Annotated in this window: 47 protein-coding genes (2 of these 47 running past the window's edge); 20 read left to right on the plus strand and 27 right to left on the minus strand. The window is 69.0% G+C overall.

The genetic code is table 11. The annotated features are described in order from the left end of the window. From plsY to P7L68_RS09160, 6 genes are all read right to left on the minus strand, one after another. Positions 1-246: the 5' portion of a glycerol-3-phosphate 1-O-acyltransferase PlsY gene (gene plsY, locus P7L68_RS09135; protein WP_372004349.1), read on the minus strand. The gene continues 390 nt to the left of window position 1, outside the view; 246 of the gene's 636 nt are visible here — the first part of the coding sequence; its start codon is at positions 244-246; the stop codon falls past the left edge of the window. A gap of 39 nt (positions 247-285) precedes the next feature. Beyond that, a complete protein-coding gene (locus P7L68_RS09140; protein ID WP_372004351.1) occupies positions 286-1,629 on the minus strand; it encodes a dihydroorotase in 1,344 nt (447 codons plus the stop codon). Positions 1,630-1,735: 106 nt separating this feature from the next. Next, entirely contained in the window at positions 1,736-2,671 is a 936-nt protein-coding gene (locus tag P7L68_RS09145; RefSeq protein WP_014746061.1) for an aspartate carbamoyltransferase catalytic subunit, read from the minus strand. A 161-nt stretch (positions 2,672-2,832) separates the two neighbouring features. Further along, on the minus strand, positions 2,833-3,630 hold the full coding sequence (locus tag P7L68_RS09150) for an ABC transporter permease (RefSeq protein ID WP_372004352.1): 798 nt from the start codon (positions 3,628-3,630) through the stop codon (positions 2,833-2,835). Then, positions 3,630-4,631 carry an ABC transporter ATP-binding protein gene (locus tag P7L68_RS09155; protein WP_372004354.1) on the minus strand — a complete coding sequence of 334 codons (1,002 nt, stop codon included), beginning with the start codon at positions 4,629-4,631 and terminating at the stop codon, positions 3,630-3,632. Before P7L68_RS09155 ends, P7L68_RS09150 begins: the two co-directional genes overlap by 1 nt. A gap of 70 nt (positions 4,632-4,701) precedes the next feature. Next, positions 4,702-5,628, minus strand: a complete 927-nt coding sequence (locus P7L68_RS09160) for an AEC family transporter (protein ID WP_372004356.1) — start codon at positions 5,626-5,628, stop codon at positions 4,702-4,704. 253 nt (positions 5,629-5,881) lie between these two features. On the opposite strand from P7L68_RS09160, the gene P7L68_RS09165 reads away from it, so the two are divergent. Further along, on the plus strand, positions 5,882-7,231 hold the full coding sequence (locus tag P7L68_RS09165; RefSeq protein ID WP_372004358.1) for an alanine/glycine:cation symporter family protein: 1,350 nt from the start codon (positions 5,882-5,884) through the stop codon (positions 7,229-7,231). Here the strand turns inward: P7L68_RS09165 and glmU are convergent, their stop codons facing one another. Further along, a complete protein-coding gene (gene glmU, locus P7L68_RS09170) occupies positions 7,232-8,596 on the minus strand; it encodes a bifunctional UDP-N-acetylglucosamine diphosphorylase/glucosamine-1-phosphate N-acetyltransferase GlmU (protein WP_372004360.1) in 1,365 nt (454 codons plus the stop codon). A 195-nt stretch (positions 8,597-8,791) separates the two neighbouring features. Here glmU and P7L68_RS09175 point away from each other — a divergent pair, with 195 nt between their 5' ends. Then, the gene (locus tag P7L68_RS09175) at positions 8,792-9,949 is read left to right on the plus strand and encodes a glycosyltransferase family 4 protein (RefSeq protein WP_372004362.1); all 1,158 of its coding nucleotides are present in this window, start codon (positions 8,792-8,794) and stop codon (positions 9,947-9,949) included. Positions 9,950-9,952: 3 nt separating this feature from the next. Here the strand turns inward: P7L68_RS09175 and P7L68_RS09180 are convergent, their stop codons facing one another. Then, entirely contained in the window at positions 9,953-10,801 is an 849-nt protein-coding gene (locus P7L68_RS09180; RefSeq protein WP_372004364.1) for an oxidoreductase, read from the minus strand. A 114-nt stretch (positions 10,802-10,915) separates the two neighbouring features. On the opposite strand from P7L68_RS09180, the gene P7L68_RS09185 reads away from it, so the two are divergent. Beyond that, complete coding sequence (locus P7L68_RS09185; RefSeq protein WP_372004366.1) at positions 10,916-11,512, plus strand: TetR/AcrR family transcriptional regulator; 597 nt, start codon at positions 10,916-10,918, stop codon at positions 11,510-11,512. A 43-nt stretch (positions 11,513-11,555) separates the two neighbouring features. On the opposite strand, the gene P7L68_RS09190 is transcribed toward P7L68_RS09185, so the two are convergent. The 3 genes from P7L68_RS09190 to P7L68_RS09200 are packed head-to-tail and all read right to left on the minus strand — an operon-like array spanning position 11,556 to position 14,780. Next, positions 11,556-12,983 (minus strand): gamma-aminobutyraldehyde dehydrogenase, encoded by a 1,428-nt coding sequence (locus P7L68_RS09190; protein ID WP_372006803.1) that lies wholly within the window; start codon positions 12,981-12,983, stop codon positions 11,556-11,558. Between the two features lie 29 nt (positions 12,984-13,012). Continuing rightward, the gene (locus P7L68_RS09195; protein ID WP_372004368.1) at positions 13,013-13,825 is read right to left on the minus strand and encodes an ABC transporter permease; all 813 of its coding nucleotides are present in this window, start codon (positions 13,823-13,825) and stop codon (positions 13,013-13,015) included. Next, on the minus strand, positions 13,815-14,780 hold the full coding sequence (locus P7L68_RS09200) for an ABC transporter permease (protein WP_372004370.1): 966 nt from the start codon (positions 14,778-14,780) through the stop codon (positions 13,815-13,817). The genes P7L68_RS09195 and P7L68_RS09200 overlap by 11 nt, the downstream gene beginning before the upstream one ends. 182 nt (positions 14,781-14,962) lie before the next feature. On the opposite strand from P7L68_RS09200, the gene P7L68_RS09205 reads away from it, so the two are divergent. After that, entirely contained in the window at positions 14,963-16,195 is a 1,233-nt protein-coding gene (locus tag P7L68_RS09205) for an IS110 family transposase (RefSeq protein ID WP_372000016.1), read from the plus strand. 29 nt (positions 16,196-16,224) lie between these two features. Here P7L68_RS09205 and P7L68_RS09210 read toward each other — a convergent pair whose 3' ends face one another. From P7L68_RS09210 to P7L68_RS09225, 4 genes are all read right to left on the minus strand, one after another. Then, positions 16,225-17,295 (minus strand): ABC transporter ATP-binding protein, encoded by a 1,071-nt coding sequence (locus P7L68_RS09210; protein WP_372006804.1) that lies wholly within the window; start codon positions 17,293-17,295, stop codon positions 16,225-16,227. A gap of 98 nt (positions 17,296-17,393) precedes the next feature. Next, positions 17,394-18,491, minus strand: a complete 1,098-nt coding sequence (locus P7L68_RS09215) for an ABC transporter substrate-binding protein (RefSeq protein ID WP_372006805.1) — start codon at positions 18,489-18,491, stop codon at positions 17,394-17,396. A gap of 260 nt (positions 18,492-18,751) precedes the next feature. After that, complete coding sequence (locus tag P7L68_RS09220; protein ID WP_372004372.1) at positions 18,752-19,897, minus strand: CaiB/BaiF CoA transferase family protein; 1,146 nt, start codon at positions 19,895-19,897, stop codon at positions 18,752-18,754. Positions 19,898-19,910: 13 nt separating this feature from the next. Beyond that, positions 19,911-20,735 (minus strand): enoyl-CoA hydratase-related protein, encoded by an 825-nt coding sequence (locus P7L68_RS09225; protein WP_372004374.1) that lies wholly within the window; start codon positions 20,733-20,735, stop codon positions 19,911-19,913. A gap of 343 nt (positions 20,736-21,078) precedes the next feature. On the opposite strand from P7L68_RS09225, the gene P7L68_RS09230 reads away from it, so the two are divergent. The 5 genes from P7L68_RS09230 (at position 21,079) to P7L68_RS09250 (ending at position 25,674) form a co-directional block, all read left to right on the plus strand. Further along, complete coding sequence (locus P7L68_RS09230) at positions 21,079-21,861, plus strand: enoyl-CoA hydratase/isomerase family protein (protein ID WP_372004377.1); 783 nt, start codon at positions 21,079-21,081, stop codon at positions 21,859-21,861. A gap of 98 nt (positions 21,862-21,959) precedes the next feature. Next, entirely contained in the window at positions 21,960-23,006 is a 1,047-nt protein-coding gene (gene dctP, locus P7L68_RS09235; RefSeq protein WP_372004380.1) for a TRAP transporter substrate-binding protein DctP, read from the plus strand. A 14-nt stretch (positions 23,007-23,020) separates the two neighbouring features. After that, complete coding sequence (locus tag P7L68_RS09240) at positions 23,021-23,554, plus strand: TRAP transporter small permease (protein ID WP_372004382.1); 534 nt, start codon at positions 23,021-23,023, stop codon at positions 23,552-23,554. A gap of 42 nt (positions 23,555-23,596) precedes the next feature. Beyond that, on the plus strand, positions 23,597-24,892 hold the full coding sequence (locus P7L68_RS09245; protein WP_372004384.1) for a TRAP transporter large permease: 1,296 nt from the start codon (positions 23,597-23,599) through the stop codon (positions 24,890-24,892). Between the two features lie 35 nt (positions 24,893-24,927). Further along, positions 24,928-25,674: an IclR family transcriptional regulator gene (locus tag P7L68_RS09250; protein WP_372004386.1), complete on the plus strand. Its 747-nt coding sequence runs from the start codon at positions 24,928-24,930 to the stop codon at positions 25,672-25,674. 23 nt (positions 25,675-25,697) lie between these two features. On the opposite strand, the gene P7L68_RS09255 is transcribed toward P7L68_RS09250, so the two are convergent. Then, positions 25,698-26,603, minus strand: coding sequence for a LysR substrate-binding domain-containing protein (locus P7L68_RS09255; protein ID WP_372004389.1), 906 nt, complete (start codon positions 26,601-26,603; stop codon positions 25,698-25,700). A gap of 221 nt (positions 26,604-26,824) precedes the next feature. Here P7L68_RS09255 and P7L68_RS09260 point away from each other — a divergent pair, with 221 nt between their 5' ends. From P7L68_RS09260 to P7L68_RS09280, 5 genes are all read left to right on the plus strand, one after another. Beyond that, complete coding sequence (locus P7L68_RS09260; protein ID WP_372004390.1) at positions 26,825-32,464, plus strand: DUF3320 domain-containing protein; 5,640 nt, start codon at positions 26,825-26,827, stop codon at positions 32,462-32,464. A 280-nt stretch (positions 32,465-32,744) separates the two neighbouring features. Next, complete coding sequence (locus P7L68_RS09265) at positions 32,745-33,665, plus strand: hypothetical protein (RefSeq protein WP_372004393.1); 921 nt, start codon at positions 32,745-32,747, stop codon at positions 33,663-33,665. A 207-nt stretch (positions 33,666-33,872) separates the two neighbouring features. After that, entirely contained in the window at positions 33,873-35,099 is a 1,227-nt protein-coding gene (locus P7L68_RS09270; RefSeq protein ID WP_372004395.1) for an O-antigen ligase family protein, read from the plus strand. Positions 35,100-35,215: 116 nt separating this feature from the next. Then, positions 35,216-35,956: a hypothetical protein gene (locus P7L68_RS09275; RefSeq protein WP_372004397.1), complete on the plus strand. Its 741-nt coding sequence runs from the start codon at positions 35,216-35,218 to the stop codon at positions 35,954-35,956. 145 nt (positions 35,957-36,101) lie between these two features. After that, positions 36,102-37,562, plus strand: a complete 1,461-nt coding sequence (locus tag P7L68_RS09280) for a sigma-54-dependent transcriptional regulator (RefSeq protein WP_372004399.1) — start codon at positions 36,102-36,104, stop codon at positions 37,560-37,562. Between the two features lie 12 nt (positions 37,563-37,574). Here the strand turns inward: P7L68_RS09280 and P7L68_RS09285 are convergent, their stop codons facing one another. From P7L68_RS09285 to metC, 3 genes are all read right to left on the minus strand, one after another. Further along, entirely contained in the window at positions 37,575-39,314 is a 1,740-nt protein-coding gene (locus P7L68_RS09285; protein WP_372004401.1) for a hypothetical protein, read from the minus strand. Positions 39,315-39,425: 111 nt separating this feature from the next. Then, positions 39,426-40,700: a sorbosone dehydrogenase family protein gene (locus P7L68_RS09290; protein WP_372004404.1), complete on the minus strand. Its 1,275-nt coding sequence runs from the start codon at positions 40,698-40,700 to the stop codon at positions 39,426-39,428. 62 nt (positions 40,701-40,762) lie between these two features. Then, entirely contained in the window at positions 40,763-41,995 is a 1,233-nt protein-coding gene (metC, locus tag P7L68_RS09295) for a cystathionine beta-lyase (RefSeq protein ID WP_372004407.1), read from the minus strand. Between the two features lie 352 nt (positions 41,996-42,347). On the opposite strand from metC, the gene P7L68_RS09300 reads away from it, so the two are divergent. The 5 genes from P7L68_RS09300 to P7L68_RS09320 all read left to right on the plus strand — a co-directional run bounded on the left by P7L68_RS09300 (position 42,348) and on the right by P7L68_RS09320 (position 47,772). Then, positions 42,348-43,379, plus strand: coding sequence for an amino acid ABC transporter substrate-binding protein (locus P7L68_RS09300; RefSeq protein ID WP_372004411.1), 1,032 nt, complete (start codon positions 42,348-42,350; stop codon positions 43,377-43,379). Between the two features lie 159 nt (positions 43,380-43,538). Next, entirely contained in the window at positions 43,539-44,744 is a 1,206-nt protein-coding gene (locus P7L68_RS09305; RefSeq protein WP_372004414.1) for an amino acid ABC transporter permease, read from the plus strand. A gap of 4 nt (positions 44,745-44,748) precedes the next feature. Beyond that, a complete protein-coding gene (locus P7L68_RS09310) occupies positions 44,749-45,852 on the plus strand; it encodes an amino acid ABC transporter permease (RefSeq protein ID WP_372004417.1) in 1,104 nt (367 codons plus the stop codon). 49 nt (positions 45,853-45,901) lie between these two features. Beyond that, positions 45,902-46,681: an amino acid ABC transporter ATP-binding protein gene (locus tag P7L68_RS09315; protein ID WP_372006806.1), complete on the plus strand. Its 780-nt coding sequence runs from the start codon at positions 45,902-45,904 to the stop codon at positions 46,679-46,681. A 125-nt stretch (positions 46,682-46,806) separates the two neighbouring features. Beyond that, positions 46,807-47,772: an alpha/beta fold hydrolase gene (locus tag P7L68_RS09320; RefSeq protein WP_372004420.1), complete on the plus strand. Its 966-nt coding sequence runs from the start codon at positions 46,807-46,809 to the stop codon at positions 47,770-47,772. A gap of 19 nt (positions 47,773-47,791) precedes the next feature. Here P7L68_RS09320 and P7L68_RS09325 read toward each other — a convergent pair whose 3' ends face one another. The 4 genes from P7L68_RS09325 to sseA all read right to left on the minus strand — a co-directional run bounded on the left by P7L68_RS09325 (position 47,792) and on the right by sseA (position 51,927). Continuing rightward, entirely contained in the window at positions 47,792-48,739 is a 948-nt protein-coding gene (locus P7L68_RS09325; RefSeq protein WP_372004422.1) for an FAD-dependent oxidoreductase, read from the minus strand. Further along, positions 48,736-50,160, minus strand: coding sequence for an FAD-dependent oxidoreductase (locus P7L68_RS09330; protein WP_372004424.1), 1,425 nt, complete (start codon positions 50,158-50,160; stop codon positions 48,736-48,738). The genes P7L68_RS09325 and P7L68_RS09330 overlap by 4 nt, the downstream gene beginning before the upstream one ends. Then, complete coding sequence (locus tag P7L68_RS09335) at positions 50,157-50,780, minus strand: N-acetyltransferase (protein ID WP_372004426.1); 624 nt, start codon at positions 50,778-50,780, stop codon at positions 50,157-50,159. The genes P7L68_RS09330 and P7L68_RS09335 overlap by 4 nt, the downstream gene beginning before the upstream one ends. Positions 50,781-51,072: 292 nt before the next feature. After that, positions 51,073-51,927 (minus strand): 3-mercaptopyruvate sulfurtransferase, encoded by an 855-nt coding sequence (sseA, locus tag P7L68_RS09340; protein WP_372004428.1) that lies wholly within the window; start codon positions 51,925-51,927, stop codon positions 51,073-51,075. A gap of 263 nt (positions 51,928-52,190) precedes the next feature. Between sseA and P7L68_RS09345 the strand changes: the two genes are divergently transcribed. Continuing rightward, positions 52,191-53,417, plus strand: coding sequence for a 2OG-Fe(II) oxygenase (locus tag P7L68_RS09345; RefSeq protein ID WP_372004430.1), 1,227 nt, complete (start codon positions 52,191-52,193; stop codon positions 53,415-53,417). Here P7L68_RS09345 and P7L68_RS09350 read toward each other — a convergent pair whose 3' ends face one another. The 4 genes from P7L68_RS09350 to ngg all read right to left on the minus strand — a co-directional run. Further along, complete coding sequence (locus P7L68_RS09350) at positions 53,418-54,188, minus strand: alanyl-tRNA editing protein (RefSeq protein WP_372004433.1); 771 nt, start codon at positions 54,186-54,188, stop codon at positions 53,418-53,420. A gap of 51 nt (positions 54,189-54,239) precedes the next feature. Next, positions 54,240-55,244, minus strand: coding sequence for a cysteine synthase A (locus P7L68_RS09355; RefSeq protein WP_372004434.1), 1,005 nt, complete (start codon positions 55,242-55,244; stop codon positions 54,240-54,242). A gap of 206 nt (positions 55,245-55,450) precedes the next feature. Continuing rightward, positions 55,451-56,674, minus strand: coding sequence for an osmoprotectant NAGGN system M42 family peptidase (locus P7L68_RS09360; RefSeq protein WP_372004436.1), 1,224 nt, complete (start codon positions 56,672-56,674; stop codon positions 55,451-55,453). Next, on the minus strand, positions 56,671-57,392 hold the 3' end of the coding sequence (gene ngg / locus P7L68_RS09365) for an N-acetylglutaminylglutamine synthetase (RefSeq protein WP_372004438.1). It continues 1,063 nt past the right edge of the window; 722 of the gene's 1,785 nt are visible here — the last part of the coding sequence; its start codon lies beyond the right edge, outside the window; the stop codon is at positions 56,671-56,673. Before ngg ends, P7L68_RS09360 begins: the two co-directional genes overlap by 4 nt.

The raw sequence follows: 57,392 nt of genomic DNA on the forward strand, positions 1-57,392 counted from the left end.
AGGCAGGGTAAGGGCGATGAGGGTGGCGGCGGCCCCCTTGCCGCTGTCCAGGATCAGCGTCGCCAGCGCCAGGGGCTTGTTGCCGGTGCGCAGCACATTGGTGGCGCCGATATTGCCCGAGCCGATCTTGCGCACATCGCCGAGCCCGGCCATGCGGGTCAGCACCAGACCGAAGGGGATGGAGCCCAGCAGATAGCCGCCCAGGGCGGCGATGACGAGCAGCCAGGGGGCGGTCTCTGCGGCCATGGGCGGGGGCTCCTGCCGGGAGTGAGGGGGCCTGTCGGATCAGGCGAGCTGGAAGACGGTGCGGCCGCGGACGACGGTCCGCAGCGCCCGGCCGCGCAGGGTGCGGCCGTCGAAGGGCGTGTTCTTGGACTTCGAATGCAGCAGGGCCGCATTCAACACCCATTCATGTTCGGTGGAAAACAGCACCAGATCGGCGGGCGCACCCTTTGCAAGCCGGCCGGCGGCAATGCCGAGCAGATCGGCCGGCTTCAGCGTCATCGCCGCCACCGCGTCGATCAGCGACAGATGGCCGTCGCGAACCAGTTCCAGGGTCAGCGGCAGCATGGTTTCCAGCCCGACCACGCCATTGGCGGCATGGGCGAAGGGCACGCGCTTGCTGTCCTGGTCGTGGGGGGCGTGGTCGGTGGCGACCGCGTCGATCGTGCCGTCGGCCAGGCCTTCGATCATCGCGTCGACATCGCGGGCGGCGCGCAGCGGCGGCGCCATCTTGGCAAAGGTGCGGTAGTCGCCGACCGCGCGGTCGTCGAGCGTGAAGTGATGCGGCGTCACCTCTGCCGTCACCGGCAGGCCGCGGCGCTTGGCCTGGCGCACCGCCTCCACCGCCTCGGCGGTGGAGATATGGGCGACGTGATAGCGGGCCTTGCCGCCGGTCAGCTCCAGCAGGCGGATGTCGCGCTCCACGATCACGGTTTCGGCCGCCGACGGGATGCCCGGCAGGCCGAGCCGGGTGGCGGTCTCGCCTTCGTTCATGCAGCCGCAGCCGGCCAGGCTGTGATCCTCGGCATGCTGGGCGATCAGCAGGCCCATGCCGCCGGCGTAAGAAAGCGCCCGGCGCATCACCAGCGTGTCGCGGACCGGCAGGCCGTCATCGCTGAAATAGGCGGCGCCCGCCTCGGCCAACAGGCCCATTTCGACCAGCTGTTCGCCCTTCAGCCCCTTGGTGATCGCGGCCACCGGCAGCACGTTGACGAGGCCCGTCTCGCGTGCCCGGCGGCGGATGAAATCCACCAGCGCGATGTCGTCGATCACCGGCGCGGTGTTGGCCATGCAGGCGATGGTGGTGACACCGCCCGCCGCCGCCGCCCGGCTGCCGGTTTCGATGGTTTCCTTGTGCTCGTGGCCGGGCTCGCGCAGATGGACATGCATGTCGACCAGACCCGGCGCCAGTACCAGGCCAGTGCAGTCCACCACCTGCACGCCCTCGGGCACGCCGTCGGCGAAGAGGCCCTGGCCGATATCGACGATGGTCTCCCCCTCGGTCAGCAGCGTGCCGATGCGGTCGGTGCCGGTCGCCGGATCGATCAGCCGGGCGTTGACATAGGCGACCCGGCCGGGCAGAGGGCTGCGGTCGGGCGTCGTTTCGGCGAAGACGGGCGTGGGCATGACGCAGATGTCCCTTGGGGGAGAAGCGGCGGGCAGGTGCGGGACCGGCCCTGAAAAACCTCGGCTGTCCGGCTGTCGGGGGCCGGCTGTCGGATCTGGCGGCGGATCAGGCTGGCAGGTTGCGGCAGAGCACGTCCAGGCAGGCCTGGCGCACGGCGACGCCCAGCTCCACCTGATCCAGGATCACGCTGCGGTCGATGTCGTCGGCCAGCTCGCTGTCGATCTCGACGCCGCGATTCATCGGCCCCGGATGCATGACCAGCGCATCGGGGGCGGCCACCGCCAGCTTCTGATAGGACAGGCCGTAGAAGTGGAAGTATTCGCGGATCGAGGGAATGAAGGCGCCGTGCATGCGCTCCAGCTGCAGGCGGAGCATCATCACGATGTCGACGCCCTCCAGCCCCTCTTCCATGCGGTTGTAGACCTTGACGCCCATGCGCTCGATCGCCGTCGGCACCAGGGTCGGCGGCGCGATCAGCCGCACCTCGGCACCGATGGCGTTCAGCAGATGGATATTCGAGCGCGCGACCCGGCTGTGCAGGATGTCGCCGCAGATCGCAACCTTGAGCCCGGCGATCCGGCCGCGGCGGCGGCGGATGGTCAGGGCATCGAGCAGGGCCTGGGTCGGGTGCTCGTGATTGCCGTCGCCGGCATTGATCACCCCGGCATGGACCTTTTCCGAGAGCAGCTTTACGGCGCCGCTGTCGCCATGGCGCACCACCAGGATGTCGGGATGCATGGCGTTCAGCGTCTGGGCGGTATCGATCAGGGTCTCGCCCTTCTTCACGCTCGACGTTGCGACCGACATGTTGATCGCGTCGGCCCCAAGCCGCTTCGCCGCCAGCTCGAACGAGGTGCGGGTGCGGGTCGAGTTCTCGAAGAACAGGTTGATGACCGTCCGGCCCTTCAGCGTCGACCGCTTCTTTTCGGCCTGCCGGTTCAAGTCGACATAGCCGTCGGCCAGGTCGAGAAGATAGCCGATCTCGTCGGCGGTCAGCCCCTCGATGCCGAGCAGGTGGCGGTGTGCGTAGCCGGTGTCCATATGGCAGTCCCTTGACCCGACGGCCCGGCAAACGGCTGTCGCCGGCCGTGCGCGTGCGACGGCGGGCGCGGAAGGACCCTTCCGCACCTCGGCGGCGGACTATACGGGAGCGGGGACCGCCTCTGCAAGTCCGCTGCAAGCCCTGATGAGCGTATGGCCGATCAGGCGAAGCGCCGGCCGCGGTCCCGGCGATAGGCCATCAGCGTCACCCAGGCGAAGACGATGCCCCAGCCCAGCAGCCAGGCCCAGTGCACGAGCGGCAGCGGCCCGTCGGCGATGGCGCTCCAGGCCAGTTCGGCGTAGTGCCGGGTGGGGGTGAGCAGCGAGATCTGGTTGACGATCGAGGGCAGCATCTCCGGCGGCAGCCAGAGCCCGCCCAGGAAGGCCAGCGGGAAATAGACCAGATGGGCGATCGGCACGCTGGCCCGGGCCGTGACGCTGAAGCCGATGGCGAGGCCGAGCAGGGCGAAGGGCACGCCGCCCAGCACCAGCACCACCAGCAGTTTCAGGCAGGCGAGAAAGGTGAGCGTGGCGCCGTTGATCAGCACCGCGAGCAGGATCACCGGGGCCACGGCCGCGAGCGAGAAGGCAAGGGCGGTCGCCACCTGGGCGGCGATGCGCGGGCCGCCGCCGGCCGGCAGGGTGCGCAGATAGGTGAACCAGGGCCGTTCCCGCGACTGGGCGACGCCGACGCCGAACTGGAAGAAGGCGACCCCCAGCACGCCGAACAGCCCCCAGGCGGCGGCCAGGCGCCCCGCCTCGGCCGGGTTGGAGGCGTTGGTGGCGCCGAAGAACAGGTAGAGCAGCGAGGGCATCGCCACGGTCGACATGGCGAAGGAACTGGACCGGCCGAGTTCCTTGAGATTGGCCGCCAGATGCGCACCGAACAGCCGGCCGAAGCCGGGCGCGGGCTGTGCGGGGCCCGTCTGCTGCGGACGCGTGGTTCCGGTTCCGGCCATCACGCAGCCTCCCCGCGGCCGGAGCGCACGATCGACATCAGAGCCTCCTCGAGCGTCGCCGCCCGGACTTCGAGATCGGAGAAGGGCGCCCCGCTCATCACCAGGGCGCGGACCGTATCGTCGGCGCGGGCGGTGACCAGGACGATTTCGGTGCCCGAGCGTTCGACCCGCTCGATCCCGAGCGCCTTGGCGTCGAGCGGCGGCAGATGGGCGGCGGTGAAGCGGACGCGGCGCAGGCTGACCCGGCCGCGGATGTCGTCGAGCGCACCTTCCGCGACCACGCGGCCCTGATCGATCACCGCGATCCGCCGGGCCAGGGCCTCGGCCTCTTCCAGGTAATGCGTGGTCAGCAGCACCGTGCCGCCGCCGGCGACATAGCCGTCGACGGCCGCCCAGAGCATGCGCCGTGCCTCGACGTCGAGGCCGGTGGTCGGCTCGTCGAGGAAGACCGCGGCCGGGCGGCCCGCGAAAGCCAGCGCCACCGCCAGCCGGCGCTTCTGCCCGCCCGACAGCCCGCCGGTCTGACGGCCGGCGAGCGGGGTGAGCCCGAAGCGGTCGAGCAATTCGGCCTTGGCCACCGGGTTCGGATAATGGGCCGAGACCAGATCGATGACCTCGCCCACCTTCAGCGTCTCGGGGAAGCCGGTATCCTGGGGGGTGGCGCCGACCATGGCACGTGCCGCCGGATCGTCGGGGCTGCGGCCGAACAGCTCCACCCGGCCCTGATCGGGCTTGCGCAGGCCGAGCAGCAGAGAGAGTGCGGTGCTCTTGCCGGCGCCGTTCGGGCCGAGCAGGGCCAGCACCTCGCCGCGATGAAGCGTGAGGTCGATCCCGTCCAGTGCGGCCATCGCGCCATAGCGCTTGGTCACACCGACCAGGGCCGCGGCCACATCGGCTGTGGCGCTGCGGCGGGCGGGATCGGTGGCGGCGACGGACCTGGGCTGTCTCGGCTGGCTCACGGTTTCCTGTCCCTGCGGCGGATGATCGTCTCGTTCCGGCACGCGGCGGCGCCTTTGGGCTTGGCGGTAACGCCTTGGAAGCACGAGGTCAAGCCGAAAGCTGTGCGGGCCGTCACGGCACGACCAGGGCCAGCATCAGCGGCATGGTGATCAGCGCCGCAAAGGTGCTGACGGTGATGACCGCTGCGGCGAGCGGCGCATCGCCTCCAAGCTGGCGGGCGAGAATATAGGCCGATGTCGCCGTCGGACATGCGGCAAAGAGTACCGACACGATCCGGGTGGTGTCGTCGGCGCCGAAGGGCCAGAGGATCAGCAGGGCGATCAGCGGCATGCCGAGCAGTTTGACCGCGGTCGAGAATCCGATCGCGAAGGCGGCCCGGCCATCCAGGCGCAGCGACAGCCCGGCCCCCACCGACAAAAGCGCGAGCGGCAGCGAGCCGCGGGCCAGGATGTCGAGCACGCCATCCACCACCGGCGGCAGGCCCAGCCCCGAGACGCCGAGCGGAATGCCGATCGCGCAGGCGATGATCAGCGGGTTGGTGACGATCAGCCGGAGCAGAGGCGGGCGCGGCGGCGCATCCTCGCCCGGTGGCGCGGCGCAGGCCGCCACGCAGATCACCGAAATCAGGTTCAGCAGCGGCACCATCGCCGCCACCGCAAGACCGGCGAGCGCCATACCCTGCTTGCCGGCGATGGCCGTGGTGGCCGCGAAGGCGACATAGGTGTTGTAGCGCAACGCCCCCTGGAAGACCGAACTGAAGCCCGGCCCGTCCACCGGCAGCAGCCGGCGGATCAGCACCAGCGCGCCCGCCATGATCAGGATGCCGCCGGTCAGCGCCGCCGCCATCGGCACGGCACTGGCGGCGGGAAAGGTGCCGCGGGCGGTGCTGGTGATCAGCAGGGCCGGGAACAGCACCAGATAGGTCAGCCGGTCGATCATCGGCCAGAAGGCATCGCCCGGGATCTTCGCCTGCCTGAGTCCGGCGCCAAGCAGGATGACGGCAAAGACGGGCAGAAGGGCAAGGAAGGTCTCGGTCATCGGTCGATCCGGCGGGAGCGGGCGGAGGTGGGGCGGGCGGGAGCCCAAGCATGATCGGCGGCAGCGAGCTGCGCAATCCCCGCGGCCACAGGTCGGGCATGCGGGCTTGCATGATCCTGCGGAATTGAACGGTGTTCGGGTGCGGAAAGGTTGCGTCATCACCGGTCAGCGGCCAATCTTGGCGGCAAGACGAACCTCGCGGGGGGCTGTACGACCCGCGCCGGCCGCCCCCGCGCCGGAAGAAGAGGTGGAGATGACCGAGTTGAACGAACTGCTGGGCGACGTTTCGAGCGTCGTCTGGGGGCCGGTGACGCTTGTGCTGCTGCTGGGCACCGGCATCTATCTGATGCTGGGGCTGGGCTTTCTGCCGCTTCGGCGCATCGGCACCGGCTTCGCGCTGGCCTTCGGGCGCCGCAGGGCGGGCGATGCCGCGCATGCGGGCGAGATCAGCCCGTTCCAGGCGCTTGCGACCGCGCTGTCCGCCACGATCGGTACCGGCAATATCGCAGGTGTCGCCACCGCCATCGCCCTTGGCGGCCCGGGGGCGGTGTTCTGGATGTGGATCACGGCACTCTTCGGCATGGCGACCAAGTTCTCGGAAGCCGTGCTGGCGGTGAAGTATCGCGAGACCGACCTGTCCGGTGCCCATGTCGGCGGGCCGATGTATTACATCCGTAACGGGCTGGGCGCGAAATGGGCCTGGCTCGGCCTGCTCTTTGCCCTGTTCGGCATGCTGGCGGGGTTCGGCATCGGCAATACGGTACAGGCCAATTCCATTTCCACTGCCATGGAGCACAGTTTCGGCGTGCCGCTATGGGTCAGCGGGCTGGTGATGGTCGTGCTGGTCTTCGTGGTGGTGATCGGCGGCGTGCGCCGGATCGGCGCCGTGGCCGAGAAGCTGGTGCCGGCGATGGCGGTGTTCTACATCGGCGGTGCATTGCTGGTCATCCTGGCGGGGATCGATCGGGTGCCCGCCGCCTTCGCCACCATCATCGACGGCGCCTTCAACGGCACCGCGGCCGCCGGCGGCTTTGCCGGGGCGACCGTGATGGCCGCGATCCGCTTTGGTGTCGCCCGCGGCATCTTCTCGAACGAGGCGGGCCTGGGCAGTGCCCCCATCGCCCATGCCGCCGCCCGGACCAATGATCCGGTCCGTCAGGGCCTGATCGCGATGCTCGGCACCTTCATCGACACGATCATCGTCTGCACCATGACGGCGCTGGTGATCGTGATGTCGGGCCTGTGGACCGAGGGCACCAGCGGCGCCCCGCTCAGTTCCGCGGCCTTCGAGGCGGGGCTGCCCGGTTTCGGCGGCTGGATCGTCACCATCGGCCTGGTGCTCTTCGCCTTCACCACCATTCTGGGCTGGAGCTATTACGGTGAGCGCTGTGCCCAGTTCCTGTTCGGCCCCAGGGTCATCCTGCCCTACCGGCTGGCCTGGGTGGCGGCGCTCTTCGTCGGCGCCATCGCCGATCTGGGGCTGGTCTGGACGGTCGCCGATATCCTGAACGCGCTGATGGCGGTGCCCAACCTGATCGCCCTGCTCGCGCTGTCGGGCACGGTGTTCGCGACCGTGAAGGCCTGGAAGGCGGACCAGGCCTGATCAACCCTTGCCGGCACGGCTTCTGAACCGGGCGCGCAGCTCTGCGGCACGCCCGGGCTTTTCCACCTGGCGGCCGCGCGCGATGGCCAGCGCATCCGGGGCGACATCTTCGGTGATCACCGAGCCGGTGGCGATATAGGCGCCGTCGCCGATCGTGACCGGTGCCACCAGGCAGCTGTCGGACCCGATGAAGGCATCGGCGCCGATCACCGTCTGCCATTTGCCGAAGCCGTCGTAATTGCAGGTGATCGTACCGGCGCCGACATTGCTGCGGGCGCCGATCCTGGCATCGCCGATATAGGACAGGTGGTTGACCTTGGCGCCGTCGCCGAGCGTCGCATTCTTGATCTCGACGAAATTGCCGACATGGGCGCCCTGCCCGAGCTGTGCCCCCGGCCGCAGCCGGGCGAAGGGGCCGACCGTTGCGCCGCTGTCGATGGCGCAGCCTTCCAGATGGCTGAAGGCGCGGATCACGACCCCGTCGGCAATGCTGACGCCGGGGCCGATCACCACATTCGGCTCGATGATCACGTCGCGGCCGATACGGGTGTCGGCCGAGAGGAAGACCGTCTCAGGGGCGGTCAGTGTCGCCCCCTCGTCCATGGCGCGCAGCCGGAGACGGGTCTGGAGTGCAGCCTCGGCGGCGGCCAGCTCGCTGCGGGCATTGACCCCCAGAACCTCGTCGGCATCCGCGGCCTCGACCACCACGGCGCTGCGGCCATCGGCCCGGGCAATGGCGACCGCATCGGTCAGGTAGTATTCGCCCTTGGCATTGTCGTTGCCGATCCGGTCGAGGATCGACAGCGCGGCCGCGGCCTCCAGGCACATCACCCCCGAATTGCACAGGCCGATGGCGCGTTCCTCCGCCGTCGCGTCCTTGAACTCGACGATCGCCTCCAGCCGGCCGTCGGCATCGAGCTTGAGCCGGCCATAGGCACCCGGATCGGCCGGGCGGAAGCCCAGAACCGCAACCGCGGCATCCCGCACGCGCCGGGCCTCTGCCAGTGCCGCCAGCGTCTCGGGTCGGATCAGCGGCGTATCGCCATAGAGAACCATCACGTCGCCGCCGTCGGCGGCCGCCGCTTCCAGCGCCGGCCGGGCGGCCAGCACCGCATGGGCCGTGCCCAGCTGTTCGGTCTGGTCGTGGACGGTGACGTCGGGTGCGGCCTTTGCCAGCACCGCCCGCACCCGGTCGCCGCCGGCGCCCGCCACGACCGCGATCCGGACGGGCGACAGGCTTCGCGCGCCGTCGATCACATGCAGCACCATCGCGCGCCCGGCCACGGCGTGCAGCACCTTGGGCAGGTCGGAGCGCATACGGGTGCCCTTGCCGGCGGCGAGGACGATGCAGGTGATCGCGGTCATGGATGTGGCCTCGGACGAAGATAAGCGGGTCGGACGGCGGGCCGGAAGAGGGCGGCGCTGCCCGAAGGACGATAGCCCGCTGCGGGCGGCGCTGCCAGTCCGCTGCGGGCGGCATTGACGCGGAGCGGCGCGCGACCGAAGATCCCGCCGCCATTCTTGCGTTGCCGCATCCCGCCGTATCAGAAAGCCGCCCCGATGACCGGTGTTCGTTTCGACCGCCCCTTGCGCATCCTGCAGGTGATTGAGGCGACCCTGGGGGGCGCCGGGCGCAATGTCATCGATCTGGCCGACGGCATGGCGGCCCGCGGCCATGACGTCACCCTGGTCTGGTCGGCAGAACGTGCCGACGGCCCCTTTCTGGCCGGGCTCCGCCAGCTGGGCGGGCGGGTTGAGACGGTGGAACTGTCGATGCGGCCCGATCTCCATCCGGGTGATCGTCGGGATCTGGCGGCATTGAGGGCGATCATCGCCGCCTCGGGGCCGCTGGACGTGCTGCATCTTCACGGGGCCAAGGCGGGGCTGCTGGGCCTGCTGGCGGCCCGGCGGCAGCGGATCCGGGCGACGGTCTACACCCCCCATGGGCTGGCGACGCTCGATCCCGACCGGGGCATGATCGGGCGGATGGCCGCCGGCCTGCGGGAACGGCTGCTCGCCGCCCGAGCGACCAGGATCATCGCGGTTTCGGAGGATGAGCGTGTCCACGCCCGCGAACATCTGAAGATCGACCGCCGCCGGCTGGAGCGGGTGGCGAACGGCATCGCGACCCCGGAACCGGTGACCCGCGCCCAGGCCCGCACAGAACTCGGCCTGCCGCAGGAGGCGCTGGTGGTGGGCTTCGTCGGCCGGCTGGTTGCCGAAAAGGGCGCCGACCGGCTGCCGGCGCTGGCAGAGGCGGTCCGGCAGATGGGGCTGGATCCCGTCTGGGCGGTGGTCGGCGACGGCCGTGATGCCGGCCGGATCCGTGCCGAGGCGAAGCGGCGCGGCATCGACCGGATGGCCTGGCTGGGCGTGCAGAACGGCGCCCGGGCCATGGCCGCCTTCGACCTGCTGGTCATGCCCAGCCGCTGGCAGGGCCTGCCCTATACCCTGATCGAGGCGCTGCACCGCCGGCTGCCGGTGGTGGTGATGGATGCAGGCGGTGCCCGCGAGGTTCATGCCGGGGGTCAGGCCGGCATCGTGACCCCCGCGGGCGACGTTCAGGCCATGGCGGCGGCGGTGGCCGGCCTGCTCGCCGACGAGCCCGCCCGCCGCCGGATGGCCGAGGCGGCGGGCCTGCTCGCCCGCGAATATTCGGTCGAGGCGATGGTGGAGCGCACGCTCGGCGTCTATGCCCGGGCCCTGGCCCAGGGCTGAGCGTCAACCGGCGGCAAAGCCGGTCGATCGGGACAGGGGCTCCCAGGTCGCGATCTCATCCCGCATGGCCTCCAGCTTCTGCGTCACCAAGCCCAGCGCATCCGCGCCCAGGAACAGCCGCACGGGTGGTGCATCCGCCGCGACCAGGGCAAGGAGCGCCTGTGCCGCCTTGTCCGGATCGCCCGGCTGATGGCCGCTCTTGGCCTGGCGGGCGGCGCGGATCGGATCCATCACCCCGTCATAGTCGGGGATGCTGCGCGGGGTACGGTCCATGGAACGACCGGCCCAGTCGGTGCGGAACTGCCCCGGGGCCAGCGCCGTGACCCGGATCCCGAAGGGGGCCACTTCCTTGCCCAGCGCTTCCGACACGCCTTCGAGCGCGAATTTGCTGCCGCAATAGAAGCTGATCCCGGGCATGGTGATGAACCCGCCCATCGAGGTGACGTTGACGATATGGCCGCGGCGCCGCGCACGCATGCCCGGCAGCACCGCCTTGATCATCGCCACCGGCCCGAACAGGTTGGCGGCGAACTGACGCCGGAGATCGTCGAGGCTCGATTCTTCCAGCACACCTTCATGACCATAACCGGCATTGTTGACCAGCACGTCGATCGGGCCGGCCGCAGCCTCGGCCCTTGCAACCGCCTCCGGTATGGCGTCGTAATCCGTGACGTCGAGCACCAGCGGACAGGCGCGATCCGGCGCCAGGGCGGCAAAACGCCCGGCATCTTCCGCCCGGCGCACGGTGCCGATCACCCGGTGGCCGGCGGCGAGCGCCCCGGCCGCAAAGGCGCGGCCGAGGCCCGAGCTGACACCGGTGATCAGAAAGGTTTTCGAGAGGTCGTCCATCATGCAGGCTCCGCCGCTGTTGCTAAATTTATATCATGATATAAATCACGGGCGCTGCCTTGCAAGCGCGATCCTGTCCGGCGCCGGTCCGGTCAGCCTGGCCCGGCGGGCGGCATCATGAGCACGCGCGCGCGGATCCTGGCCGCGGCAGAACGCCTGCTGGGCACGGGACGGCCGGAGTTTTCCATGCGGGAGCTGGCGGCAGAGGCGGGCGTCAGCTTCGCGACACCGTTCAATCAGTTCGGCAGCAAGCTGGCGATCATGCATGCGCTGTCTCAGGCCTTGATCGCGGAGATGCGCGGGCGTGTCGCAGCAGGGCCGAAGCCCACGGATGCGGCCCTGCGCGTGCTGGCCGCGGTTGCGATCGCGGCAGAGGTGATGCTGGAACAGCCGGCGGTGAACCGGGCGGTGATGGGCGCCCTGGGTGCCCCCGGGGCGGAGCCCGGTGCCGTTCTGGCCGCGTCGCGCGCGCTCTGGGCGGCGGCGATCGGGGACGGTGCCGGGCTTGCGGCGCCGACATATGCCGCGACGATCCTGCCCGACCAGCTGGCCTTCGGCTTTCGTGGCGTGCTGTCCTTCTGGACGGCGGGCGAGCTGACCGATGCCGATCTGCCGGTCCAGGCCCGAAAGGCCGCGGCCGTGGCGCTGCTGGGCTTCGTTGTGCCGGAGCGGCGCGATGCGCTGATGGCGATCCTGACCGGGGCACCGGACTGACGCCGCGCGTGCGGGCGTCGGTCCGGTGCCCCGGGGGGAGTGGTCAGACCGTCTTGACCATCACATGGCGGACGACGGTGTAGTCTTCCAGCGCATACATGCTCATGTCCTTGCCATAGCCGGACTGCTTGATGCCGCCATGGGGCATCTCGTTGGTCAGCATGAAATGGCAGTTGACCCAGGTGCAGCCGTATTGCAGGCGCGATGCGGTCGCCAGCGCCTTCTTCACATCGCTGGACCAGACCGAGGAGGCGAGGCCGTAATCGCTGTCATTGGCCCAGGCCACCGCCTCGTCGACATCCGAGAAGCGGGTGACCGAGACCACCGGCCCGAAGACCTCGCGGCGGACGATCTCGTCGGACTGGAGCGCACCTGCGACCACCGTCGGTTCGTAGAAGAAGCCGCGGCCCGGCGCCTGCCGGCCGCCGGTGGTGATCTCGATATGATCCAGCTCGCTCGCCCGCTCCACGAAGGAGGCGACGCGGGCGCGCTGGCGGGCGGAGATCAGCGGACCGATATCGTTCCGGCTGTCATCGGCCTCTGCGAAACGAAGCCCCTGCACGGCCGAGGACAGGTCGGCGACCAGCCGGTCGTAAATCTTCGGCCCGGCATAGATCCGGCAGGCGGCGGTGCAATCCTGGCCGGCATTGTAATAGCCGAAGATCTTCACGCCTTCGACCACCGCCTCCAGATCGGCATCGTCGAACACGATCACCGGCGCCTTGCCGCCCAGTTCCAGATGGGTGCGCTTCACCGAGCGCGCCGCCGCGGTCAGCACCTTCTTGCCGGTCGCGATGTCGCCGGTGAGCGAGACCATGGAGACGCCCGGATGGTCGATCAGCCGCTGGCCGACGCTTTCACCGCGCCCGACCACCACATTGACCACGCCTTCGGGGAAGATGTCGGCGATCAGCCCTGCCAGCTTCAGCATGGTGAGCGGGGTCTGTTCCGAAGGCTTGATCACCACGGTGTTGCCGCCGGCCAGCGCCGGGGCGAGCTTCCAGGCCGCCATCATCAGCGGATAGTTCCAGGGCGCGATCGAGGCGACCACGCCCACCGGGTCGCGGCGGATCATCGAGGTGTGGCCGGCAAGATATTCGCCCGCCACCGCGCCGTGCATGCAGCGCGCCGCCCCCGCGAAGAAGCGGAAGCAGTCGACGATCGCCGGGATCTCGTCGGCGAGCACCGCATGGCGCGGCTTGCCGCAGTTCAGCGCTTCCAGCGCCGCGAAGCCTTCGGCCTCGTCCTCGATGCGCTGGGCGAGTTTCAGCAGCAGGGCGGCACGTTCGGCCGGCGTGGTGCGCGACCAGCTGCCGAAGGCCCGGCCTGCGGCTGCGACCGCCGCATCCACCTGGTCGGGGGAGGCTTCGGGCAGGTCGAGCAGCACCTCTTCGGTCTTGGGGTTCAGGATCGTCTCGGGCGTGTCGGTGCCTGCAACGAAATCGGCGCCGATCAGCATGCGCGTGTCCAGGGGCGTGTTCGCATCCATCGGACGGTCTCCTATTTTCCGGAGCCTTCGACCGCTTCGCCGCCGCGGGTGAGGTAGTAGGCGGCGAGGATCGGCAGGAAGGTGACGATGATGACCAGCACCGCGACCACATTGGTCACCGGCCGCTGCCGCGGCCGCACCAGTTCCGACAGCATCCAGATCGGCAGGGTCGACTGCTGACCGGCGGTGAAGGTGGTGACGATGACCTCGTCGAAGGACAGCGCGAAGGCGAGCATGCCGCCCGCGAGCAGGGCCGTTGCGGTGTTGGGCAGGATCACGTGGAAGAAGGTCTGGAAGGCGTTGCCGCCCAGGTCCATCGACGCCTCGATCAGCGACGGGTTGAGCCGGCGCAGCCGTGCCACGGCATTGTTGTAGACGACCACGATGCAGAAGGTCGCGTGGCCGAGCACGATGGTCCAGAACGAGAAGGGGATGTCGGCAACCCCGAAGGCGGTGCGCATCGCCATGCCGGTGACGATGCCGGGCAGGGCGATCGGCAGGATCAGCAGCAGGGTCACCGGCTCGCGCCCGAAGAAGGAGAAGCGGGCGAGGGCGCCAGCCGCCAGCGTGCCCAGCACCAGGGCCAGCGCGGTCGCCATGGCGGCCGCCTTCAGCGACAGGCCGACGGCATCCCAGATGTCCTGACGTTCCCAGACCACCGCGAACCATCTGAGCGTCAGCCCCGGCGGCGGGAAGGCGTAGGACTTCTCTTCGGTGGTGAAGGCATAGAGGATGATGAAGGCGAGCGGCAGGTGCATGAACAGGATGCCGAAGCCGGCCGCGAGCTTCAGCCCGCGCGAGGGGCGGGAGATGTCAGACCGCATCGAAGGCCCCCATGCGCTTGGCCGCGGTCAGGAACAGGGCCATGACCAGGATCGGCACCACCGCGAAGGCGGCGGCGAGCGGCAGGTTGCCGGCGACACCCTGCTGCATGTAGACCGCCTGACCCAGCACCAGGGCCGAGGTGCCGATCACCTGCGGGACGATGTAATCGCCGAGGGTGAGCGAGAAGGTGAAGATGCCGCCGGCCACCACCCCCGGCATGGCCAGCGGCAGCACGACGTTGCGGAAGGTCTGACCGGGCGTGGCGCCCAGATCCGCCGAGGCTTCGATCATGCTGGCCGGCACCCGTTCCAGCGCCGCCTGGATCGGCAGGATCATGAAGGGCAGCCAGAGATAGAGAAACACCACCACCATGCCGGTATAGCTGACCGAGAGCGAGGGGCCGCCGACCAGCGGCAGCGACAGCCAGGCATCCAGCAGGCCGGTGAGGCCCAGCCGCTCCGCGAACCAGCCGATCGCCCCCTCCTTGGCCAGCAGCAGCTTCCAGGCATAGAGCTTGACCAGATAGCTGGACCAGAGCGGCATCATCACCGCCAGATAGAAGGCAGCCTTCATCCGGCCGCGGGCATAGCGGGCGGCATACCAGGCGACGGGGAAGCCGATCACCGCCGCCAGAACCGTGACCACCCCGGCGATGGCGATCGTGCGCAGCACGATGTCGAGATTGGCCGGGCGCATCAGCTCGCCGAAGGTCTTGAGCGTCGGCTCGTAGATGAGGGTGCCGGCGAATTCGTCGATCGAGAACAGGGAATGGGCGAGCAGGGTGAAGAGCGCGCCCAGATAGACCACGCCCAGCCAGAGCAGCGGCGGCACCAGCAGAGAGAGCAGCAGCAGCCGTCTGCGACGCAGCAGCAGGTCCGAGAGCCGGCGCAGGGGCCCATGCCCGTTGGCGGCAGGCGGCAGGGCCGTGGCGGCGCTTGTATGAATTCCACTCATCGGGCCGTCTCCTGGTAGGATGTTTGGCCTGATAGCCGGGAGAGGGTCGCCGCGTTGCGCTCGAAGGATGATCTTCGTGCATGAGATTGGCGCCCTCGCCCGGTGCTTTTTGCCCGAACGGTATCCGGCGGTGTCGTGGCGAGGGGGCGGATGACCGCCCCGATCGGGGCGGTCATCCGCGCATGGACAAGCAGGGGCACGAGCACCGGCTCCGAGGCTTCCGGCTCATCCGCACGGGAGGCGCCATGCAATTCGTCGGCATCGACATCGCGTCGGAAACCCATGTCTTCGCCATCCTTGATGCGGACGGCACGGTCCTGGCCAAACCCAAGCCGTTCACCGAAGACGCGGCCGGGCACGGCGCGTTGCTGGCCGCGCTGGCCCCGCCGGGTGAGGCGCTGGTGGTCATGGAGGCGACCGGGCATTACTGGAAGAACCTGTTCGCCGTGCTGGCGGCCAAGGGCTACGAGGTCGCCCTGATCAACCCGCTGCGCACCCACCGCTTCCAGGGCGAGAGCCTGGAGCGCACCAAGACCGACGCCATCGACGCCCTCGGCCTGGCCCGCTTCGGGCGGGAAAAGCGCCCCTCCCCGACCCGGCTGGGCAGCCGGGCCAGCGAGGAGCTGCGCGAACTGGTTCGCCACCGCGACCGGCTGCGCCAGGATTTCGACGACCGCGTCCGCCAGCTCCGCCGGCTGGTCGATCTCGGCTTCCCGGAATTCCGACGCTATGTCCGCACGCTCGACAGCATGCTGGCCACCGCCATCCTGGCGGAATACCCCACCGCCGAGGCCGTCGCCAAAGCCACGCCACGCCGGCTCGCCAAGCTGCGCTACGATGGCCGCCACGCCGTCGGAAGCGAACTGGCCGACCAGATCATCGCCGCGGCCAAGCGCTCGGTCGGCCAGCACCACGGCCCCGCCTACCGCGTCCAGGTCCGCGACATCTGTCAGGATCTCGATCTGTGGCGCCGCCGCTTGGCCGACCGTGACGACGACATCACCCGTCTGCTCGACGAGCACGAGGTCGGCTCGCTGCTGACCTCCATCGACGGAATCGGTCCCAGCACCGCAGCACGCCTCATCGCCGAACTCGGCGATCCGGCCCGCTTCGACAGCCCCGCAGCCCTGGCAGCCTACGTCGGCGTCATCCCAGCCCTGCGCCACTCCGGAAAGCGCCGCCCCACCCGCGCCGGCATCACCCCGATCGGCAACGCGCGCCTGCGCACCGCCTTGTGGATGCCAACCCTCACCGCTGTCCGCCGAAACCCGTGGCTCAAAGCCTTCTACGACCGACTGCGCGCACAGGGAAAGCCACCAAAGCTCGCCCTCGTCGCCGCCATGCGAAAACTCCTCGTCGCCGTCTACGCCGTCGCCAAGGCTCGAAAACCCTTCGTGCCAAAGCTCGCCGACTGAAAAAAGCGCTTGCTCAGCGTGACGGTATCTCATGCCTCCTCCATCGGCGCGAGCGCTGCCGGATCGAAGGTGAGGGTGACGCGGCTGCCGGTCTCGGGAACCGCCTGGCCGGCGGGCACGGCGGCGGCGAGTACCGGGCCCGCATCGGTGCGCACGCTCAGCCGCCGCACCGGCCCCTGATAAAGACTGTCGGTCAGCACGCCCGGCAGCGCCAGCCGGCCCGGGGGTGCGGGGGTGGCACCGGCCAGAACCACGATTTTCTCAGGCCGGAGCGAGGCGAGCCGGGCGGGGCCGCCGGCGGCTCCGACGGTTGCCGGCTCCAGCACATTGGCAGCCCCGACGAAGCCGGCCACGAAGCGGGTGCGCGGGCGTTCGTAAATCGCCTCGGGCGTGTCGACCTGAACGATGCGGCCCTGGTCGAAGACGGCGACCCGGTCGGCCATCGACAGGGCCTCGCCCTGATCATGGGTCACGAAGACGAAAGTGAGGCCCAGGCGACGCTGCAGAGCCTTCAGCTCCACCTGCATCTCTTCGCGCAGCTTGAGATCAAGGGCGCCGAGCGGCTCGTCGAGCAGCAGCACCTTGGGCTCCAGCACCAGCGCCCGGGCGAGCGCCACGCGCTGCCGCTGGCCGCCCGACAGCTGGGACGGCCGGCGGTCACCGAAGCCGTCGAGGCGTACCAGCGCCAGGGCCTGTGCGGCGCGGTCCCTGCGACGGCGTTTGTCGACACCACGCATCCTCAGCCCGTAGGCAACATTGTCGAGGACCGACAGATGCGGGAAGAGGGCGTAATCCTGGAAGACGGTGTTGACCGCCCGGGCATAGGGCGGCACGCCTTCGGCCGTCTCGCCGAAGATCTCGATATGGCCGGAGGTCGGCTGCTCGAAACCGGCGATCAGCCTGAGACAGGTGGTCTTGCCCGACCCCGAGGGGCCGAGCATGGCGAAGAACTCGCCCGCGCCCACGTCGAGATCGACCGCATCGACGGCACGGACCGGCCCGAAATGGCGCGAGACCCTGGCGAATCGCACGGCCGTAACGTCCGGAACGGTCCCGGTGGCCGAACTGTCCGGAGACGAGCTGTCCGGAGAAGGGGGCATCGTGAACATGTGCCATTCAGCTGTTCGGGAGGGCGCGGGGCAAGGCGGCTCGTAAAGGCGCGGCCGGCCGGCCGCGCCTTTCGGCGAGCGGAGCGCGATCAGCGGCCGCCCAGCACTGCGATGTAATCCGAAACCCAGCGGTAATAGGGCACGCAGCCTTCCGCCTGGCTTTCGCATTTCGAGACAGGGGTGCGCCAGAAGCTGATCTTGTCGAAATTGCCCATGCCGTTGGTGGCGCAGCCTTCATCGCCCAGCAGCGCATTGCCTTTGCAGGCGGCCGGCACTGCGGGCACCGAGCCGAACCAGGCGGCGAGATCGCCCTGAACCTTGGGTGAGAGCGAATGCTCCATCCACATATAGGCACAGTTCGGATGCGCCGCTTCCGCATGCATCATGGTGGTGTCGGCCCAGCCGGTGGCGCCTTCCGCCGGGATGGTCGAGGCGATCGGCTTGTTCTCGGCCTTGAGCAGGTTGACCTGGAACGGCCAGGAGGACGAGGCGACGACACCCTCATTGGTGAAGTCGTCGATCTGGACCATGGCATCATGCCAGTAGCGGTGCACGATCTGGCGCTGGCCGCGCAGCAGGTCGAGGGCGGCCTTGTACTGGGTCTCGGTCAGCTCGTAAGGGTCCTTGATCCCGAGCTCCGGCTTGTGAGCCTTGAGATAGAGCGCTGCGTCGGCGATGTAGATCGGGCCGTCGAAGGCCTGGACGCGGCCCTTGTTCGACTTGCCGTCGGGCAGGGTGGTTTCCTCGAAAACCACTTTCCACGAGGTCGGCGCCTCCTTGAACACCTCGGTCGAATACATCAGGACGTTGGAGCCCCACTGATAGGGCGTGCCGTAATGCACCCCGCCCACCGTATGCCAGGGGGCGCTCTTCAGCCGGTCGTCGACCGTCTTCCAGCTCGGGATCAGGTCGGTGTTGATCGGCTGGATCTTCTTGCCGGCGATCAGGCGCAGGCTGGCATCGCCCGAGGCGGTGACGAGATCGAAGCCGCCTTCGTTCATCAGCGCCACCATCTCGTCCGAGGTGCCGGCGGTCTTCACATTGACCTTGCAGCCGGTCTTCTCTTCGAAGCCCGTGACCCAGTCATAATTCTTGTCGGTGTCGCCGCGCTCGATATAGCCGGGCCAGGCGACGATATCGACGCGACCTTCCCCCGGACCCAGAGCCTTCATCATCTCGGCCGACATGGCGGTGCCGGCGCCTGCGATCTGACCCGCGGCCAAAGCGGTGCCCACGGCCCCCGCGACCAACCTCTTGATGCGCATGGAACTCTCCCTGACGGTGCAAGCCGGCCGCACGGCGCCGGGCCACTGCCCTGCCGCCGTCTCCCCGCGGTCCGATGTCCGGGAACAAGTGTGCGCGCGTGTCGTCCCGCGGCGCCACACCAAAGCATCGTTGGGTTTCCATCGGAAAAACCGATGCCCTGGATCAGGCGTCCGGGAACGGGTCAGTCGTGGCCGAGGATATCGGTATTGTGCTCCCCCAGCCGGGGCGCGCGGCGATGAATGCCCGGCCGTTCGCCGCCGAGCGAGAGCGGCAGGCCCACCACCTCCAGCCCGGCCTCGGGAATGGTTTCCACGATACCGAGGGCGGCGATCTGCGGATCGGCGGCGATGTCGGCGAGGGTGTTGATCGGGGCGCAGGGGATGCCGGCGGCCTCCAGCCGTTCGGCCCAGTCTGCCTTGCTGCGTGTCCGCATGATCGCCTCAAGCTCGGGCAGCAGCACCGATTTGTTGGCGACCCTGAGCCCGTTGCTGGCATAGCGCGGATCGGTGGCCCAGTCCGGTCGGCCGACTTCACGGGCGAGTTTTGCAAACAGCCGGTCATTGGCGGCCGCGACCACGATCTCACCATCGGAGGTCGGCAGGGACTGGAAGACCACGACATTCGGGTTGCCGCTGGCATGGCGCTGCGGCTGACGGCCGGTCACCTTGAAGGCGGCGAAGTAGATCGAAAGCCAGCCCATCGCGGTCTCAAGCAGGGAGACGTCGACCGTCGTGCCCCGGCCGGTGCGGCCCCGCTGGAGCAGGGCGGCAAGGCAGCCCAGCGCCGCCCAGACCCCCGTGCCGAGGTCGAGCACCTGCATGCCGACCCGCGATGGCGGCCCGTCGGGCGTGCCGTTGATGCTGAAAATGCCGGCGAAAGCCTGGACGATGGGCTCGTAGCCCGGTGTCAGCCGCATCGGCCCGCGGCCACCGAAAGCCCAGAGCGAGCAGCAGATGAGCCGGGGGTTGATGGCGGCCAGGGCGTCCGCATCCAGCCCCATCTGTTCCATCATGCCCGGGCGCATGTTCTGAACCAGGATGTCGGCATCGGCCAGCAGCCGGCGCAGTTCGGCCAGACCCGCCGGATCCTTGAGGTCCAGCGTGATGCCGCGCTTGTTGCGGTTCATGGCATGGAAGGTGACCGCCGTGTCGCCTGCGAAAGGCGGTCCCCAGCCACGGGCATCGTCGCCGCCTTCCGGGCGTTCGACCTTGATCACATCGGCGCCAAGGGTGGCCAGAATCTCGCCGGCATGGGGGCCGGCCAGGTTCTGGGCGATCTCGATCACCCTGATCCCGTCGAGGGGCAGGATTGAAGCCGGGGGCAGCATGGGGCGGGCTCCTTCAGCGGCCGGTAAAGGCTGGGGCGCGGCGTTCGACGAAATGGGCGACGCCCTCGCGGAAATCTTCGGTGGCGAAACACTTCATCTGCTCTGAATCGGCGAGATGGGTGGCGGTGGCGAGGTCCTGGAACAGCCCGGCATAGAGCTGGCGCTTGATGATCCGCATCGAGCGCGGCGAGGACAGATCGGCAAGCTCGGAAGCCACCGCATGCACCGCCTCGACGAAACCTTCGGCCGGCAGGGCCCTGACCAGACCCAGCGCCGCGGCCTCGCTGCCGGTGAGCACGCGCCCTGAGAGCAGCAGGTCGGCGGCGGCCATCGGCCCGATCAGTCGGGGCAGGATCCAGGCCGAGCCGTGTTCGGCGATCAGCCCGCGGCGGGCAAAGGCGGTGGTGAGCCTGGCATCCTCGACCATGTAGCGCAGGTCGCAATAAAGCGTGATGCAGAGCCCGACCCCGGCCGCAGCACCGTTGATCGCGGCCACGATCGGCTTGGGCACGTCGAGCAGCCAGGAATAGCGCTGGCCGAAATTGTCGGGCACGTAGTCCCGGGCCGCGGCCGGCGCCGGTTTGGCCTCTCCCGGTGCCGCCGGCGTCAGCCGGCCCATATCGGCCCCGGCACAGAAGCCGCGGCCGGCACCGGTGACCATGATCGCCCGGACCGCCTCGTCGGCGACGGCGCGGTCCATGGCGGCTCGGAATTCCGCTTCCATGCGCGGTGTCCAGGCGTTCAGCTTGTCAGGGCGGTTGAGGGTAAGCGTCGCGACCCGCCCGGTCACCGTATAGAGCACCTCGGCTTCGGTCCCGGTCTCTGTTGCGTCGACCATACCGTCCTCCCCTTTCTGTCGCGTGGCGTGAGCCCTTTTCTGGATAACAGTGGCCGGCGGAGGGCGGAAGCCGGTTCAGGCTTGTGGAGAGCAGATACACATATGTGAATGCACCCGCAGTGCCGCCCGCCCCGACGTCCACATATGTGGACGCATGAACATATATGTAGAAAAACAAAACACATCTGCGAAACGGTCGCCGCTCTGCGGCCCTTGCGCCTATACTTCGGACGCTGCAAGGCGGGAGGAACGCCGGAGCGTGATGCTCCGCAGCCATCGAAGAATGAGGCGGATCTGCCGGAGACCGGGATGATCCGCCGGCAAAAAACGGGCAGTCCGAACCATGTCGATCACGCAGAAGGGGGACGTCCACGTCTCGACCGATGGCCATGTCACGGTCCTGGAGATCCGGCGTCCACCGAACAATTTCTTTGATCTCGATCTGATCCGCGACCTGTCGAGCCTGGTCGAGGCGCTGGATGAAGATGTCGACTGCCGGGCGATCCTGCTGGCATCGGAGGGGAAGGCCTTTTGCGCCGGCGCCGATTTCCAGCGCCGCCCGGCCGAACTCGCCGGGGCGGTTGAAGATCGCAATCCGCTCTATTCCGAGGCGGTGCGTCTGTTCCACAATCGCAAGCCGATCGTGGCTGCGGTGCAAGGGCCGGCGATCGGCGGCGGGCTCGGGCTGTCGCTGGTGGCCGATTTCCGGGTCGCCGCACCCGAAGCGCGCTTCGGGGCGAATTTCGTCAAGCTGGGCATTCATCCGGGCTTCGGTCTGACCCACACCCTGCCGCGGGTGATCGGTGTTCAGAAGGCGCAGTGGATGTTCATGACCGGCCGGCGCCTGACCGGCGAGGAAGCCCGGGCGGCGGGACTGGTCGATCTGCTGGTCCCGGCCGACCGGCTGCGTGCCGAGGCGATGGCCCTGGCACAGGAGATCGCCGAGGGCGCGCCGCTCGCCGTCCAGTCGACCCGCGCCACCCTGCGCCGGGGGCTGGCCGATGCCGTTCAGGCCCAGACCGATCACGAATTCGTCGAGCAGAAATGGCTCGCCCGGACCGAGGATCACCGCGAGGGAATCCGCGCCGTGGCCGAACGCCGCCCGGGCCGCTTCGTCGCCCGCTGACCGAAGACACCCAGCCGGACCTGGCCGACCCACGCGACACCCAAGATCGCGGCGGCAGGATCCTTGCGCGCCCTGCATCAGACAAGGGAGGACAACGGATGATCAATCGCCGCAGTTTCGTGAAGCTTGCCGCCGCAGGCGCGGCCGCCGGCAGTTTCGGCATGCCGTGGATTGCCCGCGCGGCAAAGCCGATCACGCTGAAACTGGCGGATTCGCTGCCGACCACCCATTACTCGATGCCGATCATCAAGCACTGGATCAAGCAGATCGAGGACGGGACGGAAGGGCGGGTCAGATTCGAGCACTACCCCGCCGAACAGCTGGCCAGCGCCCGCGACCTGCTGGATGCCGTGCAGACCCGCATTGCCGATGTCGCCTATATCCCGGCGCAGTACTTTTCCGAGAAGCTGCCCATGGCGACGGTCGGCAGCCTGCCGATCCCCGAGATCAAGGCCGACATCTACGCGCTGGAGGCCGCCTATTACGAGATCGGCCTGGGCATTCTGGATGAGGTCGAGTTCAGGGATGCCGGCATCCGGGCGCTCAGGGCCTCGTCGACCGAGGCCTACAATCTCCACATGGTCAGCCGGAAGATCGTCACTCTCGACGATCTTGCGGGGCAGAAGATCCGGGTCGGCGGCAATGTCCAGCAGCAGGCGATCACGGCTCTGGGGGGTATTCCGGTCACGGTCACCCCGCCCGAGATCTACAACGCCATGCAGAACGGCACGCTCGACGGCACCGTCTTTCACATTCCCAGCATCCATTCCTACAAGCTGAACGATCTGGTGCGCTACAGCACCGACAACCTCAATCTCGGCGTGTTCAACAGCTATTACGCCATGAACCGCGACCTTTGGGACGATCTGCCGCCCGATATCCAGGCCGTGTTCGACAAGGTCGGCCGCGAGCTGATCCGCTTCGAGGGCGACACCATCTCGCGCCAGTCCGATGCCTGGCGGGCGGAATTCCGCAAGCAGGGGATCGAGGTCTACGATCTGGCACCCGAGGTGATCGACGAGACCACCCGGCGGCTGACGCCGATCCGGCAGACATGGGCGGAGCTGTATGAAAGCCGCAATCTGCCGGCCGGGCGCGTGGTCGATGCCTGGGTCGCGGCGCTCAAGAAACACGCCCGGGCCTGAGGGAGGGCGGGGGGTTGGACACGCTCGACCATCTGATCGGCCGGCTGGAGGCCCTGTTCGAATACGTCGCCATCGTGCTGCTCGCGATCATGATGCTGATCATCACCATGGATGCCGGCGGCCGCTATCTCTTCGCGGCGCCGGTCTTCGGCACGCATGAATTCGTCGAGTTCTATCTGATGGTCGGCGTGGTCTTCCTCGGCATCGCCCAGTTGCAGGCCAGACGCGGCCATGTTGCGGTGACTTTCGTCTCCCGTAACTTCCCGCGGCCGGTCCGCCGGCTGCTGGAGGTCGTGTTCCTGGCGGCGACGCTCGCCGCCGTCACCGGCATCGGCTGGATGGCGGTGGAACAGGCCTCGACCAATCTCATCCGCGACCGGGTGATCGCGACGCCCTTTCCGTTCAGCCAGGTGCCGATGCCGGTCTGGCCGTCCTGGGTGCTGGTCGCAGCCGGCGTGATCCTGCTCTGGCTGCGCATGGCGCTGCAGCTTCTGCGGTGCCTGATCTCGGGCGAGAGTCCCGAAGAGACGGGTAGTGCCATCCACTGAGGGCGGGCTCCACGAGCCCCTGCCGCACGGGACATCGCCCCCATGTTCGACATCGTCTTTCCGATCATCCTGTTCCTGGTGACCCTGGTTCTGGGGATGCCGATCGGCTTCTCGCTGATCGTCGCCGGGGCCGCGGGCATCTGGATCAATGCCGGCTGGATGCCCCTGCTCGGCATCCTCAGGGCCGAGCCCTACCGCCATGCCTCGTCGTTTCTGCTGACCACCATTCCGCTGTTCATCCTGATGGCGGAGCTTCTGGCCCGCGGCACGGTGGTGCAGGCGATGTTCCGCTGCGCCTATGCCTTCGTCGGCCATCTGCGCGGCGGGCTGGCGCTGGCGGCGGTGGGCGCCAATGCGGGCTTCGCCGCACTCAGCGGCTCCAGCACGGCTGCCGCCGCCGCCATGGCGCGGATCTCGATCCCCGAGATGCGCCGCTTCGGCTATGACGACCGGCTGTCGCTCGGCACCGTCGCCATCGCGGGCACGCTCGCGATCATGATCCCGCCCAGCCTGGGGCTGATCATCTACGGCATCCTGACCGAAAGTTCGATCGGCCGGCTGTTCGTGGCCGGCATCGTGCCCGGGCTGCTCTCCGCCACCGGCTTCGTGATCTCGATCATGATCTGGGTGCGGCGGGATCCTTCGATTGCGCCCCAGGTGGTGCGGACAGCCTGGCCGGAGCGGGTGCGCAGCCTGACCGCGATCGGCCCGGCGATGCTGCTGGTGGTGTTCGTTGCGGGCTCGATCTATTCCGGTGCCGCGACACCGACCGAGGCGGCGGCGATCGGCGCCATGGCGGCGCTGGTGATCAGCGTCGTCTTCGGGGGGCTGCGTGGACGGGACATGCTTGCCGCCTTCCGCTCATCGATCCGCAGCACCGCGCTGATCTTCACCATCATCATCGGCGCGATGATCTTCGGGAAATATCTTGCCATCACCCGGCTGCCCCAGGATCTGCTGGAGACGATCGTGGCGCTGAACATCCCCGGCTGGGCGATCATCGCAATCCTGATCGTGATCTATCTGATCCTGGGCTGTTTCCTGGACCAGCTGGCGGTGATGCTGCTGACCCTGCCGCTGACCTTTCCGCTGGTGGTCGGCCTCGGCTACGACCCGATCTGGTGGGGAATCGTCCTGACCAAGACCTCGGAGATCGGCCTGGTGACACCACCGCTCGGCCTGAACAGTTTCGTGGTCTCGGCCTCCGCCGATGCGCCGCTGGAGAAGACCTTCTCCGGCGTGTGGCGGCTGCTGATCGGCGACATGATCGTATTGCTGCTGCTGCTGCTGTTCCCGGCACTCTCGCTCGGCCTGCCCGGCTGGTGGTACGGTCCGTGACGCCAGGTGCCCCCAAGGGAGGAGAACGACGGATCATGTCGACGGCCGCCATCAAGACCGCCCGGCGGGTTTTCGAGGTGCTGGAGTATTTCGACGAGGTGAAGCGGCCGTTGACGCTGCGCGAGGTCTCGGCCCATTTCGGCTATCCGGTGTCGAGCACCGCCGCCCTGCTCAAAAGCCTGTTGCAGCTGGGCTATGTCGACTTCAACCGGCCGACCCGCACCTATATGCCGACCATGCGCGTCGCCATGCTGGGCGACTGGATCCAGGCCTCGCTGTTCGGCGAGGGCCGGATCCTCAGGCTGATGCAGTATCTGAACGAGATGACCGGCGAGATGGTGAGCCTCGGCACCCAGTCGGACATCTACATGCAGTATGTCCACGTGCTCTATTCGCGCGAGGGTCTGCAATACCGCGTGCGGCCGGGCACCGTGCGCTCCATGACCCGCTCGGGCTATGGCTGGCTGCTCCTGAGCGCCATGCCGGATGCCGAGATCGACAAGCTGCTCCGGCGGGTGAACATCGAAGAGGATGATCCCGCCCGACGGATGACGCTGGAAGAGCTGATGGTGCCGGTCACCGAGGTCCGGCAGCTGGGCTATGTCTATTCCCGCCACACCGTCACCCAGGGGGCCGGGGTGATCGGCATGCTGCTGCCGCCGCAGAGCTATGGCCGCCGCTTCACCATCGGGGTCGGCGGCCCGGTCGACCGGCTGGAAGAGAAGCATGACATGATCCTGGCCCTGCTGCGCGAGGCGATCCCGCGTTTCCTGCCGGGATGAGCTGCGCCGCCACCGGCCGTTTCCTAGCGCCGGACGGCCTGGCGGGTCGCGGCGACCGAGACGAAGCCCGCGGCGGCGGCCGAGAGCGGCGATCCGCGGCGCCAGGCGGTGGCGACCTGGATCGCGGGGAGGTCTTCGGCCACGCCCCGCGCCTCTATCTTGTCGCCTTCCAGCGACCAGGGCCGATAGGTGAGGTCGGGCAGGATCGCGACACCGGTGCCGGTGGCGACCAGGCTGCGCACCGCCTCGACCGAGCGGGTGCGGAAGGCGACCGGCGGGCGGATGCCCAGCCGGCGCCAGACCACCTCCGACGCCTCGGCAATCTCGTCGATGGTCAGCAGCACATGGGGCTCGGCGGCGAGGTCGCGCAGGCTGACCCGTTCCTCGGCGGTCGCGGCATGGCCGAGCGGCAGCCAGACCCGGTAGGGGGAGATTTCCACCACCTCGATCTGCAGGGCGGAACTGCTGCGGCCGGGTGCGAGCACCATCACCGCCACGTCGAGTTCGCCGCCGACCAGCAGGTGTTCCAGATAGTCGCCATTGTCCTCGACCGTCTGGACATCGACATCGGGGAAGGCGCGGCGGAAGCGGGCGAGCAGATCGGCGAGGACATAGCCCGCAACCAGCGGGGTCACCCCCAATGCCAGCCGGCCCTTCAGCACCGCGCTTTCGCCGCGGATCGCGCGCCGGGCATCGGCGACATCGGCCAGGATGCGCCGGGCATGGGCCAGAAACTGATGCCCTTTGAGCGTGGGGGCCACACCGCGGGCGTGACGCTCGACCAGAGGAAAGCCCAGATCGATCTCCAGCCCGCGCAGGGCCTCGGTCACGGTCGACTGCGAGATCGACAGCGCCTGGGCGGCGGAGGAGATGCTGCCGCGTTCCACGATCGCGACGAAATACTGCAGCTGGCGCAGCGAGAAGGCCATGCGGGTCGGGCTCCCGGGGGCGGTGCGGCGGGCCCGGACATCATGACGCGGGGCGATGCGGGATGGGAAGACCGGCACGCGGTCCGTTGGCCGGGGATGCGCCGGGCGTTGACCAGGAACCCGCTGAAGCGTTGAAATTTCCCGGCGCTCCTTCTACAGCTTGAGCCGAGCCCCGCCGCGGCCCGTCCGCGGTTCCCTTCCCCCTCGGATGGTGAGCGGAGATGAGCGAAACGGTGTCCCCCGAGAACGAGCCCATCCCCCAGGTCGCTCCCGTCTCGCCCGCCTCCGACGAGGCGTCGGTCTTCCGGGGCAGCCTGCCGCTGGCGGCGAAGCTCGATCGGGCGCGGATGGAACTGCTCGATCTCTCGGCGCGCAACCGCCTGCTGAACCTGCCTCAGGCCCGGCGCAGCCGCATGCTCGACATCGTCGACGAGCGTGCGGCCGAAATCTACCGGCTGCTGGTGGGCGAGGGGCGGCGCTTCTCCTTCCTGCCCGGCCGCGAGGCCGGGGACGATCCGGCGGAAGAGGCTGCGGCGGAGGGAGATGTCCCGGCCCTGACGCAGCCTGAGGACCTGGCTGCGGATCCAGGCGGCCCGGCCGCCCGCCACACCGACACGAAGCTCCAGACCCGTCTCGGGTCGGAAGGATTGCAGCGCCGCCTGCTGGATCTGCACCTGGATGCGCGCACCCTGGAGGAAGAGCAGGGCGTCAACATCCTGTTCCTGGCCCTGGGCACGCTGGTCTGGACGGATCCTGCCGCCGGCGGTCAGCTGCGCCGGGCGCCGCTGGTGCTGGTGCCGGTGCAGCTGGAGCGCGGCAGCGCCACCGAGCGTTTCCGGCTGGCGGCACGGCCCGAGGACGTCGCGACCAATCTGTCGCTCGAAGCCTTCCTGGACCGCGAACACGGTATCACCCTGCCTGCATTCGACGCGGAAGCCGAGGGCGAGACCGATCCGTTCACGGCCTATGTCGCGGCGGTCACCGAGGCGGTTCATGGCCGCAAGGGCTGGGAAGTCCGGCCCGACGAGGTGATCCTCGGCTTCTTCTCGTTCTCCAAATTCCTGATGTATCGCGACCTGGATCCGGCGGTCTGGCCCGCGGATGCGCCGCTGACCGACCGGCCGCTGATCCGCGGCCTGCTGGACGAGGGTTTCGGGGTCGAGGATGTCGATTTCGATGAGGACGTGCCGGTCGATCCGCTGATCGGGCCCGAGGATCTGGTGCATATCGTCGATGCCGACGCCTCGCAGACGCTGGCGATCCACGAGGCGCGGCGCGGCCGCGATCTGGTGATCCAGGGCCCGCCCGGCACCGGCAAGTCGCAGACCATCGCCAATGTCATCGCCGCCGCGGTCGCCGACGGCAAGACCGTGCTGTTCGTGGCCGAAAAGATGGCGGCGCTGGAAGTGGTGAAGCGCCGGCTGGATCAGGCCGGCGTGGGCGAGATCTGCCTGGAGCTGCACAGCCACAAGGCGACCAAACGGGCGGTGCTGGAGGATCTGAAGCGCAGCTGGGAGCTGGGCACGCCCAGGATCGGTGATGACGAGACCCTGTTCCATCGCCTGGGCCGCAGCCGGGCGCAGCTGAATGCCCATGCCGAACGGCTGCATCGCGAACTGGAGCCGACGGGGCTGACGCCCTATCAGGTGATCGGCGAGCTGGTGCGTCTGCGCGCTGCCGGGGTGGCACCGGCCGATTTCGATCTGGCGGAAGCCGCCCCCGGCTGGAGCGCTGCCGAACGCGCGGCCCTTGCCGCGACGCTGGATGATCTCGCCCGCCGGATCGAGGCGGAGGGCCCGCCCGCGACCCATCCCTGGCGCGGGGTGGGGCTGGATGTGATCAGCCCGCTGGATGCCGACCGCCGGCTGGCCGAGATCGCGGCGCTGGAGCGCGGGCTCGCCGGCTGGCGCGAGGAGGCGGGCGCGATTGCCGCGCTGCTGGACGTGCCGGCCCCCGTCACGCTCGACGGCAGCGGACGGCTGCTGGCCCGGGCGGAACGGCTGGCGGCGGCACCTGATCTGCCGCCCGCGGTGTTCCTCGATCCGGTCTGGTCGGTGGCGGCCGACGATGTGGCGGTGCTGGTCCGGACCGGACTTGCGCTGCGTGATCAGGCGGCACGGCTGAGGCCGGGGCTCGCGCCCGCGGCGGCGGGACTTGCGATCGCTGATCTTCAGGCGGCGCGCGACCGGCTGACCGTCCTGCCCGCAGGTTTCGACACGGCGGCCCGCGACCGGCTGGCCCGGGTGACGGCGGCGCTGCCGGCGGTGGTGGAGGCGGCGAGCCGACTGGCCGGCCATCTGGGGCTGCCGGTGCCGGAAACCCTGCGCGAGGCCGAGGCGCTGACCGGCTGCGGCAAGGCCGTGGCGGAAGCCCCGGATCTGCCGGCGGAGCAGCTGGCGGCCGGGGTCTGGGAGGAGGAGCGGGCAGCGCTCACCGATCTGGTCGAGACTGTGCGTGCCGCGCATGACGCCCGTCTGGCGACCGGAGACATCTTTACCGAGGCCGCCTGGTCGACGGGGCTGGCCGAGGCCCGACAGGCGATCGCCGAGGCCGGCGGCAGCCTGTTCCGCATCTTCAGCGGCCGCTGGCGGCGGGCGAACCGGCTGGTCAAATCGATCCTGACCGGACCGAAGCCCGAGGATGGCGAACTGATCCGGCTGCTCGACCGGGTGATTGCCGGTCAGGCGGCGGCGGCAAGGGCAGAAGCGGGCGACGCCCTGGGCCGTGCCGCTTTCGGCCCGGTCTGGCGCGGTGCGCGCAGCGCGCCCGAGCGGCTGGAGGCGATGCTGGCCTGGGTGAACGGCCCGGCGGGCGACGCCGCGACCCGCCGGACCGCCGCAGCCTGTGCCGACCGGCCGCTTGCCGGCGATCTGGCCGCACGTCTCGCGGCGGCGGTTGCGGCGGTCCGTGACGATCTAGACCGGCTGGCGGAGGATCTGGGGGCGGCGGCCCCCGCCCTGCTCGGCACGGATCTGGGAGGGCAGCGGGCCCTGCTGGCGGCACCGGCCCTGCCGCCGGTGGTTGCCGCCGAGGCCGTGGTCGACATGGCCTTCGCCGCCCCGGCGGGCACCGCCGGCGAACGGCTCGCCGCCCTGGACGATCTGCTGGAGATGCGCCGGCGCGAGACCGTGCTTGCCGATGCCGCAGTCACCGGCCGTGCCGCCTTCGGGCCGCTCTGGCCGGCGGGTGATCGGGCGGTGGCGGATTGGGATGCCATCGCCCGGGCGGCGGCCTGGCTGGCGGCGGAGCCGGATCTGCGCGCGCTGGCGGCACGTACGCCCGATCGTGCCGGGCTCCGCAGCCGTACCGCAGCGCTGGTCGAGGCCGGCCACGGCATCGTAGACCAGGTGGTCGGGTTGTGGTCCAGGCTCGCCTTCGATCCCAGGGCCATGTTCGGGGAGACCGGCATTCCGGATCTGGATCTCGATGTGCTGGCGGCCCATCTTCGCGGCTGGCTGGCGGCACCCGAGGGGCTGCCCGCCTGGGCCGCGATCGTCGCCGCGGCACGTGCCGCACGCGCTGCCGGTCTGGCACCGCTGGTCGACCGGCTGGAGGACGGCCGGCTCGACCGGGCCGGCGTGATGCCGGCCTTCGGGATGGCGGCCTATGAGGCGATCTGGCAGGCGATGACCAGGGCCGAGCCGGCGCTGGCCGGTTTCGACGGCACAGCCCAGGACGGGCTGGTGCGAAATTTCGCGGCGCTCGACCGGGCGCGGATCGACCTTGCACGGTCGGAAGTTCGGGCCGAACATGCCCGCGGCCGGCCGCGGGTCAACGGGCTCGGCCCCGTCGGCGTGCTGAGGGGAGAGCTTGCCAAGAAGCGCCGGCACATGCCGATCCGCCAGCTGATGAGCCAGGCCGGACCGGCGGTTCAGGCGCTGAAGCCGGTCTTCATGATGAGCCCGCTGTCGGTCGCCCAGTTCCTGGAACCGGGTCGGATCGGCTTCGACCTGCTGGTGATCGACGAGGCCAGCCAGATCCAGCCGGTCGATGCGCTGGGGGCGATCGCGCGCTGCCGGCAGATGGTGGTGGTGGGCGACGAGCGCCAGCTGCCGCCCACCGCCTTCTTCGCCCGCATGACCGCCGATGCGGCGGAAGCGGACGAGGAGGACGAGACCACCCGGATCGCCGATGTCGAAAGCATTCTGGGGCTTTGCGTCGCCCGTGGCCTGCCCCAGCGCATGCTGCGCTGGCATTACCGCAGCCGGCATCAGTCGCTGATCGCGGTGTCGAATCACGAATTCTATCAGGACCGGCTGCATGTGGTGCCGAGCCCCTATGCCGGAGAGGCCGGGCTGGGGCTCGATTTCATCCATGTGGCCGACGGCGTGTTCGAGACCGGCGGCAGCGGCACCAACCCCGCCGAGGCGCGCCGGGTGGCGGCGGCGGTTATCGAACATGCCCGCACCACCCCCGATCGCTCGCTGGGCGTCGCGACCTTCTCGGTGCGCCAGCGCCGGGCGATCCTGGACGAGCTGGAAGCCCTGCGCCGCGCCCATCCCGAGACCGAGGCCTTCTTCAACGCCCATCCGGCCGAACCCTTCTTCGTGAAGAACCTGGAAAACGTCCAGGGCGATGAGCGCGACGTGATCTTCATTTCGGTCGCCTATGGCCGTAATGCCCAGGGCTATATGGCGATGCGCTTCGGTCCGGTTGGGGCAGAGGGCGGTGAGCGGCGGCTGAACGTGCTGATCAGCCGGGCGAAGCGGCTCTGCCGGGTCTTCGCTTCGATCACGGACGAGGACATCGATCTGGAGCGGGCGCGCGGCCGCGGCGTCGCGGCGCTCAAGACCTTCCTGCGCTATGCCCGCACCGGCAGCCTGGAGGTCGCCCGCCGATCGGGTCGCCCGGCCGACAGCGTCTTCGAGGAACAGGTCGCAGGCGCGCTGCGGGCGCGCGGCCACATCGTCCATGAACAGGTCGGGCTTGCCGGCTTCTTCATCGATCTGGCGGTGGTCGACCCCGACCGGCCCGGCCGCTATCTGCTCGGCATCGAATGTGACGGCGCCGGCTATCACGCCGCACGCTCGGCCCGCGATCGCGACCGGCTGCGCCAGGCGGTGCTGGAGGATCACGGCTGGATCATCCATCGCATCTGGTCGGCCGACTGGTTCGCGCGCCCCGAGGGGCAGCTGACGGCGGTCGAGGCGGCCATCGCCCGGGCCCGCGAGATACTGGAGGCCCGGAGCGACGGCGGCCCGGCCGCGGCTGCGGATATCATGCCTGAGGATGTGGCGCTGGCTGCGGAACTGGGGCTTGAGGGCCGCGCGGACGACCTGCCGGCAGAGGAGGAACATCTCACCCCCGCCTATGTCGAGGCAGACCCCGAAGTGCCGGCCGAGCTGCAGGGGATGGAGCTGCATCAGGTGACGCCGGCGAAGCTGGCGCCGATGGTGATGGCGGTGGTGAAGGTTGAAGGACCGGTGCATCTGGACGAGGTGACGGCGCGGCTGCGCGATGCCTGGGGGCTGGGCCGTGCCGGGGCCCGCATCCAGGCCGCCGTGCGCGCCGCGGCATCCTATGCCATCCGCCGCCGCCATCTGGTCGAGGAGGGCTGGTTCCTGAGCCTTCCGGGGGAGGCGGTGCGTATCCGCGATCGCAGCGCCGTGACCTCGGCCGGTCTGCGCAAGCCTGAACTGCTGCCGCCGGCCGAGATCGAGGCCGGGCTGATGCGGATCGCGGCCGAAAATCTGGGCGTCACCCGCGAGGAGATGCAGCGCCAGCTCGCCCGGATGCTGGGCTTCCGCTCGCTGAGTGCCGGGTTGCGGTCGGTGACAGAAGACGAGATCCGCCGGCTGATGGAAGGCCGCCGGCTGATGGAGCGCGACGGGCTGATCGTCGCGGCCGACCCGGCGCCGTGACATCTCCGTGACCTGGAGATCTGACCGGAAGTTGTAATGGTTCGATCACAGCCATGACTTCCGCGGCATGGTACACCCTCCGCGGACGCTGACAGGCGGCGGACGGCCCGTGAGGCCGGCACTGTATGTCATGTCTATTAAATTGAAAGTTGAAATCACGGTCTGGTTCTTGCCTATTATGAGCGGGTGTCGAATGAACGCGATCAACGGCGGCGACGGCATTCGTGGACGAGCGTCAGCGGTCGGAATGCGCCACGCTCTCACAAGGGGAAGCGGTCCCATGCTGGAATTGCATCGTGTGCGGCTCTATGCCCGGAGCGGCCAGGGCGGCGTGTCTGCGGTGGTGATCCTGGGTGCGGACAATGCCTGCGAGGTTGCGACGAGGCTGGATGAACCGGCGACGACGACCGTTGCCGTGACCCCCTCGCTCAAGGCCGATGCCCGGCTCGACGTCTGGCGCGACGGCATGCGTCAGGAGGTGGACGGGACCGGCCTGCTGGCGGCTGCCCATGTCCTGCTCGGCCGCGACGGCCGCGGCCCGATCCGTTTCGAGACCGGCGGCCGGGTGATCCCGGTGCTGCGCGAGGCCGACGGCCGGCTGCGCTATCGCGCGACGCTCTCTCATGAGATCGTCGGCCATTTCGACGGTGCCGAGGTCCTCGCGGCTCTGGGCGTGCCGCCGATGCGGGTGCCGGGTGATATGCCCTTCGGCCTGGCCGCGACCCGCCGCCGCATCCTGCTGGTGCCGATCGAGGATGCTGCGACGCTCGGCGCCATCCGCCCTGCCTTTACCCGCCTTGCCGCCTGGAGCGCCGCCCACGAGCAGGCGCCGGTGCTGGCCTATGCTCCGGCCCATGGCGAGATGGGCGGGGCCGATTTCATCGCGCGCCTTTTCGACCCGCTGGCCGGGCGCACCGAAGAGACCCCTGGACCTGAAGCTGTGGCAGCCCTGGTCGGCACGCTTGCCCGTCGTGGCCTTGCAGGGGGCCTGCGCCCGGTCGCGGTGGCGCAGGGGCGCTTCAACGCGCCGGTCGTGGCCCTTCAGGCCCGGGCGGAGCTGGTCGTCTCCGAGACCGGTGCTGCCAGCCGCTCCGGGCTCAAAGTCTGGGTCGGCGGCGAGGTGCGCCATTTCGGCTTCGCCGCCATGGACGGGCTGGGCATTGCCGGCGCCGGGCTTGGCGATCTCAAGCTGGGCGCCTGACGGCTTCTGCCGGCGAAGCGAGGTCGTCCGGGTAAAATCCGGGATAAGCGAGCAATCAGAACGTCGCGTCGACGGTGGATCCGGGATATAAGGCAATGCCTTCCATATCTCTCCAGCCGGATTTCGCCCGAGAGGATGACCTTGTCCCGACATGATATGAGTTCCGCGGGCGCGCAGGTGCAGGATCACCTCAGAACCGCGGGACGCATGATTGCGCTGATCTTGCCCCTGTTGATGATCCTGGGGCCGGGGCCGACCGATGTGGGCGCCTCGTTGATTGCGCTTTTGTTCCTCGTCCATGTCGTCGTCACTCGGGACACGGTTGCGCTTCAGGCGTGGTGGTTCCGGCTGGCGCTCGTTCTTTGGGTGTTCATGCTGGCAACGGCGCCCTTCGCGCTGGCCAGCGTGTCCGAAGCCTTCGGGCGCGGGATCACCTTCCTCAGATTCCCGATGCTTGCCGCGGCACTCGGCTTCTGGCTGCTGACCGAGCCGAAATGGCGCGACCGCTATATGGCGGTTCTGCTGGCGATCGTTCTGTTCAGCGCAGCCTGGGCGCTGGTGGAATGGTACTGGGCGACCAGGGTCGTCCAGAGCTATTCGCATCCCCTGCGGCTGACTGGCCCGTTCGATGACCGCAAGATCGGCATCTTCCTGACCAAAACGATGTTCCCCTGCCTGGGCTTCGCCCTGGCCTGGGCAACGGCCGGATCCACGCGGCGGCTGATCCCGGTCGGCATCGGCCTGCTTGTGGTGCTGCTGGCGATCGTCATGTCGGGGGAACGCAGCGCCTTCCTGCTCTGTGGCCTCGGCATGCTGATCTTCATCTTCACCGTGCCGATCGCCGGCATCCGGCGGTTCAAGAGATATGCGATGCTGACGGCTCTTGTCGGCGGCGTCGGCGTGTATCTTGCCTCGCCAGCGACCTTCGACCGGCAGATCACCTCGACCCTGGATACCCTGTCGCGCCTGTCGATCACATCCTACGGCCTGCTGTGGCAATCCGGCGTAGAAGTCGGCGAGCTGTCACCGGTAATCGGGGCTGGTGGTAAGAATTTCCGGGATGTTTGCCCGGAGATCCGCTCTTCCAACATAAAATTCCGCGGTGCCGATTATTCGAACTACCTGGAATTCTGCTCCACTCATCCGCACAACACCTATGTTGAGATGTTTGCAGAGCATGGGGTGATCGGCATCGTAATCTTTCTGCTGCTGCTTGGCGCCTTTGTGGCGGCTTTCCGCAGACAGAAGGTCGATCCGGTGGCCATGGGCGCAGGGCTCGGCATGCTGCTCACGCTGTGGCCGATCGTGCCCCATGGCGGCTTCTTCAACAACTGGAACGGCGTCGTGTTCTGGTCCCTGGTCGGGCTGATGGTCAGCCGGGTGGCGACCCGGTGCGCGACGGCGGCGCCGGCCGGGCGATCCCACGCCGGCTGATCCCCACCCGGCCGATACCCTCCCGCTCCGGCTTGCATCCCTTCAGCCGCTTGCGGAATAGTAGCTGCGCGGGAGAGTACCTATTGGCACCGGACGGGGTGCGTATCGGGGGTGACATGAGGCTGGCCAGGGTGAAGGGGCGTGGGGTGCAGACGGCACTCCGCAGGGCGGTCGTGATCGGCCTGGTGGCAATGATGCCGGCCGGTGCGGCCCTGGCCTGGACGCCGCCGCAGGGCTTCGCCACCGCTGCCCATGCCTGGGAAACCGGCGACTATGCCACCGCCCGCAGCCTGTTCGGCCGGCTGGCGGAGGCCGGCGATGCCCGTGCCGCCTTTTACCTGGGGGTGATGGCGGAACAGGGGCAGGGTGGGGAAGCAGATCCGGCGGCGGCTGCCGCCTGGTATGGCCGCGCCGCCGATGCCGGCGACGCCCGCGCCGCCTTCAACCTGGCTCGCCTGCTGGACCAGGGCGCAGGCCCGGCCCTGCCGGGAGATCCGGCGCGAGCGGCGCTGCTGTATGAACGGGCGGCGCGCGCGGGCATCGTCGCCGCCGATACCGGGCTTGCCCTTATGCAGCTCGACGGCCGCGCCGCCGGGGGCGATGCCGACGCGGCGCGGGCCCGCCTGCTCCGCGCGGCGCGTGCCGGCGACGGGGCAGCCGATCACGCCCTGGCGCTGCGTGCGCTTGCGGGGGACCCGCCGGACATGGTGGAAGCGGTGGCCCGATGCCGCCGTGCCGTCGCGCGCGGATATGCGCCGGCGCGTGCCCTGCTCGATCAGCTGTCGGCTGCCGCGGATCCCGGGCTTCTGCAAGCTGCGACCGCGCGGGAGCCGGTGCTCGACACGCCGGGAAACTGAGACCGGCGCCATGTGGCGCGGCCCTACACCTGATGCGGGTGTCGTCGTGGACGCTGACCGCGCCCCGGTCTTCTGCTAGCCTTGTTTTGCGGGTGGCCGGGGGGACCCATGGTCACCGCATCGGGCAGTATGATGACGTGGCGGTATGGTGGCGGACGAGAGCGCATCGGAAGTTCTGATCATCGAGGACGACGCCCTTCTGGCCCGCCTTTACGCGGAACAGCTCCGTGGCGCCGGCATTCCTGCCGTGGCCGTGGGGACGGCGGCAGCCGCATTCGAACGGATTGCGGCGACACCGCCGGCGCTGGTGCTGCTGGATCTCAGCCTGCCGGACGCCAACGGGCTCGATATTCTGGCCGATCTGCGCCGCCGGGGTGGCTGCGACGTGGTGGTGGTGACCGCCCATGGCTCGGTCAATGTTGCGGTCGAGGCGATGCGCGCCGGCGCCCACGACTTCCTGGTGAAGCCGTTCCCGCCCGAGCGCCTGGTGGTGACGGTGCGCAACGCGCTGGCGCTGGGCACGCTCACCCGGCTGGTGGACCGCATCGGCGAGCGCGAGGCCTATTGCGGCATGATCGGCCGGTCGCTGGTCATGCAGGGCATTTACCGCATCATCGAAGGGGCGGCACAGAGCCGCGCCTCGGTCTTCATCACCGGCGAAAGCGGCACCGGCAAGGAGCTGGCGGCCGAAGCGCTGCATGCCCGCAGCCCGCGCGCCCGCGGGCCTTTCGTCGCGCTCAACTGTGCCGCCATCCCCCGCGACCTGATGGAAAGCGAAATCTTCGGTCATGTCCGTGGCGCCTTCACCGGCGCCCATACCGACCGGGAAGGGGCTGCCACCCGCGCCCATGGCGGCACGCTGTTTCTGGACGAGGTCTGCGAGATGGATCTGGCGCTGCAGAGCAAGCTGCTGCGCTTCCTCCAGACCGGGGCTTTTCAGAAGGTCGGCTCGGGCGTGACCGAGCGGGTCGATATCCGCATCGTTTCCGCCACCAATCGCGACCCGCTGGTGGAGGTGGAGGCCGGACGCTTCCGCGAGGATCTCTACTACCGCCTGCACGTCGTGCCCATCCATCTGCCGCCGCTGCGCCAGCGCGGCGATGACGTGCGTCTGATCGCCCGCCATCTTCTGGACGATCTCGCGGCTCTTGAAGGCAAGGGATTCCGTCGCATCGATGCCGCCGCCGAAGCGGCGCTGGCGGCCTATCGCTGGCCGGGCAATATCCGCCAGCTCTATAACGTGCTTCACGGTGCGGTGGTACTGAACGACGGCGAGGTCCTGACTCTCGACATGCTGCCCGCCCAACTGCGCGAAGCCGAGGCGCTGTCGCTCAGGGCGGCCACGGCGGGTGCACCGCCGCCTGAACTCGATTTCGAACCGGTCGCTGATGGCGAGATCGACGACGCGGGCGATCTCGACTCCCCCAGCATCTATGGCGCGGAGGGCGAGATCCGGCCGCTCTGGCAGGTGGAGCGCCTGGCTATCGAACGCGCAATCGATCTCTGCGGCGGCAATGTGCCGCGTGCCGCCGCCCTGCTCGGCATCAGCGCCTCCACCATCTATCGCAAGCGTCAAGCCTGGTCCGAGGCGCCTGCGGATCACTGATCCGCCCGGTGGTCAGCTGCCGCGCAGCCCGGTGAGGCAACGGGGGCGGCCCAGAGCGGCGCCGCTGGCCCGGGCGAAGGCATGGGCGGTGCGCATTGCCCCGCCGGCAGCCAGGATCATCGCCCCCGCAAGCCCGGCCGGCGTGGCGGCGTTCTCGCTGCCGGCAGCAGTCCCGATCAGCGTGGTGGGGGCGAGGCATGGTGCCGCCGCCAGGGCGCGCGATGTCGTATGACCGTCAGCTTGGGGCGATGGGCGCCCGATCGGGCCATGGTCCTGCAATGGCTGGCAGATCACCTGTGCAATTTCGGCGAAGAGCGTGCAGGCGAGTTCCGCCATCCCGCCCGAGACCCGGGGGTCGAACACCGGGCCCGCCAGATCGAGATCCAGGCGGCGCTGGCCGCTGGCGATCATACGGCCGGCGATCCGCTCGACCTCGGCTGCCGCCGCTTCGGCCAGGGAGATCGGCTGCGGTGCGGCCAGGCGATCGGCGGCAGCGTTCAGGACGCGGGCGATGACCCGGGGCGCAATGCCCGCATCCTGGAGCCCCGGCCGCGGCCGGGGGGCGCCGTTGCCGAGGGCTGCGATGCGCGATCCGACGGCAGCGAGACCGGCGATGAGGCCAAGGGCCGAGAGCGTGGGCGCCACGCCGTATTCGCGCGGCAGCGGCAGCCGCCAGGCGACATCCAGGCCGCCTGCGACAGGGGCGGCTCCGGTATCGGCCACCAGCATGGCCACGGAACGGGCCCCGCCCTGGCGCAGCCGGCGCGCCAGATCCTGCACCCCGTCCGTTTCGGCAGGTTCGGGCAGGATGATCGCGAGATCGACCGGCAGATAGGGGCGGGCGCCGTCCCAGGTCGGGCGGACCAGCACCTCCAGCCCATAGCAGCGCCGCCAAAGATCGGCCGCCGCGGCTGCGGCAGGCATCAGCGGGGGGGCGGCGCTGAAAGCGATGCGGCCGTGGATGCCGGCTGCCGCCGACACCGGCAGGGGGGCGGCTTCGGGGGCGACCAACCCCGCAGCCAGGCGCACCGCCCGGGCCAGATGATCCAGATCATGAGCGGTGAGATCACGGCCGGCTGCCGGCATCGGCGGCACATCGGCCGGCCGGGCAGGCGGGCCGATGCGGCGCGCGATCACCCGGCCGCAGGCGTCGGTGACCCTGACCCGGTCGGCCGACAGAGTGGCGACGTCGCCCGGACGCAGCCCCACCGACACCGGATCGGCGCCGCTCAGCAGGCGTTCGTCACTGGCAACCAGGCCGGTATGGTCACCCGCAGCAAAGCACAGCGCCGTCTCGCCGCGGGCGACGAACATCCGGCGGGGATCCTCGTCGATCAGCAGGGTGAAGGACATGTCGCCGCCGGTGCGGTCCATCAGCCGGCGCAGCGACAGCTCGGCGCTGTGGTCTCGCTGATCCAGATCGGCGAGCAGCCCGGCGAGTGCGGTGTTCCGGCGCAGATCGGCGGGGCTTGGCTCCACAAGGCCGTCGCCCAGCCCCAGCCGGCAGATCGCAGGCGCAGGGCCGACGATGCCAAGAGTCGCCTGCCCCAGGCGAATCAGCCGGGCATCCGGGCGTGTGGAGACTTCACCCGGAAGCTCCGGGCCGATCGCGGCCAGACCGGCTGCGGCACCAAGCGTGGCGAACATACGGGTGTCACGCCGCACGATGCGTGCCGGGTCCAGCTTGTCCAGTGCAGAATGCAAACGGTCACCGACCGGTTTGCCGTTCAGAATGCCGATCAGCGCGCTCATGGGGGGTCTCGCTCGAAAAAGGGGCGAACCATGTGGTCCGGTTGCCCCTCTTCTGGCAAACCCCGTGCCATGCCGCCGGCATATCACTGCGCAATCAGCTTGAAAATCCGGTCATTTGCCGGTGGTGACAACACGCCAAAGCGTGCCGCCGGTATCATCGGCGATCAGCAGGGCACCGGCGCGGTCCACCGCCACTCCGGCCGGTCTTCCCCATACCTGCGCAGGACTTCCGCGCCCGCCGTCGTCCAGGCGGAAACCCGAGGCGAAAACCTCGTAGACGCCGTCATCCACCGGTGTGCCGTCGGCGTCGAAGGGCACGAAGGCGACGACATAGCCGCGGGGCTCTGCCGCATTCCAGGACCCGCGCAGGGCGACAAAGGCTCCGCCGCTGTATCGTTCCGGGAACATTGTGCCATCGTAGAACGTCAGTCCGATCGGTGCAGAATGCGCCTGAAAACGCAAATCGGGGGTGATCATACGCGTCAACCGCCCCTCGTCCTGCCCCTCCAGCCCGGGCTGGACCACCGGGTCGCCACCGGCACCGGGCCAGCCATAGGGCCAGCCGTAGAAGCCGCCTTCCTCAACCCGGGTCAGATAGTCGGGCACCAGATCGTCGCCCAGCCCGTCGCGCTCGTTGACCACGGTCCACAAGTCACCGGTCGTCGGATGGAGAGCCATCCCTACCGGGTTGCGCAGTCCGGTCGCGAAGCTCTGGCCTGCATCCCCCGGGCGGTCGAAGCGGCGGATGGTGGCCCGGGGTTCGGGCTCCACCCCGACATTGCCGCGCGAACCGACGGAGACCCAGAAGCCGTCGGTCTCCGGATCGAGCTGAAGGCCGCGGGTCCAGTGGCCGCCGGCGCTTCCCAGCGCATCGGGCGGGGTCATGGCTTCGGGGTCGGCGGTGATGCGGGTGTCGCCGGGGCTATAGGGCCAGCGCCAGACCCCGTTGGTATCCGACACCCAGATCGTGCCCTCACGCAAGCCGATGCCGTGCGGGCGGGCCAGCCCGTCGATCAGGGTTTCGCGGACCTCTGCCCGGCCATCCCCGTCGCCGTCGCGCAGCAGGGTGATCTTTCCGGCCCGGCTCTCGGCCAGCAGCACATCGCCATTGGCCGCGACCGTCATCACCCGGGGATGATCCAGCCCTTCGGCGAAAAGGGTGGCGCGAAAGCCCTCGGGCACGCGCAGGGCCGCCCCCTCGGGCCGGTCGATGGTTTGCGGCGAATTCGCCGGGCTTGGGGCATTGCCCGGGGCGGGGAGGCGATCGGCATCGACCCGAAGCCGGGTTCCCGGCGCCGGATCGGCGGCGGCAGCGGTCTGGCCTGCCAGACACAGGGCCAGGCCGAGTGTCAGCCCGGCCCGGGCGATGGAGGTGGTGGCGGTCATGGCGTTTCCCTCGTCTCGGAAGTGTCGCCCGGCCGCCACCATGGTTGGGGTGTCCCTCCTGGTCAGGCGTCGGCCGCGGCGGCATAGCGGGCGAGGCCCGCATCCAGATCGGCGATCAGATCGGCCGGATCTTCCAACCCGGCATGAATGCGCAACAGGGGGCCGCGGCCGGTCCAACGGTCGCGGGTGGCGGTGCGGGCCCGGCGCGGGTCGACCGGCAGGATCAGGCTTTCATAGCCGCCCCAGGAAAAGCCCATCTTGAACAGGGCCATGTGGTCGACCATCGCCGCGATCCGGTCGCGGCTGCCCGGCTGAAGCTCTACCGCAAACAGGCCGCTCGACCCCTTGAAGTCGCGCAGGAAGGCCTCGTGGCCCGGGCAGTCGGGCAGGGCCGGATGCAGCACCCGACGCACCATGTCGTGCCCGGCCAGGTGCCGGGCAAGGGCCAGGCCGGTTTCGCGGTGCCGTGCCATGCGCACCGACAGCGTGCGCAGGCCGCGCAGCGCCAGATAGCAGTCGTCCGGCCCTGGAGGGGCGCCGATCTCGCTTGCCGCCCGGCGCAGCGCCGGGAAGGCCTCTTCGGTGGCGGAAAGCACGCCCAGCATGGCATCGGAATGGCCGACCAGATATTTGGTGCCGGCCTCCATGACCACATCGACCCCCATGGCGAGCGGCTTCAGATAGAGCGGCGTCGCCCAGGAATTGTCGAGCGCGGTACGCACGCCCGCGGCCCGGGCCGCGGCGATCATGGCCGGCAGATCGGCCACCTCGAAGGTGAGCGAGCCCGGTGCTTCCAGCATCAGCAGCTTCGTGTTCGGCCGGAAGTGATCGGCGACCGCAGCGCCGGCCATCGGGTCGACATAGGTGACGTCGACACCGTAGCGGCCGAGGAACTGATCGGCCAGCGCCCGGGTCGGCTCGTAGACGTTGTCGAGCACGACCACATGATCGCCTGCGCTGGTGAAGGCGGTGAGCATCGCCAGGATCGCCGTCTTGCCCGAGGCGAGCGCGATGCCCCGTACGCCGCCCGCCAGTTCGGCATAGGCGTCTTCCAGCGCATGGGTGATGGGCGTGCCGTAGCGGCCGTAATAGACCCCGCGGGTCGGATCGGCCGCGGCCTTCGCCAGCGCGTCGAGTGTGGGGAACAGCACGGTCGAGGCGTGATGCACCGGCGGATTGACGATACCGTGATTGGCGAAGGGATCGCGCCCGACATGAACGATCCGGGTGTCGATCCCATGCTGATCGTCTGTCTGATGGCTCGTTTCCGCGCGGGGGCGCGTCTCGTCGGACATGGTGCGGGCTCTCCTCGATCCGTCCTTGCGGCGCGCGGTCGCGCCGTCCGGCGCATTTCACCGCGAGCCGCTGCCGGTGACAACCCGGCTCGACGCGGCAGGGCGCACGCTTGCATGACGATTGACCGGTGTGCTACCAACGAACAGGGGAAGATGTGGAGCTTTCAGGATCGCGTCCGGGGGGGTGCGATCCGCGGATCCGGCGGGAGGGCCGCAGGACAACCGTGCTCCGCTCGAAACGACGCATGTCGGACGGCCGTTTCGCATCGCAGGCCCTGGGGGCAGCATGCGCACGTCCGGAGTCCGCCGGTCAGGCGGCATCGACCTGCAGATGAGGGGCTTTGCGATACACATGTCGATCAAGACCTTCGTGGCCGCGCTTGCGGCTACCGTCGCCGTCGCGGCGCTCGGCGCGCCCGCCCATGCCGGCGCGACGCTGGATGCGATCAAGAAGAACGGCACGCTGCGCTGCGGCGTGAACACCGGTCTGCCGGGCTTTTCGGCGCCGGACAGCACCGGCCGCTGGAGCGGCATGGACGCCGACTTCTGCCGTGCGGTCGCGGCCACCATTCTGGGCGACGCGGAAAAGGTCCAGTTCGTGCCGCTGTCGGCCCAGGCACGCTTCACGGCGCTGCAGTCGGGTGAAATCGATCTCCTGTCGCGCAACAGCACCAACACGCTGACCCGCGATGCGTCGCTCGGCCTGTTCTTCGTCGGCACCTGGTTCTATGACGGCCAGGGCTTCCTGATCACTAAGGCCGCCGGTGTCACCAGCGCCAAGCAGCTGGACGGCGCCACTGTCTGCGTCCAGTCCGGCACCACCACCGAGCTTAACCTCACCGACTACTTCCGTGCCCATGGCATGAAGCTGCAGCCGGTGGTGTTCGAAAGCTTCGAGGAATCGTACAAGGCCTATTTCTCGGGCCGTTGCGACGCCTACACCACCGATATTTCGGGCCTTGCCTCGCTGCGTTCGGTGAACGCGCCGAACCCGGACGACCACATCATCCTGCCCGAGGCGATCTCGAAGGAGCCGCTGGCGCCGGCGGTCCGCCGGGGCGACGAGGAATACTTCACCATCGTGAAGTGGGTCCGCAACGCCATGATCGAGGCCGAGGAATACGGCATCACCTCGAAGAATGTCGATGAGATGAAGGCCTCGTCCGAGAACCCGGTCGTGCGCCGCATCCTGGGTGCGTCGCCCGGTATGGGCCAGACCCTGGGTCTGGACGACGAGTGGGCCTATCGCCCGATCAAGCAGGTCGGCAATTACGGCGAGGTCTTCGCCCGCAATGTCGGCCCCGAAAGCCCGCTGAAGCTGGAGCGTGGCCTGAACGCGCAGTGGAGCGACGGCGGCGTGCTGTACGCCGACCCGATCCGCTGATCGTCCGCACGGCGACGCCGGCAACCGCATGGGTCAGAGGGGGGCGTGATCGGCTGATCGCGGCCCCCTCGGCCGTCTCGGGCTGCTGTTCGTGATGCGCCACCGGTGGACTCCGGCCGCCATGACGCATCCGCGACGAGCGAAGGGCTTCCAGAGCCGATGACCGACACCAGCCGCCGTCCGGGCACCTCCGCCCCGGATGGCACGCCGCCCCGTCGTTCCATGCTGAACGATGCAGGCGTGCGCGCGGTGTTGTTCCAGATCATCGCCATGGCAATCGTGATCGCCATCGGCTGGTATCTGGTGGGCAACACCCTGCACAATCTTGCCACCCGCAATATCCAGACCGGCTTCGACTATCTGAGCCGCGAAGCCGGCTTTGCGATCGGCGAGACACTTATCCCCTATAATGCAACCGACACCTATGCCCGGGCTCTCTGGGTCGGCGTGATCAACACGCTCAAGGTGTCGCTGATCGGCATCGTGTTCGCGATGCTGATCGGCGTGGTGATCGGCGTCGCCCGCCTGTCGAGCAACTGGCTGCTCGCCAAGCTTGCGACCATCTATGTCGAGACGCTGCGCAACATCCCGGTGCTGCTGCAGCTGTTCTTCTGGTACGGGTTGATCACCGAGGTCCTGCCGGCGCCGCGCCAGGCGCTGCAGCCGATCGAGGGCGTGTTCCTCAGCAATCGCGGCTTCAAGATGCCGGCACCGGCCGACCATCCGGCCTGGTGGGGGGCGCTGATCGCGCTGATCGTCGCAATCCTGGCCGTGCGTTTCCTTCTGGCCCGCGCCCGCAGGATCCAGGCGGCGACCGGCGACCGGCCGAAGACGCTGATCCCCTCTCTCGCCCTGCTGATCGGTCTGCCGGTCGCCGCCTGGGCGGTGATGGGCGCGCCGCTTGCACTCGACATGCCGGAACTGCGCGGCTTCAACTTCCAGGGCGGCATCTCGGTCTCGCCGGAATTTGCCGCACTCACCCTTGGCCTCACGCTCTATACCGCCGCCTTCATTGCCGAGACCGTGCGCTCGGGTATTCAGGCGGTGGGCAAGGGCCAGTGGGAGGCTGCGGCCGCGCTGGGCCTGAAGCCCGGCGTCACCATGCGGCTGATCATCCTGCCGCAGGCACTTCGGGTGATCGTGCCGCCGACCACCAGCCAGTTCCTGAACCTGACCAAGAACAGCTCGCTCGCGGTCGCGATCGGCTATCCGGACATCGTTTCGGTGGCCAACACGACCCTGAACCAGACCGGTCAGGCCATCGAGAACATCGCCTTGATCATGCTGGCTTACCTGACGGTCAGCCTGTCGATCTCGGCATTCATGAACTGGTACAACAAGCGCATCGCGCTGGTGGAGCGCTAGGCCGATGACCGCTCAGACCATACCGGAAAAGACGGCCGTCGAACGGCCACCCGCGGCGACGGTGGGACCCATCGCCTGGATCCGCGGCAATCTGTTCAACACCTGGTACAACGCGCTGATCACCGTCGCCATCGCCTGGGCGCTGATTTCGTGGCTGCCGGGGCTGATCGACTGGGCCTTCGTCGATGCGGTCTGGGGCCGTGCGGCACCCGAGGCCTGCAAGGCGGCGGAAGGGGCCTGCTGGGCCTTCATCCGCGAGAAATACCGCCTGATCCTGTTCGGCACCTATCCTTACGAGGAACAGTGGCGGCCGCTGGCCTCCATCCTGATCTTCGTGACGCTGGTTGCCGCCAGCGGCTACCGGAAGTTCTGGAGCCGGAAACTGGTCTATGTATGGGGCGCGGCGCTGCTGCTGATCTGCCTGCTGATGTGGGGCGGCGTCTTCGGCCTGCCTCTGGTCGAAACCCGGCTCTGGGGCGGTCTGATGATCACCCTCGTGCTGTCGGTCTTCGGCTGCGGCATCGCCTTTCCCATCGCGGTGCTGCTGGCGCTGGGGCGGCGGTCGAACCTGCCGATCATCAAGGCCCTGTCGGTGACCTATATCGAGCTGATCCGCGGCGTGCCGCTGGTGACGCTGTTGTTCATGGCCTCGGTCATGATCCCGCTCTTCCTGCCGGAAGGGCTCAACATCAACAAGCTGCTGCGGGCCCAGATCGCGATCATCATGTTCGCGGCCGCCTATCTTGCCGAAGTGGTGCGCGGCGGCCTGCAGGCCATTCCCAAGGGGCAGTACGAAGCGGCCGATGCGCTCGGCCTCGGCTACTGGCAGAAGATGCGGCTGATCATCCTGCCGCAGGCGTTGAAGATCAGCATTCCGTCGACCGTGAACTCGTTCCTGTCGACGCTGAAAGACACCTCGCTGGTGGTCATCATCGGCATCTTCGACCTGATGCTGGCGACCCGTGCGGCGCTGAACGACGCGCCCTGGCGGACCTATTTCGCCGAGGCCTATGTCTTCGCGGCGCTGGTCTACTTCGTCTTCTGCTTCGCGATCTCGCGCTACAGCCAGTGGCTGGAGCGGTATCTGGGTCGCGGTGCCCATCGTTGAGGGAAGGATCGATCCGATGACCAATCAGACCGACATGGCCGCCGGCGAGATGCCCGAGGCCACCGGGCCGCGGGTCGCCTCTGCCCGCGGTGCCGACACCATCATCCGGCTGGAGCACGTCAACAAGTGGTACGGCCAGTTCCACGTGCTGCGCGACATCAATCTTGATGTCGCGCGTGGCGAGCGCATCGTCATCTGCGGGCCGTCCGGTTCGGGCAAATCGACGATGATCCGCTGCATCAACCGGCTGGAGGAACACCAGAAGGGCAGCATCGTCGTCAACGGCGTGGAGCTGAGCAACGACGTCAAGGCGGTTGAGAATATCCGCCGCGAGGTCGGCATGGTGTTCCAGCACTTCAACCTGTTCCCGCATCTGACCGTGCTGGAGAACCTGACCCTGGCGCCGCTCTGGGTCCACAAGGTGCCCCGCAAGGAAGCCGAGGCGACGGCGATGTCCTATCTGGAGCGCGTGCGCATTCCGGATCAGGCCAAAAAATATCCGGGTCAGCTGTCGGGCGGGCAGCAGCAGCGCGTGGCGATCGCGCGCTCGCTGTGCACCAACCCGAAGGTCATGCTCTTCGACGAGCCGACCTCGGCGCTGGACCCCGAGATGATCAAGGAAGTGCTCGATGTGATGATCGAGCTGGCCGAGACCGGCATGACCATGCTGTGCGTGACCCATGAAATGGGTTTCGCCCGCACGGTCGCCGACCGGGTGATCTTCATGGATCGCGGCGAGATCGTGGAAGAGAACGTGCCTGAGGAATTCTTCCTCAACCCGCAGAACGACCGGACCAAGGCCTTCCTGGGGCAGATCCTCCATCACTGAGCGATCTGCAACCTCTGGCTGTATCCAGACCCCCGGCCCATCCCAGGCCGGGGGTTTGTATTTGAAAGGACCCGAGAATTTTCCAACCCTTGATCATGGATCCGGCTTCGGGCGATACTACCCCCATGCGCGCCATGGTTGATGACAGGCCGGCCGAGCCCGGCATGGCTGCCGAAGGTTCCCCGCTTTCGGGCAGCTTCACCTCCGGACGGTTCGATCCCGGCTCCGGCCCCGTTCTTCATGTCCAGTCCTGGCCGGGCGGCGATCCGGCCGGCCGGCCGCTGCTGCTGACCCATGGCACGGGGTATTGCGGGGCGACGCTGGAGCCGGTGGCGCTGAGACTTGCGGGTCATGCCTCGGGCGTGTGGAGCTATGACCGCCGCGGCCATGGGGCTTCGGGCCGTACCCCCGGCGATTACGGCTTCCGGGCCTTTGCCCAGGATCTGATCGCGCTGGCCGATGCCATGGGCTGGCGGGACATCGACGTCCTGGCGCATTCGGCAGGGGCCACCGATGTGCTGCTGGTGGCGGCGCTCCGGCCGGAGCTGTTCCGCCGCATGGTGGTGATCGAGCCTACGATCTCGGAACCGGGTGCCGGAGAGGAGCCCGAGCCCGAGGGCTGGGCCTTCGGGCGCGGCCTGGTCGAGGCCGCCGGACGGCGCAAGCCGCGCTTCGCCGACCGTGAGACGGCGCGCGCACGTTTTGCGTCGCGCCCGCCCTTCGATGTCGTCACGCCGGCGGCGCTGGATCTCTATCTCGACTGGGGCTTTCGCCGCGACGGCGTGGAACTGGTGCTGGCCTGCGAGCCTGAAACCGAGGCCGACATTCTGGGGCCGATCGCGCGCGCCATGGGGAATGCCAATAGCGGCGATCCCGCGGGCGATCCCTTCCTGCTGCTGCACGACCAGAATGTGCCGGTGCTGGTGGCGAAGACCGCCCGATCGCATCCGGTGTTCCAGAACATGTCGGCGATCGCGGCCCGGCACATGCCGGGCACCCGCGATTTCGTCACGCTGGATACCGCCCATCTGGCGGTGATGGAAGCGCCGGACCAGGTGGTCGATCTGGCCCGGCCCTTCCTCTACGGCTGATTTTATCTGCGCCGGCGGTTCAGGCGGCGAGCAGCCCGGCCAGACGCTCGCCGGCGATCAGGGCGGCCCCTATATCCCAGTCACCACCGCCATCGGCAACGAACAGGCCGGCCCGGCCGGGCACGGCTTCAGCCATGGCAACCGCATCGGGTGCCTGGCCGGCGACCCGCCACATGCGGGTCAGGACCTGGCCAGCCGTGTCGGGCAGGATGGCGGTGACCCGTGCCGCCGCCGCCGCGATCTCGTCGGGCGAGAGCGGAGCCGCAGGCGCGGCCGCACGTGCCGCCGCCCCCGAGGCGGAGGTTGCGACGGATCCGTCCTCGTGCAGGGCCACCAGCCAGCCGCCGTCAGAGGTGCCGCGCAGCACGGCGCGGCCGTCCTCGGCCAGTACCACATCCGTCGGCCGGCTGCGGCAGCTCTCGGGCGTGATCCGATCCGGGCGGAGCTTCAGGCGCAGCGACACCGCCGGGCGCACCGACAGATCAGCCTTCAGCCAGCTGCCGGCGACATCCCGGGCAGGGCCGGCGGCGATCGCCATCAGCCGCCCCGCGATGCCATAGCCGGGGGCGCAGGCAACCCGGAATCCGGCCTCGCTTTCCTCGGCACCGACCGCGGCCACGCCCTCGCGCAGGTCGACGCCGCGCTCCCGGGCCCGGCGGCTGAGCGTTTCGGCGAAAAGGCCCGGGGCAAGCACGCCCAGCCCCTGAGGCAGGATATCGGCCGCCCCCTCCGGGGCGGTCGCCGTGGTCACCAGGCCGGCGGCCTCGTCCTCGCCCAGCAGGCGGGCGAGGGCGTCCCGGCCCCCGGTGCCGATCAGTCCGCAGATGCCGTCGAGATCACGCCCGGCACCTGCCGTCGCCTCCAGCACCGTCACCCGGAAGGCCTGCCGGCGCAGCCCGATCGCGGCGGCAAGGCCGACCACCCCGCCGCCGACGATGACGACGTCGCAATCCACCAGCCGGCTCATCCTGCACGCTCCGTTATGTCGTTAACCTGTCCCCGTCCCGCTGCGGCCAGCATGCCGAGCGGCACCGGCATGGCCGGGCTCTCGCCCTGGCTGGTGCCGAGGCCGGCGAGCGGCAGGGCGCCGAGGGCAGCGATCAACTCGGCCAGAACGCCCGCACGGCCAAGGCCGCCGGCGCGGGCCAGATCGACGCCCAGCACCGCCGCGGCCCGGCCCAGCCGGTCCAGGCGATGGCGTGCCGCAACCTGCTTCAGCCGGCCCAGCGTCAGCCCGCTTGCGGGATCGATCGGGGCGTCGTCGTCCTGGGCCAGAACCCAGCCGGTGGGGTAGGGATGGTCGACGGCGATCTCGGCACCGGTGCGCCGGTCGTGGGAGAGCAGGGGCGTCATCCGGGCGAGTTCGATCCGCGCCTCTGCAATGCCAAGATCCGAAGCGACGGCCAGGCCCGCCGCGGCACCCAGCCGGTCGGCAACCGCCGGGCGCGGATGAGGGCCGGCCTCACCCGCGACGTAAAGTCCCGGGCATTCCGGCACCCGCCCTTCGGCATCCAGCTGGGGCAGGAAAGCGCGCCGGTCGGGATCGAAGCCGAGCGCCACGCCCGCCGAGGCGAGCAGGCGGTGATCGGCAATCATGCCATGTCCGACGCCGACGGTGTCGCAGACGATCTCGCGGGTCTCTCCGCGGCCGTCGGTGGCGATGATCCGCTCGACATGACCGTCGCCCTCCACCCTGAGGCGGGTGATGCCGGTCAGCACGGGAACGTCACGGCCGACCAGGCGCAGCCAGCGGCTGAGCCCCGTACCCGGGCGACCGCTTTCGGCCCCGATCGGGCCGCGCCGCCAGGGATCGGGATCCAGGTCGATCACCGCGGTCAGCCGGCGGCCGGCGCGCACCAGCCGGTCGGCGACCTCGTAGAGGCCGGGGCCACCGCCGATCAGCACCGGGCGCTGGCCGATCGTGGTGCTGCCGGCCTGTTCGGGGGCGCGGTAGAGCGTGCCCAGATCGGTGACGCCGGAAAGCTGGCCGCCGGGCAGCGGGATCGGCCGGGTCTCGGCACCGGTGGCCAGCACCAGCCGGTCGAAGGCGAGGCGCGAAATCCCGTCGCGACCGGCCAGGAGCACGGCGCCATCCTCGATCGCCCAGGCGACATGGCCGGTGATCAGGCGTACGGCGCTGCGGATGCGGGCGGCACGGCCACGGAAGCGCAGGAAATCGACATCGCCGGCAGGGGAGCCGGCATCCGCTTCCGAAGCGCCGACGAAGGCACGGCCGCCCCAGTCATCGGCAGGGGCAACCACGATCGGCTGGAGGCCATGAGCGAGGAGTTTCTCGGTGGCTGCCAGCCCCGCCGGACCGGCGCCGACCACCACTACCCTGCGGCCGGCCGGGGCTGTCCCGGCCTGAATGGTTTCGCCGATGGTCATGTCGGGGCCTCCCCAAGCGGGCCGGGCACGATGTTCGACAGGTCTGCTCCCTCGGTCAGAAGGCCGCCGGCACCGGCATTGCGGCCGCGATCACTGCCGGTCAGGGCCAGATTGGCGGGCATGGGGCTGCGTTCCTGCCGGAACACGCCGAAGCCGCCGCGCTGATAGGTCTGCATGGCCTTGGGGTGATCCAGATTGGAGCAGCGCGCCCAGAGCCGTGTCGGGTGATAGCTCCAGGCGATGTCCACCACCTGGTCGAGCAGGAAGCCGCGGAAGCTGCGGCCAACATATTCAGGCATGAGTCCGTGATACGCGATTTCGATGGAATCGTCTTCCGCCCGTCGGTCGAGTTCGGCAAAGCCCGCCGGCACGCCGGCGACATAGAGCACGAAGATCTCGATCTTCTCGTCGGCGAGAATGTTGCGGATGGCGTCGTCGTCAAGGGCCAGGCGCTCCGGACGGAGCTGGATCGCCTGGGCGCCGGCATGCAGATAGCGGTAGAAATGGACCGGCATGTTCCAGGCCCGGAGCAGGGCGTACTGCCCCGAGGGCAGCTTGCCACGCCCATGGCGGTCCGGCGGCGAGGTCATTTCGAAGTAGGTGACGACAAGTTCCGTCATCGACGCTTTCTCCACGCGCGGTGGCGACCATCGCCCCGCGACCCGGTCAGGCCGGCCGTCAAACCGGAACGGTCGGACGGGCGGTATCGGAAGCCACAGGCTCCGGCGGCTCCGGCGGTTACCGGAACACGAAAGGCCGGAACACAAAAGGATCGGGGCGCGCCGGCGGCGGCTCGCGATCCGCGGCAACATGAGCGGGGGATACGAATTCCGGTGTCGGCAGCGGTTTCGGCTGCCGCTGCCGTTCGGGCCGATACCGTACCGGCTGACACCATTATGGTCGGGGCAGGGATCACCGTTCGATCGGCAGGCTTTCGTCCGACCCCCAGTCTGCCCAGGACCCGTCATAGACGGGAACGTCGCGCTTGCCGAGCAGATACATGGCCAGCGCCAGCATGCCGGCGGTGACGCCCGATCCGCACATGGCGATCACCGGCTTCGACGGATCGATTCCCGCGGCCAGGATACGCGCCTCCAGCCGGTCGGCATCCAGCACCGTGCCCGACATGGGGTCCAGAAACTCGGTATAGGGCAGGTTCAGTGCGCCGGGCACATGGCCTGCGCGCACGCCCGGGCGCGGTTCGGGTGCCTCGCCGCGGAAGCGGTCGGCGGGGCGCATGTCGACCAGCTGGGTGCGGCCATCGGCGATGGCCCGGGCGACCTGATGGCGGTCTTTGACCAGCAGGTTGTTGACCCGTGCGGTAAAATGACGCTCCCGCGGCGGTTCGGGGCGTTCCTCGACCACCGGGCGGCCCTCGGCCAGCCATTTCGGCAGGCCGCCATCCAGGACGGCGACGTCTTCATGGCCGAAGACGCGGAACATCCACCAGGCGCGGGCGGCGCTGCGCAGGCCGATCGCATCATAGACGACGATCTTCACGCCATCGCCCAGGCCAAGCCGACGGACCCGCGACGAGAACTTCTCGGGCGCGGGCAGCATGTGCGGCAGATGGCTGGTGGTATCGGCGATCTCGTCGATGTCGAAGAACACCGCGCCGGGGATGCGCAGCTTCGCATGCTCGGCCCGCGGATCGCGGCCCTCCTGCGGGAAAAACCAGGACGCATCGACGACGCGCACATCCGGCGCATCAAGGTGGTCGGCGAGCCAGGCGGTGCTGACCAGGGCGTCGGGCTTGGCATAAGGCATCGGGGGCAGCGTCCTCCGTGGTTCTTCCCGGGCCGGATCGGTCGATGGCGCCTGGCCCGACCCCGGCCGGCGCCGGTCTCGTCCAATTTTGGGCAGGTGTTGCGGCCCCCGGGGCCGGCTTCCCGCCACCTCGTCGGGCACATGATACCGGACCCGCGGCGGCACCGCCACAGCCGCCCGCCGCCCTTGCACCGGCTTTACGGCGACGGGACGCTCCTGCATTCTGAACGTCACACGTTCACGGCCCCCCGGAGACCAACGCCATGACCGAAACCGCTGTTGCCGCGGCCCGCACCTTACCTTTCCTGCCCGGCGACCCGGTGCCCTGGTTCCAGGGGGATTGCGCCGGCAATCCGAACTTCGCCTTTTCCACCGTTGCCGGCCGCTGGTCGGTGCTGGTGCTGCTGGGGTCGGCCGCCGTGCCGCAGCTGGCTGCGGCGGTGGCGTCGATTGCCGGTGCGGCGCGGCTCTTCGCCGATCCGGGGCGGACCTGCTTTTTCGTCACGCTGGATGCGACGGACCGGACCCCGGGGGCGGAGGGGGCGCCTGCGCGCCTGCCGCTGCATCTGCCGGGTTTCTATGCCTTTGCCGATACCGACGGCGAAATCTCGCGCCGCTATCGCGCGATCGACCCTGCGGCGGATCCGCGCAATGGCCATGTCGCCTATCGGCCTTTCTGGCTGCTGCTTGATCCGACGCTTCGTGTGGTCGCGACCGGCGGCATGGAAGACACGGCCCGGCTGCTGGATCTGGTGGCGCAGCTGCCGGCCCCGGCGGCCCATGGCAGTGTGGTCGCCGAAGGCGGACGGATCCTGACCGTGGCGCCGGCGGATGATGCCGGCCAGCCCTGGGCGCCGGTGCTGGCGGTGCCGCGCGTGTTCGAGCCCGCCTTCTGCCGCCGGCTGATGGCCGAATACGACCGGCTGGGTGGCGAGGAAAGCGGCTTCATGCGCGAGATCGGCGGCCGCACGGTCGAAATGCGCGACTACGGCCACAAGCGCCGTGCCGACTGCCTGATCGAGGATGAAACACTGCGTGCCGGCATCCGGGCGCGGATCGAACGCCGCTTGCTGCCCGAGCTGCAGAAGGCCTTTCAGTACAAAGCGACGCGCATCGAGCGCTACATCGTCGCCTGCTATGACGGTGACGGCAGCGGTGGCTATTTCCGCCCGCACCGCGACAACACCACCCGCGGCACGGCCCATCGCCGCTTCGCCGTGACCATCAATCTGAATGCCGAAGATTACGAGGGCGGCGAACTGCGCTTCCCGGAATTCGGCGATCGCCGCTATCGCGCCCCCACCGGCGGTGCGGTGGTGTTCTCGTGCAGCCTGCTGCACGAAGCGCTGTCGGTGACGCGCGGCCGTCGCTTCGCCTGCCTGCCCTTCCTGTATGACGACGACGGCGCGGCCATCCGGGCGCGCAATGCCGAATTCCTTGAGGATCCGCAGCTGGCGGCGGTGGCGCGGGGGGCCGCGGCTGCCGGCTGATCAACCGGCGAAGGCGATCACGACCCGCCGGTTCTGGCGCCCCTTCTTTTCGATCTTCACCACCTCTACCGCACCGATCTCGCCGGTGCGGGCGACATGGGTGCCGCCGCAGGGCTGAAGATCGACATGGGGGGCGTCGGCGCCGGCGGTTCCCGCGCCGATCCGGACCAGCCGCACCCGGCCGGCGCCGCGCGGCGGCTGGACCGACATGGTCTTGACCAGATGCGGCGCGGCATCCAGCTCGGCATCGGTGATCCAGTCGGTCTCGACCGCGTGATCGGCCCGGATCAGGGCGTTCAGCGCTTCGGTGATCGCCTGCTTGTCGAGATTGGCCTCGGGCCAGTCGAAATCGAGCCGGGCGCGATCGGCGCCGACCTGGCCGCCGGTGACCGGTGCGACCACGATCGCCGAGAGCAGATGCAGGCAGGTATGCAGCCGCATATGCGCGTGGCGACGATCCCAGTCGATCCGGGCGGTGACATCCGTGCCGATGGCGGGCGGCGCCTCGGCCCCGGCGGCGTCCAGGCGATGGACGATCGCGTCGGGCCCCCCGTCCATCCCGGATGTCTGGCCCTTCACCGCTTCGGTCACCGTCCAGACACGGCCGGCCTCGTCGGTCAGCCGGCCCGTGTCGCCCGGCTGGCCGCCGCCGGTCGGGTAGAAGACGCTCCGGTCCAGGATCACCCCACCGTCTTCGGTGACGGCCACCACGCGGGCGGTGCAGCTTCGGGCGTAGGGATCGTTACGGAAGACAGGATCGGTGGCAGGCATGGACACGCTCCGGTTTCAAACGGGGGAAACCGGAGCTTGCCGCGAGACGGCTCAGCGGTCCAGCCAGGAGGGAACCGGCAGGTTCTTCGACCGCAGGAACTCGGCGTTGAACAGTTTGCTGGTATAGCGCTGGCCGCTGTCGCAGAGGATGGTCACGATGGTGTGGCCAGGGCCCAGCGCCTCGGCCATCTTCACCGCCGCGCCGACATTGATCGCCGAGGAACCGCCGAGCAGCAGCCCTTCTTCCGAGATCAGGTCGTAGAGCATGGGCAGGCTTTCCTCGTCGGTCACCTGCACGGCGCCGTCGAAGCTGACACCGTCCAGATTGGCGGTGACCCGGCCCTGGCCGATGCCCTCGCTGATCGAGCTGCCCGATGATTTCAGTTCGCCGGTGGTGACCCAGGAATAGAGCGCCGAACCCATCGGGTCGCCCAGCCAGCACTGGATGTCGGGGTTGCGCGCCTTCAGCGCCATGGTGATGCCGGCAAGCGTGCCGCCGGTGCCGACCGCGCAGACGAAGCCGTCGATCCGGCCGCCGGTCTGCTCCCAGATCTCGGGACCCGTGGTCTCGAAATGGGCGCGGCGGTTGGCGACGTTGTCGAACTGATTGGCCCAGACCGCGCCGCCCGGCTCGCTCTCGGCCAGTTCGTTCGCCAGCCGCTCCGACACGCGGACATAATTGTTCGGGTCCTTGTAGGGGACGGCCGGCACCTGGACCAGATCGGCGCCCAGCATGCGCAGGGTCTGCTTCTTCTCTTCCGACTGGGTCTCGGGGATCACGATGGTCGATTTGCAGCCGATCGAATTGCCGACCAGCGCCAGACCGATGCCGGTATTGCCGGCGGTGCCCTCGACGATCCGGCCGCCCGGGCGAAGGGCGCCACGCTCCAGCGCATCGCGCACGATGTAGAGCGCCGCGCGATCCTTGACCGACCCGCCGGGGTTCATGAACTCCGCCTTGCCGAGGATGGTGCAGCCGGTGCGCTCCGACGCCTGGCGCAGCTTGATCAGCGGCGTGTTGCCGATCGCATCGGCGAAGCCGTTCATGATGGTCATCTGAGGGGGTCCCGTTGGTTCTGCATCGCGGCTCATTCTGCGGCACGACGCCGGAAAATTTTTCTGTCGCATCCTACCAATGGCGATCGATGTGGATCAAGCCGGGGTGCCCGGCAATTCGTCATGGCAGGAGTGTTGTTTCGGAATATAAGAACGCCCCGCCCTTGGGGAAAGGGCGGGGCGTCAGGATCCGGGGACCCGGCCGGTTATTTGTCGGGGGCCGCCGACTCCTTTGCCGGCGCAGCGGTACCGAGGCGTTCTGCGGTTTCCTCTTCGTCCCAGTCGGGCGGGACCGGGAAGCCGCTGAGAGGGCCGAGCGGCCGGGCATCGCGCTTGAAGGTCGGCTCGCTCAACATGTAGAGCGCTTCGAGCTTCGCCAGATCATCGAGTGCCGAGCGGTGGATGCGTTCATAGCCATGGGAGGCGTCGATGCCGAAGCAGACCAGTGCCGTGCGCAGATCATTGCCGGCCTCGATGGCAGAGGCACTGTCGGAGCGGTAGTGGCGGAAGACGTCGCGCTGATGCGAAATGCCGTTATCGGCGCAGAGCGCCAGCAGCTTGCGGGTCAGGTGGAAGTCGAAGGGACCGGCACTGTCCATCATCGCCACGGTGACGCCGGTCTCGCGGCTGGCCTGGCCGGGCGCCGTCGTGCCGTTGTCGATGGTCACCATCTCGGCGATTTCGCCGTGCAGGATCGACGAGGCACCTGAGCCGACCTCTTCCGAGATGGTGAACAGCAGATAGGTGTCCACCGGCGGCTTCACGCCGGACCGCTGCACGGCCTCGGCGGCGGCGAGCAGGGTGGCGACACCCGCCTTGTCGTCCAGATAGCGGCTGTTGATGAAGTCGTTGGGGCCGATTTCCGGGTTCGGGTCGACGGCGATGATGTCGCCCACCCGGATGCCGAGGGCTTCCAGGTCGCGTTCATTATCCGCCAGCGCATCGACGCGCAGTTCGACATAGTCCCAGCCGACCGGCAGCTTGTCGATCTCGCCGCCGAAGGTGTGGCCCGATGCCTTGAGCGGCAGGATGGTCCCGCGATGGCGGCCGTCATCGGTGAAGATGGTGCAGCGCGCGCCTTCCGAGAACCGCGCCGACCAGTGGCCGATCGGCACGACCGACAGCCGGCCATTGGGCTGCAGGCGCTTCACGATGGCGCCCAGCGTGTCCAGATGAGCGACCAGCGCCCGGGCCGGATGGCGTTCGCGGCCGCGCAGCACGGCGCGGATGGCGCCGCGGCGGGTGAGGTCGAATTCGATGCCCAGCCGTTCCAGCTCCTGGCCGACCATATGAACGATGCCGTCGGTATAGCCTGAGGGGCTGGGCGTGTTCAGCAGGGCAAGCAGGGTGTCGAGCAGGTAATCGCGATCGATGCGGATGCCGGCCTCGGGGCCCTGGCCCCCCTGGTCGCGTCGGGTCGCGTCGTTCATGCCGTCTCCTCGGTCTGGGCCGGCGTGCCGCGCCGGCGGGTGGCCGTCTGTGGGAACAGGAAGTCGATGAAACGTTCGGCGGTCGGCTGCGGCTCGTGATTGGCAAGGCCTGCACGCTCGTTCGCCTCGATGATCCAATAGGCAGGCTGATCCGCGGCCGGGACCATGAAGTCCAGCCCGACCACCGGGATGTCGAGCGCCCGGGCGGCGCGGATGGCCGCTTCGGCCAGCGCCGGATGCAGTTCGGCGGTGACGTCGTGAATGGTGCCGCCGGTGTGCAGATTGGCGGTCTTGCGCACCCGGATCACGGTGCCCGCCGGCGGCACGTCGTCCATGGTCCAGCCGGCCTCGGCGACGGCGCGTTCGGTTTCGGCATCCATCGGGATCCGGCTCTCGCCGCCGGTTGCGGCGGCACGGCGGCGGGATCGGGCCTCGATGAGGGCGCGGACGCTGTCGGTGCCGTTGGCGGTGATCTCGGCGGGCTTGCGGATCGCCGCGGCCACGACCTCGCCGTCGATGACGATGATTCTCAGATCCTCCCCCTCGACGAAGGTCTCGACCACGCCGGCCATCCCCTGTTCGGAGAGGGCGCGGCAGGCGCGGGCCAGGGTGTCGGCATCGCGGATATCCACCTGCACGCCGCGGCCCTGCTCGCCGTCGACCGGCTTCACCACCACCCGGCCATGGGCGGCGAGGAAGGTTTCCGCCCGGGCGAGAT

Source organism: Tistrella mobilis, assembly GCF_041468085.1.
Classification (GTDB): domain Bacteria; phylum Pseudomonadota; class Alphaproteobacteria; order Tistrellales; family Tistrellaceae; genus Tistrella; species Tistrella mobilis_A.

Bases quoted from the DNA above. Each gene is read 5' to 3' on its own strand.
- P7L68_RS09310 (WP_372004417.1), top strand. From the start codon at position 44,749: ATGACCGCTCAGACCATACCGGAAAAGACGGCCGTCGAACGGCCACCC.
- P7L68_RS09300 (WP_372004411.1), top strand. From the start codon at position 42,348: ATGTCGATCAAGACCTTCGTGGCCGCGCTTGCGGCTACCGTCGCCGTC.
- P7L68_RS09185 (WP_372004366.1), top strand. From the start codon at position 10,916: ATGAGCACGCGCGCGCGGATCCTGGCCGCGGCAGAACGCCTGCTGGGC.
- P7L68_RS09315 (WP_372006806.1), top strand. From the start codon at position 45,902: ATGCCCGAGGCCACCGGGCCGCGGGTCGCCTCTGCCCGCGGTGCCGAC.
- P7L68_RS09280 (WP_372004399.1), top strand. From the start codon at position 36,102: ATGGTGGCGGACGAGAGCGCATCGGAAGTTCTGATCATCGAGGACGAC.
- glmU (WP_372004360.1), bottom strand. From the start codon at position 8,596: ATGACCGCGATCACCTGCATCGTCCTCGCCGCCGGCAAGGGCACCCGT.
- P7L68_RS09175 (WP_372004362.1), top strand. From the start codon at position 8,792: ATGACCGGTGTTCGTTTCGACCGCCCCTTGCGCATCCTGCAGGTGATT.
- metC (WP_372004407.1), bottom strand. From the start codon at position 41,995: ATGTCCGACGAGACGCGCCCCCGCGCGGAAACGAGCCATCAGACAGAC.
- P7L68_RS09220 (WP_372004372.1), bottom strand. From the start codon at position 19,897: ATGCTGCCCCCGGCTTCAATCCTGCCCCTCGACGGGATCAGGGTGATC.
- P7L68_RS09215 (WP_372006805.1), bottom strand. From the start codon at position 18,491: ATGTCGGCCGAGATGATGAAGGCTCTGGGTCCGGGGGAAGGTCGCGTC.
- P7L68_RS09345 (WP_372004430.1), top strand. From the start codon at position 52,191: ATGACCGAAACCGCTGTTGCCGCGGCCCGCACCTTACCTTTCCTGCCC.
- P7L68_RS09335 (WP_372004426.1), bottom strand. From the start codon at position 50,780: ATGACGGAACTTGTCGTCACCTACTTCGAAATGACCTCGCCGCCGGAC.
- P7L68_RS09270 (WP_372004395.1), top strand. From the start codon at position 33,873: ATGATTGCGCTGATCTTGCCCCTGTTGATGATCCTGGGGCCGGGGCCG.
- P7L68_RS09180 (WP_372004364.1), bottom strand. From the start codon at position 10,801: ATGATGGACGACCTCTCGAAAACCTTTCTGATCACCGGTGTCAGCTCG.
- P7L68_RS09305 (WP_372004414.1), top strand. From the start codon at position 43,539: ATGACCGACACCAGCCGCCGTCCGGGCACCTCCGCCCCGGATGGCACG.
- P7L68_RS09330 (WP_372004424.1), bottom strand. From the start codon at position 50,160: ATGACCATCGGCGAAACCATTCAGGCCGGGACAGCCCCGGCCGGCCGC.
- P7L68_RS09250 (WP_372004386.1), top strand. From the start codon at position 24,928: ATGTCGACGGCCGCCATCAAGACCGCCCGGCGGGTTTTCGAGGTGCTG.
- P7L68_RS09325 (WP_372004422.1), bottom strand. From the start codon at position 48,739: ATGAGCCGGCTGGTGGATTGCGACGTCGTCATCGTCGGCGGCGGGGTG.
- P7L68_RS09210 (WP_372006804.1), bottom strand. From the start codon at position 17,295: ATGCCCCCTTCTCCGGACAGCTCGTCTCCGGACAGTTCGGCCACCGGG.
- P7L68_RS09150 (WP_372004352.1), bottom strand. From the start codon at position 3,630: ATGGCCGGAACCGGAACCACGCGTCCGCAGCAGACGGGCCCCGCACAG.
- P7L68_RS09145 (WP_014746061.1), bottom strand. From the start codon at position 2,671: ATGGACACCGGCTACGCACACCGCCACCTGCTCGGCATCGAGGGGCTG.
- P7L68_RS09140 (WP_372004351.1), bottom strand. From the start codon at position 1,629: ATGCCCACGCCCGTCTTCGCCGAAACGACGCCCGACCGCAGCCCTCTG.
- dctP (WP_372004380.1), top strand. From the start codon at position 21,960: ATGATCAATCGCCGCAGTTTCGTGAAGCTTGCCGCCGCAGGCGCGGCC.
- P7L68_RS09355 (WP_372004434.1), bottom strand. From the start codon at position 55,244: ATGACCATCATGAACGGCTTCGCCGATGCGATCGGCAACACGCCGCTG.
- P7L68_RS09245 (WP_372004384.1), top strand. From the start codon at position 23,597: ATGTTCGACATCGTCTTTCCGATCATCCTGTTCCTGGTGACCCTGGTT.
- P7L68_RS09205 (WP_372000016.1), top strand. From the start codon at position 14,963: ATGGACAAGCAGGGGCACGAGCACCGGCTCCGAGGCTTCCGGCTCATC.
- P7L68_RS09255 (WP_372004389.1), bottom strand. From the start codon at position 26,603: ATGGCCTTCTCGCTGCGCCAGCTGCAGTATTTCGTCGCGATCGTGGAA.
- P7L68_RS09260 (WP_372004390.1), top strand. From the start codon at position 26,825: ATGAGCGAAACGGTGTCCCCCGAGAACGAGCCCATCCCCCAGGTCGCT.
- P7L68_RS09160 (WP_372004356.1), bottom strand. From the start codon at position 5,628: ATGACCGAGACCTTCCTTGCCCTTCTGCCCGTCTTTGCCGTCATCCTG.
- P7L68_RS09320 (WP_372004420.1), top strand. From the start codon at position 46,807: ATGCGCGCCATGGTTGATGACAGGCCGGCCGAGCCCGGCATGGCTGCC.
- P7L68_RS09265 (WP_372004393.1), top strand. From the start codon at position 32,745: ATGCTGGAATTGCATCGTGTGCGGCTCTATGCCCGGAGCGGCCAGGGC.
- P7L68_RS09195 (WP_372004368.1), bottom strand. From the start codon at position 13,825: ATGCGGTCTGACATCTCCCGCCCCTCGCGCGGGCTGAAGCTCGCGGCC.
- P7L68_RS09200 (WP_372004370.1), bottom strand. From the start codon at position 14,780: ATGAGTGGAATTCATACAAGCGCCGCCACGGCCCTGCCGCCTGCCGCC.
- P7L68_RS09285 (WP_372004401.1), bottom strand. From the start codon at position 39,314: ATGAGCGCGCTGATCGGCATTCTGAACGGCAAACCGGTCGGTGACCGT.
- sseA (WP_372004428.1), bottom strand. From the start codon at position 51,927: ATGCCTTATGCCAAGCCCGACGCCCTGGTCAGCACCGCCTGGCTCGCC.
- P7L68_RS09290 (WP_372004404.1), bottom strand. From the start codon at position 40,700: ATGACCGCCACCACCTCCATCGCCCGGGCCGGGCTGACACTCGGCCTG.
- P7L68_RS09225 (WP_372004374.1), bottom strand. From the start codon at position 20,735: ATGGTCGACGCAACAGAGACCGGGACCGAAGCCGAGGTGCTCTATACG.
- P7L68_RS09275 (WP_372004397.1), top strand. From the start codon at position 35,216: ATGAGGCTGGCCAGGGTGAAGGGGCGTGGGGTGCAGACGGCACTCCGC.
- P7L68_RS09360 (WP_372004436.1), bottom strand. From the start codon at position 56,674: ATGAACGACGCGACCCGACGCGACCAGGGGGGCCAGGGCCCCGAGGCC.
- P7L68_RS09230 (WP_372004377.1), top strand. From the start codon at position 21,079: ATGTCGATCACGCAGAAGGGGGACGTCCACGTCTCGACCGATGGCCAT.
- P7L68_RS09350 (WP_372004433.1), bottom strand. From the start codon at position 54,188: ATGCCTGCCACCGATCCTGTCTTCCGTAACGATCCCTACGCCCGAAGC.
- P7L68_RS09165 (WP_372004358.1), top strand. From the start codon at position 5,882: ATGACCGAGTTGAACGAACTGCTGGGCGACGTTTCGAGCGTCGTCTGG.